Genomic DNA, 55,920 nt, shown 5'->3' with positions numbered 1-55,920 from the left:
GCAGGCCGTCTTGCACCTGACCGTCCCCGATCTACCTGCACGACCACGTTGAATGGGCCTTTCCAGACGTCGCTTATGGTCGGCGGAATACCCTTCGTCACGTAGTGAAAGGGTCGTATCAAACTCGACCTCGCGCACGGCAGTCCGCCACACGGCACATCCGAGCCGAAAGCCTGTGCCGCCGCAGCCACTCGTTTTAGGCTGCTGGACCCTAAATCGCTGTAAACTCACGCTTTTGCTGCCACGCCCCCACACATCCAGATGTCCCAATCCCCCAAAGTAGGGTTCGTATCCCTCGGCTGCCCCAAGGCGCTCGTCGACTCCGAACAAATCATCACGCAGCTGCGCGCCGAAGGTTATGAAATCTCCGGCACCTACGACGGCGCCGACCTCGTCGTCGTGAACACCTGCGGCTTCATCGACGAAGCCGTGCAGGAAAGTCTCGACGCGATCGGCGAAGCGCTGACCGAGAACGGCAAGGTGATCGTCACTGGCTGCCTTGGCGCGAAGTCGAGCGCCAGCGGCTCGAACCTGATCGAGGAAGTCCATCCGAAGGTGCTCGCCGTCACCGGCCCGCACGCGGTGGGCGAAGTGATGCAGGCTGTGCATTCGCACCTGCCGAAGCCGCACGACCCGTTCACCGACCTCGTGCCGGCGGCCGGCATCAAGCTCACGCCGCGCCACTACGCGTACCTGAAGATCTCCGAAGGCTGCAACCACCGTTGCACGTTCTGCATCATCCCGTCGATGCGCGGCGACCTCGTGTCGCGCCCGGTCGCCGAAGTGATGCTGGAAGCCGAGAACCTGTTCAAGTCGGGCGTGAAGGAACTGCTCGTGATCTCGCAGGACACGAGCGCTTACGGCGTCGACGTGAAGTACCGCACGGGCTTCTGGAACGGCAAGCCGATCAAGACGCGCATGACCGACCTGGTCGCCGCGCTCGGCGAACTCGCGGCACAGTACGGCGCATGGGTGCGCCTGCACTACGTGTACCCGTATCCGAGCGTCGATGAAGTGATTCCGCTGATGGCCGAAGGCCCGTTCAAGGGGCACGTGCTGCCGTATCTCGACGTGCCGTTCCAGCACGCGCATCCGGAAGTGCTGAAGCGCATGAAGCGTCCGGCGAACGCCGAGAAGGTGCTCGAGCGCGTGCAGAAGTGGCGCGAGATCTGCCCCGACCTGACGATCCGCAGCACGTTCATCGCGGGCTTCCCCGGCGAGACGGAAGAGCAGTTCGAAACGCTGCTCGACTTCATCCGCGAGGCGGAACTCGATCGCGTCGGCTGCTTCGCGTATTCGCCGGTCGAAGGCGCGACGGCAAACGAACTCGACGGCGCGCTCCCGGATGACGTTCGCGAGGAACGCCGCGCGCGCTTCATGGAAGTCGCCGAGGAAGTGTCGGCGAACCGCATCCAGCGCAAGGTCGGCAAGACGCTGAAGGTGCTGATCGACGAAGTCAGCGAGGAAGGCGGTATCGGCCGCACGGCAGCCGATGCGCCGGAAATCGACGGCGTCGTCTATGTCGAGCCGGCGACGAAGGCATCGAAGCGCTACAAGGTCGGCGATTTCGTATCCGTGAAGATCACGGGCGCCGACGGTCACGATCTGTGGGGCGAGGTGTAAGCGATGACCGCCGCATTTCCGGAGATCCTCGCGCTCGGCGAGGCGATGATCGAATTCAACCAGTCGCAGCCGGGCCGTCCCGAATTCCTGCAGGGCTTCGGCGGCGACACGTCGAACTTCTGCATCGCGGCGGCGCGCCAGGGCGCGTCGACGGGCTTCGTGTCGGCGATCGGCGACGATCCGTTCGGCCGCTTGCTGGCCGACATGTGGCAGGCGGAACACGTCGACACGACGTACGTGCGGATCGACCGCGCGGCGCCGACCGGCGTGTATTTCGTCACGCATGGCGCCGACGGTCACCAGTTCGACTATCTGCGCGCGGGCTCCGCAGCGAGCCGCTATGCCACAGGCGACCTGCCGCTCGATGCGCTCGCGACCGCGAAGGCCGTGCATCTGTCGGGCATCAGCCTCGCGATCAGCACGATCGCGTGCGACGCGGCGTTCGCGGCGATCGACCATGCGCGCAGCCACGGCGCGAAGGTCAGCTTCGACACGAACCTGCGCCTGAAGCTGTGGCCGTTGCCGCGCGCCCGCGCGGTGATGCGCGAAGCGCTGCGCCAGACGGACATCTGCCTGCCGAGCTGGGACGACGTCACGGCACTGACGGGCGCGAACGATCGCGATGCGATCGTCGATGCAATGCTCGAGCACGGGCCGCAGGTCGTCGCACTGAAACTCGGCAAGGAAGGCGCGTATGTCGCGACGCCGGACGAGCGGCGCGTCGTGCCGGGCTTCACGGTCGAGGCTGTCGATGCGACGGGCGCGGGCGACTGCTTCGGCGGCGCGTTCGTCGCGCGGATCGTCGCGGGCGACGATCCGTTCGCGGCCGCGCGTTATGCGAATGCAGCGGCGGCGCTGTCGACGACAGGCTACGGCGCGGTCGCACCGATTCCGCACCGCGACGCGGTGGAGCGCCTGATGCAAGGCTGACGCGCCACGCGTACGCCGGCCACGGCCCCGCACGACGGGCAGGGCATCGCCGCGATTTTCGAGCGAATCTGAAGCAAGGAGCAATACAAGGTGGGTCGATATTCGGAATGGCAACGGGCGCTCGTCGTCGCAGGCGCGCTGGCAGCGGGCCTCGCGATGCCGCGCGTGGTCGCGGCGCAGGCCGTCGCGCCGGGCGTGCAGCAGGATGAACCGGCAGCGGCGCGGCCGCTGAAGCCGAATCCCGAGTTCGCCCGCCTGCCGCGCTACGAAGGCACGCTTGGCGACCGGCCGATCGTCGTGCATCTCGGCCCGAAGACGGACGAGGAAGGCGTGCACGGCGAGTACCAGTTCGCCGATACGGGCGAGGTCGTGCTGCTCGCGGGCGATCGCGACGGCGATACGCTCGAGATCGAGGAATCGAACGACGGCACGAACATCACGGGCGTGTGGATCGGCCGCTTCGACACGACGGGCGAACTGAAGGCCGACCGGATGAATTCGGATGAGTCGGATCCGCAGCCGGTCGTGCTGCGCCTGGCGCCAGGCAAGCGCGCGGCGCTGCAGGTGCGCGACGGCCGCGTGCAGGAAATCGAGACGGTGGGTGGCGTCGTCAACCTGCGCACCGGCGACTGAGCGCGCGCTGGCTCGGCGCGCGCGGCGCGCATTGTACCGGGCCAACCGCGCCGATTTTGGCTAATCTAGCGACATATTCCGCAACCGAACGGCCTCGTGCCCGGCTTCCTGTCATGACTGCATCCACTCCCAAGCGCGCACTTCAAACCCGTATCGTTCAACCCGACGACGTCATTCCGGAAGGCTTCCGGTCGTTCGTGCCGCCGGTCGCGCGTGCGTCGACGGTCGTGTTCCCCGATCTCGCGACGATGCGCGCGCTCGTCTGGCACAACGACAACCAGTGGCGTTACGGGCTGCACGCGACGCCGACGTCGCTCGCGCTCGCGCAGCGGCTCGCCGAGATCGAGGGCGGCACGCACGCGCTGCTGCAGCCGTCGGGCCTCGCGGCGATCATGAACGTCTACTTCGGGATCGTGAAAGCGGGCGACGACGTGCTGATTCCGCACAACGTGTACGGCCCGAACGCGGATTTCGGCAACTGGCTCGCGAAGGATTTCGGCATCACTGCGCGCTTCTACGATCCGCTGATCGGCGCCGGCATCGCCGACCTGATCCAGCCGAACACGCGGCTGATCTGGATCGAGTCGCCGGGCTCGGTGACGATGGAAGTGCCCGACGTGCAGGCGATCGCGGCGGCCGCGAAGGCACGCGGCATCGTCACCGCGATCGACAATACGTTCTCGGCCGGGCTCGCGTTCAAGCCGTTCGAGCACGGCGTCGACATCTCGGTGCAGGCGCTGACCAAGTACCAGTCGGGCGGCAGCGACGTGCTGATGGGCGCGACGATCACCGCGAACGCGGAACTTCACGCGCAGCTGAAGCTCGCGCGGATGCGCTGCGGGATCGGCGTGTCGGTCGATGATTGCTCGCTCGTGCTGCGCAGCCTGCCGAGCATGCAGGTGCGCTTCGATGCGCACAGCAAGAGCGCGCTTGCGCTCGCGCAATGGCTGAAGGCACGGCCGGAGATCGCGGCAGTGCTGCATCCGCAGATCGCCGATTGCCCGGGGCATGCGTCGTTCATGCGCGATTTCACCGGCGCGGGCGGGCTGTTCTCAGTGGTGTTCGACGAACGCTACAGCGCGGAGCAGATCGACCGCTTCGTCGAGTCGCTCGAACTGTTCGCGATCGGCTGGAGCTGGGGCGGCGCGTGCAGTCTCGCGATGCCTTACGACGTCGCGTCGATGCGTCCGGACTGGCCGCATCGCGGCACGCTGGTGCGTTTCTACGTTGGCCTGGAAGACGAAGCCGACCTGCGCGCGGACATCGAACGCGCGATGCAGGACGTACTCGGTTGATCGCAGGCCGCGAAGGCCTCGCGTAAAAACAAAACGCCGGCGCGATGTTGAATCGCGCCGGCGTTTTTCATGAGCGGTGCAGCGGAATCAGAACAGCCGCAGCAGCCCGTCGAGGCCGACATGATCGAACGCGACCGTCGCCGCGTCGCGCACGACCGGCTTCGCGTGGAACGCAACGGACAGCCCGGCTTCGGCCATCATCTTCAGGTCGTTCGACCCGTCTCCCATCGCGATCGCGCGATTCGGCTCGAGGCCGAGCGACGCGCACGTCTCGCGTAGCAGGCGCGCCTTCACGTCCGCGTTGACGATCTCGCCGAGCACCTTGCCGGTGAGCTTGCCGTCGACGATCTCGAGCGTGTTCGCATGCGCGTAGTCGAGGCCGAGGCGCGCCTTCAGCCGCTCGGTGAAGAACGTGAAGCCGCCCGACACGAGCAGCGTCTTCATGCCGGCCGCCTTCACGCCGGCCAGCATCGTCTCGGCGCCCGGCGACAGCTGCAGCCGTTCCTCGTACACGCGTTCGAGCGCCTGCGCGTCGAGCCCGGCCAGCAGCGCGACGCGGCGCGTGAGGCTTTCGTTGAAATCGCGGATCTCGCCGCGCATCGATGCTTCGGTGATCTCCGCGACCTGCGTTTTCAGCCCGCAGAAATCGGCGATTTCGTCGATGCACTCGATCGTGATCAGCGTCGAATCCATGTCCATCACGGCGAGCCCGAAATCGCCGAGCGTGCGGCCGGCTTCGACGAACGCGAAATCGAGCGCATGCGTGCCGCAGTACGCGTCGATGTCGAGGCGCTGTGCCGGATTCGCGTTTTCGATGCGCAGCGCGTGATCGTCGGTCTGCACGATGCGGGTGCCGCGCGACAGCGCGAGCAGCGGTTTGTGATGGGCGTCCGACAGCGGCGCAAGACTCTGGATGACGAGATTGTGGGTCATGACGGGATGGTTGGGAGGCGAATGAATGGCATGCGCGGCCAATGGGCGGCCGCCTGCGAACGAGGGCCCCGTCCGGCTGCGGGCCATTGCGTCGCGAACGCGCCATTGTAGCCGGTTGGCCGCGCATGGCGACCGGGCCGGATCGAAACCGTGCGCGGTGCGGCGGTTGTCATCCGTTCGCGCGATCCCAGTACGGCGGATCGCCGAAATGCTCGGCAAGGAATGAAATGAACGCGAGCGTTTTCAGCGGCACATGCGCGCGGCTCGGATAGACGCCCCAGATCGCGACCGCTTCCGCGAACGGGTAATCGTCGAGCACGGTGACGAGCGCGCCGCTCGCGAGCAGCGGTCCGACGTCCCAGGTCGACTTGATCGCGATCCCGAAGCCGTCGACGAGCGCTTCGCGGATCGCCTCGCCGTTGCTCGCGACGAGCCGGCCGCCGACCCGCACGGTCAGCGGGCCTTGCGGCGTCGTGAACGACCAGTCGCGCTGGTCGCCGAGGATCACGCACTCGTGCTGGGTCAGGTCGGCCGGATGGCGCGGCGTGCCGCGTTCGGCGAGATAGGCGGGCGAGCAGCACAGCACACGGCGGTTTGCAGCGAGCTTGCGCGCGACGAGTGTCGAGTCCTTCAGCGCGCCGAGGCGGATCGCGACGTCGTAGCCGTCGTCGACGAGATCGACGATCTCGTCGGACAGCCGCAGGTCGAGCGACACCGACGGGTAGCGGCGCAGGAATGCGGGAATCACCGGCGCGACGTGCTGGCGGCCGAACGACGACGACATCGACACCTTCAGCCGCCCGTACGGCTCGCTGCGGCCGTGCCCGACCGACGCGCGCGCGGCGTCGGCGGCCGACAGCAGCGCGTCGGCGCGTGCCATGAAGACTTCGCCGTCCTGCGTGAGGCTGATGCGGCGTGTGGTGCGGTGCAGCAACCGTGCGCCGAGCTGGCGTTCGAGTTGCGCGATGCGCGCGCTGGCAACCGCGGCCGACACGCCGAACTCGCGCCCGGCCGCGGTGACATTCGCGAGCAGCGCCGCGCGCACGAACAGCGCGACGTCGAGCAGATCGAGCGGCTTGTCGGGAACCGGAATCGGATCGGACACCATTGTTCTGAAATTCCTGAAAATGTTTCAGGAAATATAGCGGTTTTCTCGAAGGATCGGGTTGCCTACGATGACGTTCATGGGGCTGCGCCGCGGCCCGCCCGGATTCCCTGAAAGGAGTATCGAGATGAAAGCCGTTGGACTGACCCGCTATCTGCCGATCGATGACCCGCAAGCCTTGCTCGACGTGGAACTGCCGCAGCCCGTGCCGGGCCCGCGCGATCTGCTCGTGAAGGTCGAGGCGATTTCCGTGAACCCGGTGGACACCAAGGTGCGCGCGCCGAAGCCGCAGGTCGAGGAGACGCCGCGCGTGCTCGGCTGGGATGCGGCCGGCACGGTGGTCGCGGTCGGCGCCGACGTGACGCTGTTCCGGCCCGGCGACGAAGTGTTCTATGCGGGCAGCATCACGCGGCCCGGCGCGAACAGCGAATTCCACACGGTCGACGAACGGATCGCCGCGCTGAAGCCGCGCACGCTCGATTTCGCGGCGTCGGCCGCGCTGCCGCTGACGGCGCTGACCGCGTGGGAAGCACTGTTCGACCGGCTGCACGTGTCGCCGCAGGGCGCGGACGCCGGCAAGTCGGTGTTGATCATCGGTGGTGCGGGCGGCGTGGGGTCGATCGCGATCCAGCTCGCGAAGACGCTCGGCAAGCTGTACGTGATCGCGACCGCGTCGCGGCCGGCGTCGGCCGACTGGGTGCGTTCGCTCGGTGCGGATGCGGTGGTCGACCATTTCGGCGACCTGCCGGCGCAACTGCGCGAGGCCGGCCATCCGAACGTCGACTATGTGTTGATCTTCAACGACACGGACCGTCATTTTCCTGCCGCGGCGGAAGTAATCCGGCCGCAGGGCGGCATTTGCACGATCGTCGAGAACGAGAAACCGGTGCCGGTCGAATTGCTGAAGGCGAAGAGCGCCGCGTTTCACTGGGAATTCATGTTCACGCGAGCCATGTTCGAGACGCCGGACATGATCGAGCAGCACCGGATCCTCGGCGAAGTCGCACGGCTCGTCGACGGCGGCACGCTGCGTACGACGCTTGGCGAACAGCTCGGCACGATCAATGCGGCGAACGTACGGCGCGCGCACCAGTTGCTCGAGGCCGGACGCTCGATCGGCAAGCTCGTGCTGAGCGGTTTCTGAAGCCGTCACTCGCGTAAGGTTGCGACGCCGCGAACGCAAGCGGGGTAACACCCGATGCGTTTGCGGCGCATTGCATCCCGCTTGGCGGTAGACTGGCAGCGCATCATGCATCGAAAACCGCGCGGCACGCGCGTGCCGCCGCATTACAAGGAGGTCAGCATGAGCCAACGCAGCTTGTCGGTCGCCGCATCGTGGTCGGTCGTGTTCGCGGCGGCGTGCGTCAGCGCGAGCGTATTCGCGGCGCCGCCGGTCAAGGGCAGCCTGAAGGGCGGCGGTACGGGACAGCTCGAATACACCGTCAAGGTCGACTCGAAGACCTACGGCAATACGCAGGAGACCCGCAAGATCCGCTCGGGCGAGACGGACGATTTCAACTGGAAATCGGTGCCGCCGAGCGGCGCGGTCGCGATGCCGGACGGCTGTCCGAACGCGGACAACCTGCCGCGCGACGCGAACGGCGCGATGGTGCGCCAGACCCAGGTGCGGCTCGCGCCGTCGGTCGATGCGAAGGGCGTCGCCAACGTGCAGATGAGCTTCCAGGCGGCCGCGCCGAAGGGCACGCGCAGCGTGACGGCCGGCGGCAAGTCGCTGCAATGCCCGGACGTCGTGTCGGTGAGCCAGGTCAAGTGGGTGTCGATTCCGACCAATGGCGGGTCGAAGTCCGTGACGATGAGCGACGGCACCAAGGTGACGGTGTCGATCAAGCGCTGAGCGGCGCGCGCGGGCCGGCGTTGGGTCCGGTGCGCGCGCAACGGATTCGGCAGGCGGGGCGAGCAGGGCGGCACGTGAGCGATGCGCGCCGCCATCGCGAGGTTTTCCCGCCGCCTTCTTCGCGGGACGGTGCCGCTGCCGTGCGGCAGCGGTGCGTGACGTCATGCAGACGTCACGTTATGCTCGTCCGCATTCTTTCCTTTCCGTCACCCCATCCCGATGAAATCCCCAATGCGCGCGCTGCTGTCTGCGATTGCATTCGTCGCCGTGCACGCGCACGCGGCTGACGATTGCGGTTTCGTGAAGAAGGTCGAGCTGCCGACGCGGCAGCAGGTGGCGGTCGTATCGAGCGGCGCACTCGAACCGTGCTCGACCGGCAGCTACGCGGTGCGCGTGTATTCGACCGCGCATGCCGCGCCCGGCTTCGATACCGACGATTACGTGACGGGCCTGCTGCATGCGCGCGACGGCACGATCGCCGATGCGTACACGGCGGACCTCGGCGCACGTGCGCCGCAGGCGCTCGTCGTGACGACGCGTTCGGCAGGCAGCGGCGGCTATGTCGGTGCACAGGCCTATGTGACGACACCGCGCGCGGTGCGGCTCGTCGCGTCGGTCGACGGGCTCGCACCCGGCGCCGACATCGCTGCCGCGTTACGGCAGGCGATCGGCAAGCGACGCAGCGCGCACTGAGCGTACGCCGCGCACCGCCGCGCACCGCCGCCGCGTGTCAGTGCGCGCGCTCTTCGAGCCGCGATGCGAGAAAGCGGTGATCCGCCGAGAACAGCCGGCGATAGGTCATCAGCACCGCGCCGACGGTGCCGAGCGCGGACGCCGCGGCGATCAGGAACATGATCACGATCTGGTAGCGCACGGCCTGCAACGGTGACTGGCCGGCCAGTACCTGGCCCGTCATCATCCCCGGCAGGCTCACGACGCCGACGACGGCCATCTGGTTCAGCGTCGGCAGCATGCCCGCGCGCACGGCCTGCCGCGCGGCGTCCTGTGCGGCTTCCCAGCGCGTCGCGCCGAGTGCGAGCGCCGTTTCGACGCGGTCGCGGCGTGCCGTGAGTTCTTCCATCATCCGCTCGACGCCGAGCGACACGCCCGTCAGCGTATTACCGAGAATCATCCCGAGGATCGGAATCGCGTATTGCGGCGCGAACCACGGATGGATGCGGATCACGACGAACAGGCCGACTGCCGCGACGAACCAGCTGCTGAACCAGATCGACGCGATGCTGTCGATGCGCTGGCCGCGATAGGTGCGCTTGCCGCGCCCCGCGCCGGCGAAACCGGCGATCAGCGTCATCAGCGCGGTGAGCGGCAACACGACGTACCAGTGCGGATGGCCGAACACCCAGCCGAGCACGTAGCCGATCGCGAGCAGCTGCACGACGGTACGCACGGCCGCGAGCGCAAGCTTGCGGCCGAGACCGAGCGACAAGGCCGCCGAAAGCGCGCCGTTGACGGCGACGAGCGCGGCGGCGATGCCGACGTCGACGAGGCTCAGGTCCTGCAGTGCCGGGCTCATTGCGCAGCCTCCATCGGGTTCGCGACATGCATGACGCCGGCCTGCATCACGAGCCGCATCGTGCCGATTCGCGCGGCCTGGGCCGGGTCGTGCGAGATCCACATGTACGCCCGGGCGTCGGGCGCCGCGTCGAACCACGCACCGACGAGCGTCTCGATCGCACGCGCCGATTCGGGATCGAGTGCGGAGGTCGGCTCGTCGAGCAGCAGTACGTCGGGATCGAGCTGCAGCACGCGCAGTAGCGCGGCGATCTGCGCTTCGCCGCCCGACAGGTCGCTCGCGCGTTTGTCGAGAAAGTCGGAACCGCGGCCCGCTTGCGCGGCGAGCGCTTCGGCGCGCGCGCGATCGAACGACACGTCGCGATAGATCGCGAGCGAATACGGATAGCGCAACTGCGATTCGACGGTGCCGTCCATCTGAGCGGGGCGCTGGCGCACGTACGCGACGCTGCGCCGGTAGCGCGGGATCGCGCTGCGCCGGATCCCGCGGCCGCGCCACAGGATGCGACCGCCGTCGAGCGGGTCGAGCAGCGCGAGCGCGCGCAGCAGCACGCTCTTGCCTGACCCTGACGGTCCGGTGATAGCAATTCGCGATCCCGCTGCGAGGCTGAAATCGGTCGGAGCGAGCAGGGTCTTGCCACTGCTGGCGTCGCGGCGGGTAATGCGCTGCGCATCGATGAGGCCGGTGGGGGCTGTCATGTCACAAATGAAAAAAAGCGTTAATAGCGCCGAGAGGTCGCCATGGCGTGCGTCATAATACCGATTGAAAAGCCGCGGGTGTCGTGTGCCGTTCGTCCACGCAAGCGGCCCGACATGGTGCGGCAACATTTCAGAACAACAACGGAACCGCCATGACGCTAACCCGAGCCATCGGCAAATCGGCTGCATGGATTGTCGGTATCGTCGCGGTGCTCATCGCGGCGGCCGGCGTCTTTCTCTTCACGTTCGACTGGAACCGCGCGAAGCCGTGGGTCAACGAACAGGTGAGTGCCGCACTCGGCCGCCCGTTCGCGATCAACGGCGATCTCAAGGTCGGCTGGCGCCGCCCCGACGGCGAGACCGGCTGGCGCGCATGGGTGCCCTGGCCGAGCTTTTCGGCCACCCAGCTCGAGATCGGCAACCCCGACTGGGCGAAGACGCCCAAGTTCGTCACGCTCGATGCCGCGCACTTCGATCTCGCGATCCTGCCGTTGCTCGCGCATGAAATCGTCATCCCGTCGATCGACGTCGTGAATCCGGCCGTCGACCTCGAGCGTCTCGCCGACGGACGCAACACGTGGACCTTCCAGTTCAAGCAATCGTCGCAGCCGTCGCCGTGGAAGGTGCGGCTCGACAGCTTCGGCTTCGCGAAGGGCACCGTCACGTATCGCGATGCGATCGCGAAGGCCGACCTGACCGTCGCGATCGATACGCTCGGCCAGCCGATTCCGCTCGGCGACGTGCTGAAGGAACAGGAGCAGACGTCGCGCGAGGCATCGGCGCAGCGTGTCGGCAAGCGCGGCGCCGCGCAGTTGAGCGCGAAGGCCAATGCGGAAGCCGCGTCGAGTGCTTCCGCGGCGCAGGCGGCGAGCGCGGCAGCGTCGTCGGGCGCATCGGCTGCAACCTCGGTTGCGTCGGCGGCTCCCGGTTCGCCTGGTTCGTCCGCTTCTTCGGTTGCTTCCGCATCGACGGCTGCCGGCGCAAGCGGCGCTGCCGCGCCTGCGAAGCCGTCCGGTCCGACCTATGCGTTCGGGCTGAAGGTCGACGGCCGCTACAAGAACGTGCCGATCAACGGGACCGGCAAGCTCGGCGGCGTGCTCGCGATCCAGGATACGTCGCGGCCGTTCCCGCTGCAGGCCGACGTGAAGGCCGGCGACACGCGGCTCGCGATCGTCGGTACGCTGACCGATCCGACGCATCTCGCGGCGCTCGACCTGCGGCTGTGGCTGCAGGGCACGTCGATGTCGCACCTTTACCAGCTCACCGGCATCACGCTGCCCGATACGCCGCCTTATGCGACCGAAGGGCGGTTGATCGGCAACTTCAAGCCGCACGCGAGCACGTTCCGCTACGAGAATTTCAACGGCCGCGTCGGCGGCAGCGATCTCGGCGGCACGCTCACGTATGCGCAGCGCGAGCCGCGGCCGAAGCTGTCGGGCGAACTCGTGTCGAACCTGCTGCAGTTCTCCGATCTTGCCCCGGTGATCGGCGCCGATACGGCCGCAAGCAAGGCCAAGCGCGGCGACACGACGCGCCAGCCGCCGGACCGCGTGCTGCCGGTCGAGACGTTCCGTACCGACCGCTGGCGCGCGCTCGACGCGGACGTCAAGTTCACGGGCCGCAAGCTGGTCAAGAGTTCGAACCTGCCGATCACGAACCTGTACACGCACATCGTGATGCAGGACGGCGTGCTGTCGCTCGAACCGCTGCAGTTCGGCGTCGCGGGCGGCACGCTCGCGACGACCGCGCATCTCGACGGCAGCGGCACGCCGCTGAAGGGCCGCTTCACGGTGGCCGCGCGGCACCTGAAGCTCAAGCAACTGTTCCCGACGCAGAAGGTCATGCAGTCGGCGCTCGGCGAAATCAACGGCGACGCGTCGCTGTCGGCCACCGGCAACTCGCCGGCCGCGCTCGCCGCGACCTCGACCGGCGAAGTGAAGGCGCTCGTGACGGACGGCCGCATCAGCCGCCTGCTGATGGAAGCGGCGGGGCTGAACGTCGCCAACGTCGTCTACGAGAAGCTGTTCGGCAACAACGACGTGAAGATCAACTGCGCGGCGATCGACTTCGTCGCGACCAACGGCATGCTCAATCCGAAGGTGTTCGCGCTCGACACCGACGACGCGCTGATCAACGTCGACGGGCCGATCAACCTGCGCGACGAATCGCTCGACCTGAAGATCCATCCGCATACGAAGGGTTTCCGGATCTTCTCGCTGCGCTCGCCGCTGTATGCGAAGGGCACGTTCAAGAACCCGAAGGTCGGCGTCGACGCGGGCGCGCTCGCGCTGCGCGCAGGCGCGATGGTCGGGCTCGGGCTGATCAACCCGTTCGCGGCGCTGATTCCGCTGATCGCGCCGAGCAACAACCGCGACGTGCCGTGCTCGGAGCTGTTCGGGCAGATCAACGCGAAGGCAGCACAAAAGGCGGCCGCGAAGGCCGGCAAGTGACGGGCGTCAGCGGCCCGCGCGCACCCACAGCAGCAGGACGTCGACCTCCCGGCCGTCGAGCCGGACCGGTGCGGCGGGGCCGAGCTGCAGGCGATCGCCGTCGAGCACGGCGACCCGCTGCTGGACGTTGCCGACCCAGTTCGGGAACAGGCTGACGTCCATTTCGTGGGTCAGCGTGCCGTCGTCGGCTACCTGAAAGGGGCCGGAATAGGCGATGTAGCCGCGGGCGGCCGCCGCGCACGCTTCGTCGCTACCGTGGTGCGGGTCGCCGTTCGCGTAGGGCGGCCGGCCGGCGGCCATCAGCTGGGCGGACATATAGCCGTCCGACGTATAGAGAATCCAGCCACGCGCATCGCGGCCGAGCGGATAGACGGCCGGGCTGCCGTCGCGCGGGCGGACTTCGTAGGATACGAGGCGCCATGCGCCGACGAGTTGTTCGCGAAGCGGGCTGGCTGGCATGCGGGATTCCGGTAGGCGGCGATGGGGCGCGTGTCGTCGTGTTGGCGGGCCGCCGGGCGGAGGGCCAGATGGCCTGGAATACGTTGCCGGGCGGTGCGGTCGGCAGTTTCTCCGACACCTGCTAAAATACGCGGTTTTCCGTCGATTTCTCTCTTAACGGGACCTGCCGTGCTTTCTACTGCCAACATCACGATGCAATTCGGGCCAAAGCCCCTGTTCGAGAATATCTCGGTCAAATTCGGCGAGGGCAACCGCTACGGTCTGATCGGCGCAAACGGCTGTGGCAAGTCGACGTTCATGAAGATCCTCGGCAGCGACCTCGAGCCGAGCGCCGGCAACGTCGCGCTGGAGCCGAACGTCCGCCTGGGCAAGCTGCGCCAGGACCAGTTCGCGTACGAAGACGTGCGCGTGCTGGACGTCGTGATGATGGGCCACACCGAAATGTGGGCCGCCATGACCGAGCGCGACGCGATCTATGCGAACCCGGAAGCCACCGACGACGACTACATGCACGCCGCCGAACTCGAAGGCAAGTTCGCCGAATACGGCGGTTACGACGCCGAGGCACGCGCGGGCGCGCTGCTGCTCGGCATCGGCATCGAGGAGAAGTTCCACAGCGGCACGATGAGCGACGTCGCGCCGGGCTGGAAGCTGCGCGTGCTGCTCGCGCAGGCGCTGTTCTCGAAGCCGGACGTGCTGCTGCTCGACGAGCCGACCAACAACCTCGACATCAACTCGATTCGTTGGCTCGAGCAAACGCTCAACGAGTACAACTCGACGATGATCATCATCTCGCACGATCGTCACTTCCTGAACTCGGTGTGCACGCACATGGCCGACATGGACTTCGGCACGCTGAAGGTTTGGCCGGGCAACTACGACGACTACATGCTCGCATCGGCGCAGGCGCGCGAGCGCCAGGCCGCGGCGAATACGCGTGCGAAGGAGCGGGTCGCCGAACTGCAGGACTTCGTGCGCCGCTTCTCGGCGAACAAGTCGAAGGCCCGCCAGGCAACGAGCCGCGCGAAGCAGATCGACAAGATCAAGATCGAGGAATTCAAGCCGTCGTCGCGCCAGAATCCGTTCATCCGTTTCGAGTTCGAGAAGAAGCTGCACAACGTCGCGGTGGTCGCTGAAGACATCACGAAGAAGTACGAGCGCACGATCTTCCAGAACTTCAACCTGTCGGTTCAGCCGGGCGAGCGCATCGCGATCATCGGCGAGAACGGTGCGGGCAAGACGACGCTGCTGCGTTCGCTGCTCGGCGCGCTCGCGCTGGAGCACGGCACGGTGAAGTGGTCCGAGAACGCGAATGTCGGCTACATGCCGCAGGACACGTACGAGGAGTTCCCGAACGACATCACGCTGATGGACTGGATCGACCAGTACCGCAAGGACGGCGACGACGAAACGATGGTGCGCGGCACGCTGGGCCGCCTGCTGTTCTCGTCGGACGACATCAGGAAGTCGGTGAAGGTGCTGTCGGGCGGCGAGAAGGGCCGCATGATCTGGGGCAAGCTGATGCTCGGCCGCCACAACGTGCTGCTGATGGACGAGCCGACCAACCACATGGACATGGAGTCGATCGAGTCGCTGCAGATCGCGCTCGAGCAGTTCGAAGGCACGCTGATCTTCGTGTCGCACGACCGCGAATTCGTGAGCGGGCTGGCGAACCGGATCATCGAAGTGAAGACGGACGGCAACCTGTTCGACTTCGGCGGCAATTACGAGGAGTTCCTGACGAGTCAGGGGCAGGAGTAAAACCGCCAGGTTGTCCCAAGACCACCGTTCATGTGTCTAGTGTTGTCCCGCGGAAATATCTTGTTGGGACAGTCGACTTTCTGGCGACGCGTCCTTAACGAGCGCACGACTGAGCATGTAAGGGAAGTTTTGTGAACCCCGAGGCCCATACTGGCAGATTGCTAGTATGGGCCTTTTCATTTTGTGTGAAGCGCTCGGCGTCGTGCGGTAGGTCATCGACACTTCGGAAATCGGCGCGGCAACCCTTTGGAGGAGTCGGCGCCGCCCGCGGCTATTCTTCAATTGCTGCTACTCTGTCGAGTATTCAACCGTCCATTTTGAATCGGCATAGCTGATAATGCTGCCGCCTGCCGTCACGCAGAATCTTGGCATGCCGGTCGCGTCCGGTAACATGCGTCGACACCCGTGCGGTGCTTCAGTTAGCGTCTTCCAGGATTCGCTCTGGTGATTAAATTGCCGCAATTCTATGGTTGAACTGAATGCGCCCATGTTCCATCGAACTGCCTGACCTTCGTTGAGGTTGTCAAAGCGAATGTCCATGAAGGTATAAGGTGGGGTATTGTATTTTGTCCAATTTTCCCCATTGCTGCTTGATACGTATAATTTGGAAAATGCCCCTTGGGCGCGAAATGCTGTTAATACTCCGGATGCGGATGACGCATGGAACCCCGTAATGTCGGTGGGTGGGGTCACCGTGGCCCATGCCATCGTGCTCAAATTCAAGCGCAGCAGCTGTGACGGAGCGCTAACGTAGTAGAAGTTGTTTGCCGAGTCGGAATGCACCGAAAATGTGCCGATCGCTTTAAACTTGTTCTCGTCGTCAATTTGTTTTATTTTAACCAGGTCGTGCAGATCCTTTGAATTGGATCGATAGATTTCGATGCTGTTTATTTCCTTCCAAACGGGGCCGTTTATTGCCCCTCGAGCTACCATCGCAAGCCATTGGTTGCCTATGTGATCGATATCCATGATCCTGGCATCATTCCCCATCGATGCAAGCGTTCTCCAGGATGTCCCTCCATCTTCGGTGATGCGAATCACACCGTTGTCGAAACCAGCCACAAGCGATTTCCCATCTACCTTGACGGCGGTTACTTCGTGCAGGGAGCCTGTATCCCAAGACCCCCATTCTCCATGAGCGCTTCTGACCCGGACTTGGCCCATGTCTGCGCCATAGTAAAGATTGCCGAGCGTGTCATGTTCAAATTTTTCCGTCGAGGGCGGCACGGCGGTCTTCCATAATTGGAAGAAATCAGTCGCCGTCTTGGCATCGAAAAATTGTTTGTTTATCGTCGGTCTGTTGATGTATCTATCATATTCCAGCAATAAGTCGGCTATCAGGCCGAGTCCCGTTGGCGGGTTTGCGATCGTAATGAGTGCGGGAGTTTCGTGAGCTTCCCATTCGATGGGTTTGCTTGAAGCCAAAAATGGCCGATACTCATTTGTAATGGAGTTCAGGTTGGATGTGAATTCCTCGTGCCTGATCGGAAGTACCACAAACTTATATGCGCCAATTGGTAGCTGGACCAGACCGCCAAGATCGGTTATTCGTCCTCGCTGCACTTCTATTTTTGGATAGCTTTTTAGTGTGTAATTTTGCCACTTTGCCAGCCTGTATTCTCCGGCGGGAACCCAGAGGCCAGCGCCATTTGAATTGATATCGTGGCGAAATTGCAATGAAAAAGTTGAATTGTCTTGCAAGGACTCCAGTTGCACGGAATCGGTCGCAGCTCCTTTGGGCAGGGCGACGTATACGTAGCCGTGCGTTGCTGCAAGCTGACTTGGTGATTGGATGACCGGTGTGTTGACGCATCCGAATAAGAAGACCAAAGACGCGAGAAGTGGATGAAATATTTTCATTGTCTTGTATTTTTGATCGGGAGGATGGTTGAATTGTTATTGTTCATTCTCTCGGCTTGATCGGGTATCTGCGCCGATGGAGCAGCGGCATTGTCGTGTGCGTCCCCGGTTTTTGCGAATTATTCGCGTTTTGATCTTGCGAAAACCATGATTGTAGCCATGTGTCCAATCGTCACTCTCGAGTGAAAAGTATTGTCGGGGAATTGCGCGGCTGACTAAGACAGTATGGCTTTCGGTAACGGGATTCGTGCGACAAATTGCGCATCGGCAACGTCAAATTTTGTCAAATCGACAAACGCTCCTCGGAATTTGGCTGCAATCGAGCGAGAGTGACTGTGAGTCGCCGCTGACCGACGCATCGTTGCGTCGTTTCCCTGAAAGTAGCGCGAACCCGAGAGAAGGACGACAAGAAATGGCACTCAGAGCATCCGCAACCGGGGGCAAGCCGATGCACTCCAACACGTAGCAGTTTCGTCGCTGACGAAGTCCAGTGGCATCTTCTGGTCGTGCGTCCGGGCCAGGCAGTACCACTAGCCGGATCCACGGAGCGAATTGCCTGAAAGACACCAGGCCCGCATCGACAGCAATGTCGATGCGGGCTTTTTCATTTCCGCTTGCAGCGATGCCCGCCCGCATCGCGCATTCCCGTTTCCTCTGCTCAATCGACTTCGGGTAAATTACCCACCGAACGCCAATCATCATTCCCCATTTCGACCCGGAGCCGCTCCTCAATGCCGGACCATCCTCTCCCGCTCGACCTGTCCGGCCTTGCGCAAAGCCTGTATGCGCAGGGCACCGAGGAAAGCATCCTGTCGCGCCTGATGGAGCGGATCGTGCCGACCAACCGCTTCTGCGTCGATATCGGCGCGAGTGACGGGCTGCGCAACAGCAACACCGCGCGGCTGCTGCGCGAGCAGGATTGGGCCGGCGTGCTGGTGGAAGGCAGCGCATACCGGTTCGGCAAGCTTGCCGCGCACTACGCAGGCGCGGAGCGCGTGCGCCTGCACCACGGCCGCATCCAGCCCGACACGGTCGATCAACTGCTCGCCGATGCGAATACGCCGCTCGACTTCGACCTGCTGTCGATCGATATCGACGGCAACGACTACTGGGTCTGGCGCGGCCTGCAGGCGTTCAAGCCGCGCATCGTCGTGATCGAGTACAACCCGTACTACACGCCGCCCGAGCGCTGGGTCATGTGCTTCAATCCGGACCACGAATGGGACGGCTCGACCTATTACGGCGCGAGCCTCGAATCGCTCGTTCGTCTCGCCCGGCAGAAGGGTTACGAACTCGTCTGCTGCGACGACATGGGCAACAACGCGTTCTTCGTGCGACAGGACCTGTATCCGCTGCTCGGCATCGCGAACAACGATCCTTCGGTGCTGTTCCGGCCTGCGATGTACAAGCTGCGCTATGTCGGGCACAACACCTTCCTGACCGGTCATCCGTATCGGCACGGGCCGGCGGAGCATATCTGAATGGGCTCGCTCGCCGTCACCTTCGACGAGATTCGCGATGCCTATGCGCTTGGCCGCCGCGCCGCGCCGCGCCGGGTCAGCGAACGCGTGTGGCATCTGCCGAATGACGGAGGCGGTGGTGTGGCGGTCAAGCTCTACGCGTCCGAACACCATGCACGCGCGATCAAGGAGGCCGCCGTCCTGGCGCACCTTGAAACGCACGTCGACGCACGGTTCCACGTGCAGACGCTGAAGCGCACGACATCCGGCGAACCGCTTTGGACGGGGCAGGGTTCGCACGCGATGCTGACGCGCTGGGAAGCCGGGCAGTTCAGAACGTACGACACGTTTTCGCCGGCTGAATGGGATGCGCTCGGCGCCAGTCTGGCCGCGTTGCACCTGAGCCTCGAACAGCTGCATCTGCCGTCGCTCGACACGATCCGTGCGCGGTTGACTGCGATCGACGCAGATGAAGTACGCCGCAGCCTGCTCGACGTACTGAATCGCGCACGCTCGAACGACAGCGCCGCGAACCTGTACCACTACGTCGACCTCGCGCTGCGCATGCTCGACCGCTACTACCCCGGCAGTATCGAAAGGTTTCCCGCCGACGATCCGCAGCACCCGATCCACAACGACTACAACCAGTTCAACTATCTGTTCACGGGCACGCTGCCGCCGCTGATCCTCGATTGGGAAGCGTCGATCGGCGCACCGCGCGAATACGAACTGGTGCGGTGCCTGAATCATCTGCCGCTGGAAGCGCCGCAGCTGGCGGAAGCGTTCGTGCGCGGATACCAGGGAGTGCGTTCGGTGAATCCCGCCCGCATCGCATGGGCGGTCGATGCCGCGTGCCTGCAGCACGCGCTCAAGCTCTGGATCGTGCAAGGCTGGCTCGACGATCCGTCGCGCTTCGCGTCGCACCTGAATGGCGCGGTGACGATGGCGTCCGCGATGGCGGACGCGCGCGACCGTCTGGTCGATTTCTTTTCCCGTTGCGTCGAAGCAGGAACCTGAAGTGAGACCTGAAGTGAGTGCGAATCCGAACACGATCCCGAATCCGCCGCCGTCCGGCGAGCGGCAGCATGTCTTTCCGCCGCCGCTCGATCGCGACTACCGCGTCGAAAATGGCCGCATCCGGACACGCTCGCTGGAAGCGCATATCGTCGATCACTGCAACCTGACCTGCGCGGAATGCTGCTCGCTGTCGCCGTTGCTGCCCGAGTGGCACGCGAGCCCCGAATCGATCGAGGCCGATTTGCGCATGGCCGCGAAGGTATTGAGCCCGCGCATGTTCAAGCTGGTCGGTGGCGAACCGTTGCTGCATCCGGCTCTCGTCGAACTGATCGAACGCGTGCGCGCGACGGGCATCGCGCCGGTGATCTCCGTCACGACGAACGGGCTGAAGCTCGGCGAGATGCCGGACGCGTTCTGGCAGGCGGTGGATGCGCTGACGATCTCGCGCTATCCGAAGCCGGCGCTTTCGCCCGACCTGATCGCGTATGTCGAGCGCCAGGCCGCGCGTTTCGACGTGCGCCTGAACTGGAAGGTGCAGGACGTATTCACGACGATGAATCGGGCGCAGCCCGGCACGGACCACGATGAAGCGCAGCGCCTTTATCGCGATTGCTGGATCCGCGAGCGCTGCCATATGATTCGCGACGGCATGTTCTACACGTGCACGCGTCCCGCGCATTTCCATACGCTCTACAAGGGCGAGAAGGATTTCCAGGCCGACGGCCTGCCGCTGAGCGACGACGCGGGCCTGCTCGACGCGATGCTCGCGTATCTGCAACGCGAGACGCCGCTCGAAGCGTGCCTGCATTGCCAGGGCGGCAGCGCACCCGTCGCGCCGCATCGCATCCTGAAACGCATTGAAGTGGACACCTTGAAGGCTCGTTATCCATGATCGTCGGCACCCGCGACCCGTTCGGTTTCGATCGTCTGCACTACCATCCGCGCAGCGGCGCGTCGGCGTCCGGCATCCGTGCCGTGCTGCGTGCGTCGGGGCAACCGGCCGGTGCGCCGGACACGGCCGCCATCGCGGGCTACCTGAGCGGCGAGCGCCTCGTTGGCCGCACCGTGCTGCGCGACGTGTTCGCGGTGCCGCCCGGTCACGCGCTGATCCGTTCGCCGCAAGGCCTGACGGTGCAGCCGGCACCTGAACGGCCTCGGCACGCCGATCTGGACACCGTGCTGCACGCATCGCTGCAACGCGCGCTCGACAGCGGCAAGCGCGTCGCGCTGGCGCTGAGCGGCGGGCTCGATTCGGCGCTGCTGCTTGCGTTGCTGCGCGAACTCGGCGCACTGCCGCACGTGACGGCCTACATCCTTGCGACCGACATGCCCGATTACTGCGAACTCGACGCAGCGCTCGAACTCGCCACGCAGATGCAGGCGAACGTGAAGATCGTGCGTGCGAACGAGGCCGATTTCGTCGCGGCGCTGCCGAGAACGACCCACGCGGTCGAGGAGCCGATGTTCAACCTCCATCCGGTCGCGAAGCTGTTGCTGGCCGAGGCGATGGCGGCGGACGGCATCGAGGTCGCGATTACCGGCGACGGTGCGGATCAGGTGTTGCGCCGCGACCGGTCGGCCAACTATCTGCCGTTGTGTCATGCGCTGTTCGACGCAGCGTCGGTCGACCTGCATCCGCCGTTCGTCGATACGGCGGTCGTCGCGCATCTGACGAGCATCGCGCCCGACCCGAACAAGCAATGCCTGCGCGATCTCGGCGCGCGCCTGAACCTGCCGGACCGTCTCGTACACGGCCCCAAGCGCGGGCGGCTCGCACCGGCGATGGACCTCGCGTCGCTGCTCGATCGCGACCGCACGCAGGCGCTGGCCGACACGCTGGGCCTTGCCGTCCCCACGCTGCAGGCCGATACCGAACGCGTGCTGTGGACGACGCTGACACTGATCCTCGATCATCTCGCGCACCTTCACCTCGATGCCGCGCATCGACCGACCTGAACTGCTCATGAAACGCATCCTGTTCTGCGTGGTGCCCGAGAAGGGCCACGTCAATCCATGCATCGGCCCGGCCCAGCATCTGCGCGCGGCCGGCTGCGACGTCGCGTTCTACGCGCCGGCCGACATCAGCGCCCAGCTCGACGGCGCCGGCGATTTCGCGTTCGTCGGGCCGCGCGAAACGCCCGAACGCCACGACCTGTCGCGCGGCGCGAGCTTCGCCGCGAACATTCGCGATGCGGACTGGCTGCGGCACTGGATCCGCACGCTGCTGATCGATCTTGCCCCGTCGCAGGTGGACGGCATCCGCGCGGTGCTGCGCGACTGGCGGCCCGACGTGGTCGTGATCGATCCGTTGCTGTATGCGGCCGCGATTGCCGCCGAGCTGGAAGGGCTGCCGTGGGTATCGATGTCGAATTCGCTGAATCCGGTGCTGCCGGACGATCTCGATTCGGAACTGCTGCGCACGGTGCGATGGCTCGCGCCGGAACGCGCAAGCCTGTTCGCGCGCTACGGGCTCGATGCGCGCTTTCGCGGCTGTGACGTGCTGTCGCCGCACCTGACGCTCGCGTTCACGACCGATGCGCTGGTGGGTACGCCGCCGCCCGGTGTCGAACTGGTCGGCCCCGCGATGCCGTCGGGCCCGCGCGGCGACGAGACGGCGTTTCCGTGGGAACGTATCGACGCAGATCGCCCGCTCGTCTACATGTCGCTCGGCAGCCAGCTTTATTACCACCCGGATCTGTTCGCGAAGGTGATCGACGCGACGCGCGCGACGTCGGCGCAACTGGTGCTGTCGGTGGGCGAACTGGTCGATTCGGATCGGCTGCCGGCCGGCGACGCGCACGTGATCGCGGTGCGCTATGCGCCGCAACTGGCGCTGCTGCGGCGCACGCATGCATTCGTCAGCCACGGCGGCGCGAATTCGGTGATGGAGTCGCTCGCGTGCGGCGTGCCGATGCTGCTGTCGCCGTTCTGCAACGACCAGTTTCATTCGGCGCACTTCGTCGAGCGGGCCGGCGCGGGGTGCGTGCTCGACCTGCAGCAGGCGGGCGTCGCGGAGATCGCCGAGGCGCTCGAGCGCCTGTTGCGTCCCGGTTCGCTGCGCGAGCACGCGGCGCGGATCCGCGACAGCTACGCGCAAGACGGCTCGGCGCAGGCTGCCCGGCTGATCAGCGCACTCGCTTCAGGAAGCCGCCTGGCGACAGCGTCATGAGCACGCGGTCCTCGATGTCGTGGTCGATTTCGAACCGGTCGTCGCGGGAGAGAAACTCGTGTGCGGCCGTGGCCGGGTTGTTGCCGCGGCCATACGGCTTGCCGTCGAACATCGACTCGGGCAGGTACTCCATGATGGTATCCATCACGATCGCGTAGCTGCCGGGCGTCACGAGCGGTGCATAGCATTCGAGTTCGCGCAGCACGTGCGCATGCGTATGCGTGAGGTCGAGGATCGCCATCACGCGCGCGCCGTCGCCGATCTGCGCGCGCACCGATGCGAGCGTGTCGGCCGCGCACGATTCGCCTTCGATCAGCGTCATGCGATGGGCGAGCCGGTGCGCTTGCAGGCGCTGCCTGACTTCGTCGCGCAGGCGCGGCTCGATCGCGACGACGCGGCCATTGCCGCCCGCGAGTTCCAGCATCGACGCGGAGAACACGACACCGCCGCCCGCCGCGATGCCGGTCTGCACGATGCAGTCGGGGCGCTCGCGCCAGATCAGTTCCTGGAGCGCGAGCATGTCGCCCGGCAGGTGAAAGAAGCGCTCGCCGAGCCAGCGGGTCTGGAACAGATGATCGAATTCGGCCGCGCGGGTCAGCCAATCGATATTGATGTCCCGCATGCGGGCCGAAGGACGCTCTGACATGGTCAATGCAACGAGTAGGAGTGACGTGAAAACGCTGGAACCGTGGCTTCACCGGTACTGGAACATCGGGCCGGCGCGCATGCAGGCGCTGGCGTCGGGCCATACTAACAAAACGTACCTCGTCGAGTGCGATGCGGGGCGCACGGTGCTGCGCGTGTCGTGGTCCGGCAAGCCGGCCAGGCAGGTGGAGCGCGAGGCGTCGATACTCGGCGTTCTCGGCCGTTCGTGCAACGCGCAGATATTGCCGGTGTTGCCGCGTCTGCGGCCGACCGTCGATGCGCAATCCGGCGTGCAGCTTCCCGACGGAAGCTGGCTGCATCTGTTCGAGCATATCGACGGCAATCCCGGCCTGCCGCACGACGCGCACGCGGGGGCGATCGATGCGATGCGCACGCTGGCGCATCTGCATGCGGCGCTGGCGGCCGTACCCGCCAGCGAATCGGTGCCGCTGGCGTGGTTGTCGGCGCGTCATGCGCGCGTCGCGGCGCGGGCGATGCCGTCGTTGCCGGGCGATCCGCGCCGCGACTACGACACGGTGATCCGTCGAATCGGCATGCATCTCGACGCGGCGTCGCCGTGGCTGACGGGGCCGGTGCATTGGCTGCACGGCGACTATCACGCGGGCAACTTGCTGTATGTCGGCAACGCGGTGAACGGCGTGCTGGATTTCGACGATGTGGGGCAGGGTGCGCAATGGCTCGAGGCGGCCTTTGCGTTGTTCGCGCTGTCGCGCGATGCGGGCCGCGACGATCGTTTCGTATTCGACCGGCGGCGATGGGACGCCGGCCTGCACGCCTATGCGGCGACGCGGCCCGACGCTGCGCCGGACTGGATGCGCGACAACCACGACGCGCTGATGCTGCTGTTCTGCGCGGATCAGACGCTGATCCATCTCGAAGCAGCGCAGCGCGGCCTGTGGGTGCCGGGGCCCGGCATCGGATTCCTCGGCGGCTGGCGCCAGTTGCTGGACGCAGCGGTGCCCGCAAGCTAGCCGGTTGCCGCGTCAGCGCTGCCGGTTCAGGTACAGGCGCACGGCTTCGACCGTGTTCGGCCGCGCTGCGCCATGCCGCGATCCGTCGTGCATGCAGAACAGCACGTCGCGATGCTGCGCCAAGCTGGCATCGACATGCGCGCACATCGCGTCGCACAGCGCCTGCGGCGACGGCGCCGGCCGCTGCCAGTCATCCAGGATCGCGGTCCAGCCGGTGTGTTCGCGTTGCAGGCGCGCAAGGACGCCGGCGCGATGGTCGTCCGGCTGCAGCCCGTAAGGCAGGCGCAGCGGGATGTCGTCCGGCGCGGGCCTGCCGGCCCGGCGATACGCGTCGCGAATCAGCGCGTCGGTTGCTTCGATTTCTTCGATCAGTGCGCGATCCGCGAGTACGCCCGGCCTCGCGTGCGAATGCGTGTGATTGCCAAGCAGATGACCTTCGCGCGCCATTCTCGCTGCGACGTCGAGCGCCACCGCCAGGTGCTTGCCGAGCAGGAAGAAGGTTGCGGTGCACGAGGCAGCGTGCAGCACGTCGAGCAAGGCCGGCGTCGACGGGCCCGGGCCGTCGTCGAAACTGAGGCGGATGGACATCGCGTGTGGGGCGCGCCGTGTGAGTGAAACCCGAACGATAGCGCAATCCGGCGACGGGCTCTCCAGGCCACGACCATCGGCATGGCACTCGCGCATGCGCCCGTCACCGCGAGCAAGGCATTCGGACGAGCCGGCGGCCTGCATTCACACACGATGCGGTGTTGTTCCGCGCCGGCTCGACGCGCGTTACATCGTCGTGCAGCCGTCGGCTTTCTTGCGCGTCTTGTGATGCTTCGAACGGTTGCCGCGCTCGTCGGCGTATTCCGTCAGCATCGCGCGCAATTCGCCCATATAAACCGCCACATCGCGAGGATCCCGAATCCTTGACGCGACCCCGTCGTGGATCGCCTGCCAGTGCGATGCGTCGGTCACGCGGTAGCCCTTGCTCTTCAGCAGATGATGGACGGTGGATGCGTCGCGTTTGGCTTCCGAGGTATTCGGCTTATTCAGGTGGCGATCGATGGCGTTGACGACCAGGCGGAAGGTGTCGGCCGTGCCGACGGCGGGGCTGCCGGTCCGTTCGGGGGCGACCACCTCGCGGTTGAATGCCGGTATGTTCTCGTTGACGAGATCGATGCCGACGTGCGTCGACGACGTGCGGTTGTCCGATCGCTCCAGCTTGACGTCGAGCAGGGCGCCGACGCCTTCTTCGATATCGTCCTGGTGCGCACGTACCTTGATCGATTCGCCCTCGTAGTGGAAGCGGCCGGACAGGTGCTTGATCGCGGCGTCGAGTTCTGCGGCCGATTGCATTTCGATGTCGACGTCCTTCGGCTCCTTCGGCGCGCCGTGAAGGTGGCTGGCGAGGCTGCCGCCGAGCTTGGGTTTCAGGCCCGCGGAGTAGAGTTGATCCATCGCGAACTTGGCCACGAACGCCTTGTCCGCGAGCTTCGTGCCGTCGGCGTCGGCACGCAGCGCATCGAGTCCGGCGAGGGTGCGCGTATAGCCACGCTGTTCGATGGCCTGTCGCGTGCTCTGCGGGCGGTTCAGCGCTTCGAAGCGCTGATCGGCAAACGTCGCACGGCCACCCAGCTGGGCCTGTGTCGACAGGTTTGAATCGACGTCGGATTCGCTCGAACTCGAACTTGCGTTCGCGACCGATCCGCTGCCTGCTGCCCGTGTCGTCCGCATCGTGAGCTCCGTCAAAAACAAAGGACATGCGTGCAGGATAGGATGCGTCAGCGCGCGGAAACGGGGGCATGCGAACGAAGGCGCCGAAATACGAACGCGGCCGTGCCGGGCATGACACGGTCTTGGTTACGCGAAACCGCTTGCGTTCGAGCGTGGATCCGCTCGAACGTCGTCGGTGTCGCGCACCGCTGGGGGAATCGTCGTCGCATGCGCGTTGCGAACCGGCCGCCTATTCGACGGGGGCGATCGCCAGCGGGCAGGTGCCGGCCGGACGCAGCCGGGTGCCGGTCCATTCGTAGAAGAACCGGGCCGCCTTCGCGTTGCTGTCGTCGCAAGCGTCGTTGAAGCAGCCGGCGACGATCAGAAGCGTGCTGCCTGGACGGAAGTCGACGCGCTCGTCGTCGTTGCCCATCACCCCCGAGATGGCGGTCACGCCGGGCATCGTGTACGTCGCGCCCGTGTATTCGTCGACGATCGCGAAATTCCGGCAATCCGTTCCGCAACCCCAGATCGCCACGCGATAGTGACCGGCAAAATTGGCCGGTTGCGTGAATGCGTCGCGAATGACGGTGCGGTACAGGCGTGCTTCCTTGCCGGCGAGCCGGGGCGCCGCCGCCGGCTTGCGCGGCGCGCTGGCGGCGGGTGCCGGATAGCGGTCGAACGCAGGCGACGCGCATGCGGTCGCCGCTGCCGGGGGCGCCGCACCGGCGGCACCGGAGCCGGCGATCAGTGCGGCCGATGCACCGGCGATCAGCAGAAATCGATGGGCGGGCGCCACGCGAGCATCCTTCATGTTCGAGGTTGAGACGGGGCCGGAGCGGCCGAACGGCCGGCGACGACGATTCTATGACGCTTCGTGCGTGCCGGCGACACGGAATGGCGAGCAAGCGCGCGCATTCGATCGTTTCAGGCCGCCTGCGAAGGCTGTCATGCCCCGGTTGATTGAGTATCCTTGGATTCGATTCGCGGTAATTCGCCGTACTCACGCAGTCACAACCGGGAGGCTTCACATGAATGCACGTCTATACCGCGCGACCGTTGCCGGCGCGCTGATCGGATTGCTCGCACCGTTTTCGGTGGCCCATGCGCAGCTTGGCGATGTCCTGAAGCAGGTTGGCGGCGGCGGCGATTCGGGCGGCAGCGCGGGCGGGGCGCTCGGCAACCTCGGCGGCCTCGGCGGTGCGCTGACGGGCGGCGGCGGCGCGTCGCTGACGCCGGGCAGTACCGGCAACGTCGCGGGCCTGCTGCAGTTCTGCATCCAGAACAACTATCTCGGCGGCGCGTCCGGCGGTGGCGCAGCGTCGGTGAAGGACGCGCTGATGGGCAAGCTCGGCGGCAATGCGTCGTCGGACAGCGGCTATACGAGCGGTGCGAGCGGGATCCTCGACGCGGGCAACGGCGGCAAGCTCGACCTGAGCGGCGGTGGCCTGAAGCAGCAGGTGACCAAGCAGATCTGCGACAAGGTGCTGACACAGGCGAAGTCGCTGCTGTAAGCACCGCGGCACGCATCGCGCGTGCCGGCACACCGGGGGGCGGCGCGCGTGGACTGCCCCCGTCGGCCATTCGGGCCGTTACATCGGTATCAGCCGAAGCGGCATCGTGCCAAGCGATGCCGCGACCCGCGCGCACGCGGGGCCGTGGACGGCTCGATCCTCAATCGGCCAGCCGCTTGTCCGCGAGCGCCTTGCAGCAGTCTTCGTACACCCATTGCACGAGTTTCGCGCGATAGTCGAGATCGTCGGTATCGACGATTTCCTCGACTGCGTCGCGCGCCCACGACGCGTCGACGAACCCCGCATGCCGCTTCGCGATGTCCTGCGCGAGCGCTGCGAGCTTCGCGACCGCGAGCCAGTCGGCCTGACGGTGATGGCGGTCGAGCCAGCGGTGCGCGGCCTGAACCTGGAACGTGGCGTCCGGCCACGATTCGTTGAGGTAAAACGCGCCGAGATTGCCGCAGGTGAGCCAGCAAAGCAGCTCCAGGCGGTCTTGCGAGCCGAGGGTATGGGGTGCGTCGGACATGGCAGCGCTCACGAGATGCGTCGATTCCGGGCGGCGCCGGCCGCAATGGCCCGGTGCCGATAATAAAAACATAGCACGATGCGGGCCCGGCCGCGCACCCGGGCAGATGCTGACGCGGCGGCGGGACGCGAATGCCGTGCCGGCGCGCGCGACCGGCGGCGAAGCGGCGGCCCGACGGCGTCCGGGTCCTTTCGAAAGGCTGTCAATCGTCATACCGGGAAACCGAAACGCTCGCTAGAATGTCGGCTTCCCTGGAGGCGGAAAGCGATGAAAATCTACGACCAGTTCTACATCGACGGCGCATGGCGCAAACCGGCCGGCACCGGCACGATCGACGTGATCGACTCGGGCACCGAGGCCGTGATCGGGCGAATTCCCGAGGGCGTCGCATCCGACGCGCAGGACGCGATCCGTGCGGCGCGCGCAGCCTTCGACGCATGGGCCGCCACGCCGGCCGCGACGCGCGCGGGCTACCTGCGCAAGATCGTCGAGCATCTGCAGGCGCGCAGCGAGGAGCTTGCGCAATCGATCACCGGCGAAGTCGGGATGCCGATCAAGCTGTCGCGCGCGATCCAGGTCGGCGGCCCGATCTACAACTGGAAAGCGTACGCGAAACTCGCCGAATCGTTCGAATTCGAGGCACAGGTCGGCAACTCGCTCGTGGTGCGCGAGCCGGTCGGCGTCGTCGCGGCGATCACGCCGTGGAACTACCCGCTGAACCAGGTCACGCTGAAGGTCGCGCCGGCGCTCGCGGCCGGCTGCACGGTCGTCCTGAAGCCGTCCGAAGTCGCACCGCTCAACGCGTTCATGCTCGCCGAAGCGATACACGAAGCCGGGTTGCCGGCCGGCGTGTTCAACCTCGTGTGCGGGTACGGGCCGGTCGTCGGCGAAGTGCTGGCCACCGATCCGGACGTCGACATGGTGTCGTTCACGGGCTCGACGCGCGCGGGCAAGCGCGTGGCCGAACTGGCGGCCGCGGGCGTCAAGCGCGTCGCGCTGGAGCTGGGCGGCAAGTCGGCGTCGGTGATCCTCGACGACGCCGATTTCGCGACGGCGGTGAAGGGCACGGTCAACGCGTGCTACCTGAACGCGGGGCAGACCTGCTCCGCGCACACGCGCATGCTGGTGCCGGAAGCACGCTACGACGAAGCGCGCGAGATCGCGAAAGCGGCGGCCGAAACGTACGTCGCGGGCGATCCGCGGCAGGACGCAACCCGTCTCGGCGCACTCGCGTCGGCCGTCCAGCAGCAACGCGTGCAGGCGTACATCCAGCGCGGGATCGACGAAGGCGCGGAGCTCGTGACGGGCGGCACCGGTTTGCCGGAAGGACTCGCGAAGGGCTTCTTCGTGAAACCGACGGTGTTCGGCCGCGTCGATCCGAAATCGACGATCGCGCAGGAAGAAATCTTCGGGCCGGTGCTGTCGATCATCACGTATCGCGATGAAGACGAGGCCGTGCGCATCGCGAACGATTCGCCGTACGGGCTCGGCGGCGCGGTGTGGGCCGGCAGCGACGAACGCGCCATGGGCGTCGCGCGCCGCATCCGCACGGGGCAGGTCGACATCAATGGCGGCACGTGGAACGGCGCGGCGCCGTTCGGCGGCTACAAGCAGTCGGGGCATGGCCGCGAGAACGGCGTGTACGGGCTCGAAGAGTATCTCGAGTACAAGTCGATGCAACTGAAGCCGGCGAAGCCTGCCTGAACGCTTCCGACGGCATGAACCGGAAACGGCACGCTCGCGTGCCGTTTTTTTATTGACGGCCGTCAAGGTGCGCGTCGGTGGATCGTCGATCATCGCGGTTCCGATGTTCCGACGAGGTTTCAGATGACCGTACGCACTTCCTTTCCGCCGCTGACGATTCGCGGCCGCACCTTGCTGCCTGTCGTGCAGGGCGGCATGGGCGTCGGCATCTCCGCACACCGGCTGGCCGGCAGCGTCGCGCGCGAAGGCGCGGTCGGCACGATCGCGAGCATCGACCTGCGCCACCATCACGCGGACCTGCTGGCACGCTGCCGCGCGCAACCCGATCGCGCGACGCTCGAAGCCGCGAACCTCGACGCGCTCGCCCGCGAGATCCGTCTCGCGAAGACTTACAGCGAAGGGCGCGGGATGATCGCGGTCAACGTGATGAAGGCCGTGAGCGCGCACGCGGATTACGTGCGTGTCGCGTGCGACGAGGGCGCTGACGCGATCGTGATGGGCGCGGGCCTGCCGCTCGATCTGCCCGACCTCACGCAAGGACGCGACATCGCGCTGATCCCGATCCTGTCGGACAGCCGCGGGATCGCACTGGTGCTGAAGAAGTGGATGAAGAAAGGGCGCCTGCCCGATGCGATCGTGATCGAGCATCCGGCGCATGCGGGCGGCCACCTCGGCGTCACGCAGATCGACGACATGCACGACGGCCGCTTCGATTTCGCTCGCGTGCTGGACGAGACCGCACAGGTGATGGCGTCGCTCGGTCTCGCACGCGAAACGATTCCGCTGATCGTTGCGGGCGGGATCAACAGTCACGACACGGTGCGTGCGGCGTTCGCGGCCGGTGCAAACGGCGTGCAGGTCGGAACGCCGTTCGCGGTGACCGAAGAGGGCGATGCGCATCCGCATTTCAAGCGCGTGCTCGCCGATGCGACGCCCGACGACATCGTCGAATTCGTCAGCGTGACGGGGCTGCCCGCGCGGGCTGTGAAGACGCCGTGGCTCGATCGTTACCTGCGCAACGAGACGCGCATCCGGACCAAGCTCGGCGCACTGAAGCAGCGCTGCCCGACCGCGCTCGAATGCCTGAGCGTATGCGGTTTGCGCGACGGCATCGAGAAGTTCGGCCACTTCTGCATCGACACGCGGCTCGCGGCCGCGCTGCGCGGCGACGTCGCGAACGGGCTGTTCTTCCGTGGCCGCGAAGCGTTGCCGTTCGGCCGTGCGATCCGCAGCGTGCGCGATCTGCTCGACCTGCTGCTGACAGGCTGCGCGGCCGAGCCTGCGGCAAACCGCCCCACGTTTACGCTGGCTTGACCAATATCAAGATGGCGAAAAGACCCTACAGGGAGAATGGAAACCATTCTTTGGGGGTCCGTACCATGCATAAAACGATTCGAACTTGTGTCACCGCTGCCGCCGTCGCGGCAAGCCTCGTTGCGATGCCTTCGCTGTCGCACGCGGCATCGCCGGGCGACGGCATCAACCAGGGTGACGTACTGGTTCGGCTTCGCGCGATCAGCATCCAGCCGAACGAGCGCGCGAGCGACACGCTCGGCGCAATCAACACGGGCGTGAACAACGCGATCGTGCCGGAACTCGACTTCACGTACATGATCCGCGATTACCTTGGCGTCGAGCTGATCCTCGGCACGTCGCGGCACCAGATGACGTCGAGCCTCGGCAATCTCGGCGGCGTGGGCGTGCTGCCGCCGACGCTGCTGCTGCAGTATCACTTCAACCATGCGGGCAAGGTGCGCCCGTACGTCGGCGCCGGGTTGAACTACACGTACTTCTACAACAACGGGCTCAACGTCGGCGGGCAGGGCGTGTCGATCAACAAGAGCAGCTTCGGCCCCGCATTGCAGTTCGGCGTGGACGTGCAGGTGACGAAGAAGGTGTTCATGAACGTCGACGTGAAGAAGATCTGGATGAGCACCGATGCGACGCTGGGCGACAAGGGCATCGGCACGCTGCACATCGATCCGTTGATCGTCGGCGTGGGCGTCGGGATGAAGTTCTGACGCGACGGGAATAGAACAGAGTTGGGGTTGGCGGCATGGCGGTCGGCATGCCGCTTTTTTTTGCGCGGCCGGTTTACAGCTTGTCGTACTGGAAGCGCATCGCGGTGCCTTCGCGTGTGATGCGTTCCCACACCGCATGTTTTTCGTCGTCGCTCAGGAACACCCAGTTCGACACTTCGGCGGCCGTGCGGCCGCAGCCCTTGCAGACTTCGTCGAAGAGGGTCGAGCACACGCCGATGCAGGGGCTGTCGGGCAGGTCGTGGAGATTGGAGGCCATTGGAAGGGTTCGCGCAGTTGAATCGTCAGCCGCCATTTTAATCCATCGCGGCGGCCGGCTCGGGCGGTGGCGCCGGCATGCTGTCCCGGTGCGGGAGCGTGACAGTACGGCGGGCCGTCCGGCGCAGGTGCCGGACGGCCCGCGCACGCAGTTTCGCCGCTGCCCGTTTTTCCCGGTGGACAGCGGCCGATTACCCGATAAAATTCCCCCGGAACACCCCGCCGCACGGGCGGCCCGACGGGCCAGTGGCGGGAATCTGTTCCGTTTGCGCGACACCGGCATGATTTTTTTGTGACGGGGCGCGAATGATGGTAGTTTTCGGGGTTTTCGAGGGGCGGCGCGCCAGAATGCGCCGCCGTGACGAGGCAGACGGCAGCCGGGCAACGCGTCCGGCCGGAGGGAGATCGGGATGAAAGCAAAGGTAGTGGGCCGGTTCGCAGCGCTCGCGCTGTGCGTGGGTGCGTCGGCGGCAGCGGCGAAGGATACGCAGCTCAATGTCTATAACTGGTCGGACTACATTGCGAAGGACACGATCCCGAACTTCGAGAAACAGACGGGCGTCAAGGTCCGCTACGACAACTACGACAGCGACGACACGCTGCAGGCGAAGCTGCTGACGGGCAGCTCGGGCTACGACATCGTCGTGCCGACCAGCAACTACGCGGGCAAGCAGATCGCCGCCGGCATCTTCGCGCCGCTCGACAAGTCGAAGCTGCCGAACCTCAAGTACCTCGATCCGCAACTGATGGCGCTCGTCGCCGGCGCCGATCCGGGCAACAAGTTCTCGGTGCCCTGGGCGTACGGCACGACCGGTCTCGCGTACAACCTGACGAAGGCGCAGCAGGCGCTCGGCAAGGTGCCGCTCGACAACTGGGACATCCTGTTCAAGCCGGAAAACATCTCGAAGCTGAAGACCTGCGGCGTGTCGGTGCTCGACGCGCCCGACCAGATGTTCGCGGCGACGCTACACTACATCGGCAAGGATCCGATGAGCACGAACCCGGCCGACTACAAGGCCGCGATGGAAGTGCTGAAGAAGATCCGCCCGTACATCACGCAATTCAACTCGTCGGGCTACATCAACGACCTGGTCGGCGGCGACATCTGCTTCGCGTTCGGCTGGTCGGGCGACGTCGTGATCGCGAAGCATCGCGCGATCGAAGCGAAGAAGCCGTACAAGGTCGAGTACTACATTCCGAAGGGCGGCGCACCGGTGTGGTTCGACGTGATGGCGATCCCGAAGGACGCGAAGAACAAGGATGCCGCGCTGCAGTGGATCAACTACATCGAGGATCCGAAGGTGCACGCGGCGATCACGAACGCGGTGTACTACCCGAGCGCCAACGCCGAGGCCCGCAAGTACGTACGGCCCGACGTCGCGAACGACCCGGCCGTCTACCCGCCGGCCGACGTCGTGAAGACGCTGTTCCTGCTCAAGCCGCTGCCGCCTGAAATCCAGCGTCTGCAGACGCGTCTGTGGACCGAGCTGAAGTCGGGCCGCTGACGCGAGCCGAAGTGAACCAGCAGTCATGAAGCCCCTGGTGCCCCCGGGGGCTTTGTTCGTCTAACGCAGGAGAGAAGCAGCACATCATGAATAGCCAGTCGGGTGCGCCGGTTGCGGGCGCGCCGTTCTCCGTTTCCTCCTCCGGCGCCGATGCGCGCGCCGAGAACTTTGTCCAGATCGTCGACGTCGTCAAGAAATTCGGCGACACCGAAGCCGTGCGCAGCGTCAACCTGACCGTGCGCCAGGGCGAGCTGTTCGCGCTGCTCGGCAGCTCGGGCTGCGGCAAGTCGACGTTGCTGCGGATGCTCGCGGGCCTCGAGACGGTCACGTCGGGCAAGATCCTGATCGACGGCGAGGACCTCGCGCAGATGCCGCCGTACAAGCGGCCCGTGAACATGATGTTCCAGTCGTACGCGCTGTTCCCGCACATGTCGGTCGAGTCGAACGTCGCGTTCGGGCTGAAGCAGGAAGGCACGCCGAAGGCCGAGCTGAAGGAGCGCGTCGCGTCGGCGCTCGAACTCGTGCAGATGAGCAAGTACGCGAAGCGCAAGCCGCATCAACTGTCCGGCGGCCAGCAGCAGCGCGTCGCGCTCGCGCGTTCGCTGGTCAAGCGCCCGAAGCTGCTGCTGCTCGACGAGCCGATGTCCGCGCTCGACAAGCAGATCCGCCAGCGCACGCAGATCGAGCTCGTCAACATCCTGAACAAGGTCGGCGTCACCTGCATCATGGTCACGCACGACCAGGAAGAAGCGATGACGATGGCCAACCGCCTCGCGGTGATGAGCGAAGGCCAGATCGTGCAGATCGGCTCGCCGAACGAGGTGTACGAATACCCGAACAGCCGCTTCTCGGCCGAATTTATCGGCTCGACGAACCTGTTCGACGGCGTGACCGTCGAGGACGAACCCGACCACGTGTACATCGAATCGCCGGAGCTGCCGAGCCGGCTGTACGTGAGCCACGGGATCTCGGGCCCGCTCGGCATGCCGGTGACGGTGTCGGTGCGTCCCGAGCGGATCGCGCTCACGCGCAAGCCGCCCGAAGGCGCGTTCAACTGGGCGCGCGGCAGGATCAGCAACGTCGCGTACATGGGCGGCTATTCGCTGTATCACGTGAAGCTCGACGCGGGCAAGACGGTGATCGCGAACGTGTCGAGCCTCGCGATTTCCGAGCTCGACACGCCGGCGCTCGGCGACGAGATCTACGTGCGCTGGAGCGCGACGGCCGGCGTGGTGCTGACGTCATGACCGCGTTCAAGTCCCTGCTCGAGTGGCCGGTGCGGCGCTTCAACCTGACGGGCGCGTCGGCGGTCGTCGCCGGGCCGTTCACGTGGCTCGTGCTGTTCTTCCTCGTGCCGTTCGTGCTGGTCGTCAAGATCAGCTTCGCGGAGCTGCAGCTCGGTATCCCGCCGTACACGGAACTCGCGTCGTACACCGACGGCGTCGTGCACGTCGCGCTGAACCTGTCGCACTACGCGTTCCTGTTCACGGACAGCCTGTATTTCGCGACCTACGTGAACTCGGTGTGGGTGGCCGCGATCACGACGCTGCTGTGTCTGCTGGTCGGCTATCCGATGGCGTACTACATCGCGCGCTCGAACCCGGCGACCCGCAACCTGCTGATGATGGGCGTGATGCTGCCGTTCTGGACGTCGTTCCTGATCCGTGTGTACGCGTGGATCGGCATCCTGAAGAACAACGGGCTGCTGAACAACTTCCTGATGTGGATCGGCCTGACGCACACGCCGATCGAGCTGTACCGCACGAACTACGCGGTGTACATCGGGATGGTGTATTCGTACCTGCCGTTCCTCGTGATGCCGCTGTATGCACACCTCGTGAAAATGGACCTGCGCCTGCTCGAAGCCGCGTACGACCTCGGCGCGAAGCCGTGGAAGGCGTTCGTGCAGATCACGCTGCCGCTGTCGAAGAACGGGATCATCGCGGGCTGCCTGCTGGTGTTCATCCCGGCGGTCGGCGAGTACGTGATTCCGGAGCTGCTCGGCGGCGCGAATACGCTGATGATCGGCCGCGTGATGTGGAACGAGTTCTTCAACAACGCAGACTGGCCGATGGCGTCGGCGGTGACCTGCGCGATGGTGTTGCTGCTGCTCGTGCCGATGGCGATGTTCCAGCACTTCCAGGCGAAGGAACAGGGAGGCCGTCGATGAAGCCGAATCGCTATCTGCAGTTCGCGGCGCTGTTTGCCGGCTTCGCGTTCCTGTACATCCCGATCCTCAGCCTGATCGTCTATTCGTTCAACGAGTCGAAGCTCGTCACCGTGTGGTCGGGTTTCTCGTTCCGCTGGTACGCCGCGCTCGTGCAGGACGACGAGCTGCTGACGGCCGCCTGGCTGTCGCTGAAGATCGGCGTGCTGACCGCGTTCGCGTCGGTGTTCATCGGCACGTGGGCCGGTTTCGTGCTCGCCCGGATGGGGCGCTTTCGCGGCTTCGCGCTGTTCAGCGGGATGATCAACGCGCCGCTCGTGATCCCCGAGGTGATCCAGGGGATCTCGCTGCTGCTGCTGTTCATCGAGCTGGCGAAATGGATCGGCTGGCCGGCCGAGCGCGGCGTGTTCACGATCTGGCTCGGCCACGTGATGCTGTGCATCTCGTACGTCGCGATCATCGTGCAGTCGCGCGTGCGCGAGCTGAACCCGTCGCTGGAAGAAGCCGCGCTCGATCTCGGCGCGACGCCGCTGAAGGTGTTCTTCACGATCACGCTGCCGCTGATCTCGCAGGCGCTGATCGCGGGCTGGCTGCTGTCGTTCACGCTGTCGATCGACGACCTCGTGCTGTCGGCGTTCCTGTCGGGCCCCGGCTCGACGACGCTGCCGCTCGTCGTGTTCTCGCGCGTGCGTCTCGGCCTGAACCCGGAGATGAACGCGCTCGCGACGCTGTTCATCGTTGCGGTGACGGCCGGCGTCGTGATCGCGAACTTCGTGATGCTGCGTCAGGAGCGCAAGCGGATGGCGGGGCTCGCGGCCTGACGCTCAGGTTGTTGCAGCCACACTGAAAAACGCCCGGTGCCGACGACGAGTCGGGCCGGGCGTTTTGTCTGGTGAGACTGGCTCGTGGAAGTGTTCAGCGAATGCGGCGAAGAGGCTTTCAATTTTCGGCGGCCGTTACGGGAGAAAAAATTGAAGATTTTTGAATCGCTTGGTGCAAGTCTGACTGCCGCGATTGTGGCCGGCTTTCTCATCGGCATTTTGTCTGCCAAGAATTTCGGCAGTGTTTCGATCGTCTTTTCTGCTGTTGCTTTCGCGGTTACATTTCCAGTGGCAATGCTGCTTTCGTATCCGGTCTATTGGGTGGGCGCGCGACTTCCAAGGAGGGTGGTCTTGCCGATGCTGGCCGTCGTAGGTGGCGTTGCGGGATCGATGGTTCTTGCGGTTCTGACAAAGGCAGCATGGCTGGACGTGGCAAGGAATGGGGAAATGGCGTTGCTGTATGCGGCTGTTGGAGCGATGTGCGCGGTTTCTGCGCTGGGGTATGTCGAGCGATCCAACATTGCAGGCAAGCTACGCGAGTGGCTCAAATGACGGTCATGCTGCGCCTGTCTTGATGGCGATGGGCCGTCGTTCCGTTGGCCGGTGGTGCCCGCCACAATGAAAAACGCCCGGTGCCGACGACGAGTCGGGCCGGGCGTTTTGTCTGGCGGCGCGGATCGGCGGTGGCCGTTGTCTTACGCGCCGAACGCCGCCTTCGCCAGCAGCCCGAGCGCAACACACACGAGCACGGCCGCGAACCCGGCCTGCACGTGCCGCGCGGCGAGGTGGCGCGACGCGCCGCGACCGGCGGCCATGCCAAGCGCGGTCGCGACGGTGAACCACAGCGTCACGTCGAGCGGCGCGCGCGTGCCGGACACGAGCGTCGCGAGCACGCCGCCGGTACCGACCAGCGCGATCACCATCAGCGACGTCGCGACCACACCGTGCATCGACACGTTCGTGAACTTGCGCAGCATCGGCACGATCACGAAGCCGCCGCCGACGCCGAGCAACCCCGTCATCAGGCCCGTCATCGCGCCGGTCGACGCCAGCGCGACACCGACCGGCCAGGACCACACGAGCCGGCCCGTATCGGGGTTCACGCGGCCGACGCACAGCGGCGATGCCTCCGCGTCGACGGGCCCGTGCCGCAGCGCCTGCCGCAGCAGGCGGCCGGCGACGACCAGCATCGTCAGCGCGAACAGCGTGAGCAGCAGGCGCTGCGGCAGGAGGTGTGCGAGCCGCACGCCGAGCGTGGTCAACGGCACGCCGGCCACGGCCATCAGCAGTGCCGCACGATAGCGCACGAGCCCGCGGCGGAAGCCTTCGAGCGCGCCGAGCGCGGCGCTGCCCGCGACCGCGACGAGGGCGACGGGCGTGGCCTGCTGCATCGGCCAGCTCATCCCGACGACGAGCGCGGGCACCGCGAGAATGCCGCCGCCGGCGCCGGTCAGGCCGAGCACGGCGCCGACGAAGCCGCCGAGTACGAGGGAAATCAGCATGACGTCATCGGGCTCCGGTCAACGTGCGACGGCGGGCTTCGCGAGCCACTCGCGGCCCTTGAGCATCGCCTTCCAGTAGAGCGGCGGCAGCACGCGTTCCTTGAGCAGCCACGCGAGCCGCGACGGGCGCTTGCCGTCGATCAGCCACGCGGGGAAGGTCGGCGCGACCTTGCCGCCGTACAGGAATTCGGCGAGCACGATCTTGCCGCGCTCGACGGTGAGCGGGCATGAGCCGTAGCCGTCGTATGCGGCATCGCCCTGTGCGCGGCCGAGCGACGCGAGCAGGTTGTGCGCGACGACGGGCGCCTGCTTGCGGGCGGCCGCGGCCGTTTTCGCATTGGTCGTGTTGGTGACGTCGCCGAGCGCGTAGATGTCCGGAAAGTGCTTGTGCCGCAGTGTTGCCGGATCGACGTCGATCCAGCCGGCCGCGTCGGCGAGCGGGCTCGACCGCACGAAATCGGGTGCCTTCTGCGGCGGCACCACGTGGATCATGTCGAACGCACGCACGACGGTTTCCTTGCCGCCGTCCGGCAGTGCGCGCACGAACGTCGCCTGGCGCGCGGGGCCGTCGATCGCAACGAGGTGGTGGCCGAACGACAGCGCGATGTCGTAGCTTTTCACGTACTCCATCAGCGCAGGCACGTAGTCGGCCACGCCGAACAGCGCGCCGCCCGCATTCAGGAACTCGACGTTCGCGGCTTCGAGACGGCCCGCGCGCCGCCAGTGGTCGCACGACAGGTACATCGCCTTTTGCGGCGCGCCCGCGCACTTGATCGGCATCGGCGGCTGCGTGAAGAGCGCATTGCCGCCGCGGAACGCGCGCACGAGCTCCCACGTGTACGGCGCGAGATCGTAGCGGTAGTTCGACGTGACGCCGTTGCGGCCGAGCGTGTCGGCGAGGCCGTCGATCGCCTGCCAGTCGAGCTTGAGCCCCGGGCACACGACCAGCTTGCGATAGCCGATGCGGCGGCAGCCGTCGAGCACGATCGCGTGCGCGTCGGGTTCGAAGCCCGCGACGGCGGCCTGGATCCGGTGCACGCCGCGCGGCAGCACGTCGGTCATCCGGCGTGCGGTGGTCTCGGGCTGGAACACGCCCGCCCCGACCATCGTCCAGCCCGGCTGGTAGTAATGGACGTCGGCCGGATCGATCACCGCGATGTCGAGCGACGCGTCGCGTGCGAGCAGGCTCGATGCGACCGCGATGCCGGCCGCGCCCGCGCCGACGATCACGATGTCGTGCCGAGCATCCACGGCCGGCGCGCCCTGGTGGCCGCCCTGCGCGACACGCGACGCGATCGCGCTCAGGTCGTAGCCGGCCGCGCCGGCCGTCGCGACGATGTCGTTCAGCGGACGCAGCCCCGCTTGCGACAACGCCCACAGCGTGGCCGAGCGCGTGCCGCTTCGGCAGTAAGCGAGCACGGGCCCGTCGAGCGATGCGACGAGCGCGCCGAACTGCGCGGCCTGGTCGTCGGTCACCTTGCCGGTATCGACCGGCAGGTAATGCACGTCGATGCCTAGCGGCGCGGCGGCCGCGCGGATCTCGGTGACGGTCGGCTGGTCGGCGCCTTCGCCGTCGGGCCGGTTGCAGATGATCGCGCGGATACCGGCCGCGTGAAGCGCGGGCAGGTCGGCCGCCGCGATCTGCGGCGAGACCGACAGCGCGTCGGTCAGCTTGCGGATGGTCATGTCGGGGTTCTCCGGATGGGGCGGGGCGTGCGGCTCAGATCGCGTCGAGCGGGATCTTCAGGTAGCGCACGCCGTTGTTCTCGGGTTCGGGCAGGTGGCCGGCGCGCATGTTGACCTGCACGGACGGCAGCATCAGCACGGGCATGTCGAGCGTCGCGTCGCGCGCGGTGCGCATCGCGACGAAATCGTCCTCGGTCACGCCGTCCTTCACGTGCACGTTCGCGCGGCGCTGCTCGGCGACGGTCGTCACGAACTGCACGTCGCGGCCGCCCGGCTGATAGTCGTGGCACAGGTACAGGCGCGTGTCGGGCGGCAGCGCGAGCACGCGCGCGATCGAGCGGTACAGCGTGCGCGCATCGCCGCCGGGGAAGTCGCAGCGGGCCGTGCCGTAGTCGGGCATGAACAGCGTGTCGCCGACGAACGCCGCGCGCTGCGTCGCGTCGTCGACGCAGTAGGTCATGCACGCGGGTGTGTGGCCCGGCGTATGCAGCGCGCGGATCGTCAGCGCGCCGAGCGCGAGCGTGTCGCCGTCGTCGACGAGCCGGTCGAACTGGCGGCCGTCTTCCACGAAGCCGGAGCCCGCGTTGAACAGCGTGCCGAACACGCGCTGCACGCGGCGCACGTGCGAACCGATTGCAATCCGGCCGCCGACCCGTACCTTCAGGTACGGCGCGGCCGACAGGTGGTCGGCATGCACGTGCGTTTCCAGCAGCCAGTGCACGGTCGCGCCCAGTTCGGCGACGCGGGCGATCAGCCGGTCGGCGCTGGCGGTGCGCGTGCGGCCGGATCTCGGGTCGTAGTCGAGCACGCTGTCGATCAGCGCGCACGCGCGGCTCGCCGTATCGAGCAGGAGATAGCTGACGGTGTGGGTCGCAGGGTCGAAAAAGCCTTCGACCGACAGGGCGGGGGCATTGCTCACGGGGGTGTCCTCGATCGGGTTCTGCATCGGCAATCGGGATCTTTGACTCAAGAAGCGTGCCAGCCTGCGGCGCAGCCCCGGCCGATGTGCCAGGGACTTGATTCGGCTCGGGTTTTCGGGGCGCGGGCGGCGCCGTGACGTTGTTGGCGGTATCGGGTTGCAGGCGATGTCTGCCACAACTGGCAGTGTCGTGGCAGAATTGGCAGTCTGCCTGGCAGTCCGTCCAGGCGCCTCTTTACCGAGCGAGCCGCCGCATGAATCCGCACGACACCATCCCGATCGTTCCCGTGCCGCATCGCGACGCGATGCCCGACGTGCGCGCGCTCGTCGCGTATCTCGAGCAGGACCCGCAGCCGATGATCGTCGTCGATCCCGACTACCGCATCCTCGCGGCAAACGATGCGTACCGGCGCCAGTTCGGTGTAGCAGGCGTCGAGCATGTGGGTCGGCACTGCTTCCAGGTTTCGCATCACTACGACGTGCCGTGCGACCAGGCCGGCGAGCATTGCCCGATGAAGCAGGCGCTCGAATCGCGCGGGCTGAACCGCGTGCTGCACATCCATCACACGCCGCGTGGCCCCGAGCACGTTGACGTCGAGCTGCGGCCGATCTTCGACGCGGACGGCAACGTGATCGCGTATGTCGAGCGGCTGACCACGGTGCGCAGTGCGTCCGCGCAGCCGAGCGCGGAAGGCCTCGTCGGCGGCGCCGATGCGTTCAATGCGGCGCTCGGCGCGTTGCAGCGCGTCGCGCCGTCGACGCTGCCGGTGCTGCTGCTCGGCGAATCGGGCACCGGCAAGGAACTGTTCGCCCGCGCGCTGCACGAGGCGAGCGATCGCGCGATGGGGCCGTTCGTCGTCGTCGATTGCTCGGGGATCGCCGAGTCGCTGTTCGAGAGCGAGCTGTTCGGCTACGAGAAGGGCGCGTTCACGGGCGCGAACCAGCGCAAGCCGGGCCTCGTCGAAACCGCGCAGGGCGGCACGCTGTTTCTCGACGAGATCGGCGACGTGCCGTTGCCGATGCAGGTGAAGCTGCTGCGGCTGATCGAATCGGGCACGTTCCGGCGTGTCGGCGGCGTCGAGGCGCTGCGCGCGGATTTCCGGCTCGTCGCGGCCACGCACAAGCCGCTGCGCGAGATGATCGACGACGGCCGGTTTCGGCAGGATCTCTACTACCGGATCAACGCGTTTCCGATTCCGCTGCCGGCGCTGCGCGAACGGCAGGGCGATGTCGCGCTGCTGGCCGAATCGATCCTGCGGCGCATCGCGAACGCGCGCGGCAAGGCGGGCGACGCGAGTGCGCGGCCGTTCGTGCTGACCGAGCGCGCGCGTGCGTGTCTCGATGCATACGCATGGCCCGGCAACATCCGCGAGCTGCGCAACGTGCTCGAGCGCGCGTGCCTGTTCGCGGACGACGGGACGATCCGCGTCGAGCATCTGCCGGCCGAGCTCGTCGCGGCCGCGGCGGCGCCGCAGGATCGTACGGCGGACGCGCGAGGCGTGTCCGACGCGGAGCTCGTGCGTATCGCGCGTACGTTCGACGGCACGCGCAAGGCGCTCGCCGGGCAGCTCGGGTTGAGCGAGCGGACGCTGTACCGGCGGATGAAGGCGCTCGGGCTCGGCTCGCGCGATCGGTGAACGGGCATGTCGCGCGCGGCTGGCCACGGCACGCGGCTTTGCCGATAATGCGCGTTCGATTTCAACGCCTTTACCGATGAAAAAACGCTTCCTTCCGCGTTGCCTGTTGCTCGCCGCCGCCACGCTTTGCAACCCGGCTCAGGCCGCCGACTACACGTGGACCGATGCGGCCGGCGCGCACGCGGTGACGCTCGCCAGAACCGCGTCCGGCGACGACGTCGAGCTCAAGGTGTCCGCGACGCTCGACGGCCGGCCGGACTGGACCGTGCGCGATTACGTGAAGGAATGCCCGGTCGACGTGATCCTCGACGTCGTGCCGAAGTCGATCGAAATGCGCGACCTGCTCGGCAACGGGCACAAGCAGTTCCTGTTCGCGTACAAGATCGGCTGCCGCGGCGATATCAGCGCCGATCAGATGAAATACTTCCTGATCGACGCCGGCACGAAATACGTGCTGCGCGGCGAGGAAACCGTGACGGTCAAGGGCAAGTTCATGGACGGCGGCGCGGCGCCCGTGCCGAATGCGGACCTGAAGGCACAGCCTGCGTTTCTGCGCTACATGACGAAGCGCTGGCGCGGGATCAGCGTGCGGGATTACGACTAGGCGGCCGCACGGCCGTTGCGCGCGATACGGCCGGGGTGGCGCGGGCATGAGCATGCAGAACAATAAAAAATAACGGCAAGACAACAATTAATTATCGTTTTGCGATAATTATCGACGTACAATCGACGCTCGTTCATTCGTCGTCGAGGTCATGCCATGCATTCCGATCGTATCGCCCGTATCAGCCAGCAGATGGCCACCGTCACGCTGGGTTTCATCGTCGGCATGATGGTGCTGAACGCCGCTTGCTGGCTGTTTCCGTCGCTGAGCGCGGCCTCGGGGCCCGGTTTCGTGTTCGGTCTCACGGATTCGGTGCTGACGAACCTGCGTGTGGACGTTGCCGCGTTCCCGTGGTGGCAAAAGGCAGTCGGCATCGTGTTGTCGAGCGTCCCGCTCGTCGCGCTGGCAAACGGGCTCCGGCATCTGCGCGCGCTGTTCCGCACGTATGCGCGGCGCGACTACTTCTCCGCACGGGCCGCCGGCCATCTCGGCAAGACGGGGCGGGCGATCGGTCTGTGGGTGGTGCTGAGCCTGGTGTGCGAGCCGCTTCTGAGCGTGTGGGCGACGCTGCGCGAACCGGTCGGCCATCGCGTGATCAGCATCGGCTTCACCATGCCGTACGTGGTCGCGCTGTTCACGGCCGCCTGCATCGCGGTCATCGCGCACATTCTGCGGCAGGCGAGCGAGCTCGACGCCGAGCATCGGCAATTCGTCTGAGGCGCGCGATGACGATCGTAGTCAAGCTCGACGTGATGCTCGCGACCCGCAAGGTCCGCTCGAAGGATCTGGCCGCGGCCGTCGGCATCACCGAACAGAATCTGTCGCTGCTCAAGCAGGGGAAGGTGAAGGGCATCCGCTTCGCGACGCTCGAGGCGATTTGCCGCTATCTCGACTGCCAGCCCGGCGACCTGCTCGCGTTCAGCGATGACGGTGGCGGCGCGCCCGACTGACGCATCGCGGCCGCGCGGCGACGGCGTTGCGGAGCGCGGTCGGCCGCGCATCGTCGCGCTGGCCGTTGCGGTGTCCGTGTCGATCCACCTGCTCGGATGGTTCGTGCTGCAACGGGGGGCGACGGCAACCGGCCCGAAAGCCGCGGCGCGGCCCCGGGTCGCGCTGCGCGTCGAGCTGATTCCCGCACGGCCGGCGCCCGAGGCGATCGTGCGCGACGCCGTGTTGCCGACGAGGCCTTCGGCTTCGGCCGCAGCGGCGCGCAGCGCGGCGCGTTCGCCCCAGGGTGAGCCGGGCGTTTTGTCCGTGCAAAGGGGGATGGGCGTCGGCGCAAGCGCGAACCGGAGCGACCACCATCAGGCGGTCACTGCAGGACCCGAAATCGACTGGCGCCGCGATCTGGGTGCGATCGGTGCGCGGCATGCCACGGCGCGCAGCCCTGCGCAGGCGGCGGTCGGTGCGCTGGGTGCGTCGTCGGGTGATCTGGCGCCGCGCAGTCGCACCGTCGACGAGCTTCTGGCCGGCGGCATGTCGGACGCCCGTCGCGCCGATTGCCGGAACGCCCACGCGAGTGCGGGCCTCCTCGCATTGCCGATGCTCGCACTGGATGCGGTGCGGGATACCGGCTGCAAATGGTGAAGCGGGCGGCAAGCGGGAATCCCGCCTGCCGCCCGCACTGTCACTGTCACCCGTTCAGCGCGCGGGCGCCAGCTGCGCCATCGCTTCGCGCACGAAACCGATCAGCGTCTCGTCGGTCCACGAATCCTTCGTCAGTGCCGGCTCGTTCACCAGTGCCTGGCGGAACTTCGCATGCGTGGCCGGATCGTGGCCCGCATAGCTGCAGAACAGCTCGAGCCAGCGCTGCGCGAGCGCGCGGCCCTGCGGCGAATCGGGCTTCGCGCCCGTCTCGATCGCGTCGCGCACGTCGCCCATCAGCTGCGGCCACTCCATCGCACGTTCACCGTAGTGCGCGCGCATGAAGCGGATCTCGTCCGGCGCGAGGTATTTCTCGAAGATCCGCATCTTCGTTTCCGACGACGCGCGCAGCACATAGTCGCGCAGCGCGGTCGAAATGCCGATCTTCGACTGCATCGCCGGTTCGTGCTCGTGCATCAGGTTCAGCTTCGCCAGCAGCCGCGGATCGTTGTTCGTGTCGCGCACGAGCAGCGCCATCCAGCGCGCGGCGAGCGTACGCGCGCGCTCGTCCTCGGCGGGCACGCCGGCTTCGTGCAACGCATGGACCTCGCCGACGAGCGCGATCCATTCCGCGTCGCCTGCCTGGCTTTTCCGGTACATCGGCATGCGCGCGAGTTCTTCCTCGGAGAAATATTTGTCGTACACGGTCATCAACTCCAGTGTGGTGAGCCAATCGGCCAGTTCCGGCTCCGTGCCCGCCGCGAGCTGCGCATGCAGGTTCACGAGCCGCTCGCGCAGCCGCGCGGTCTGCGCAAGCTGACGGTCGAGCAGCGCGATCTGCTTCGCGACGAGCTCGACGAGCGGGGTGCCGGGCTGGTTCAGGTGGTCGCCGATTTCGGTGAGCGACAGGCCGAAGCGACGCAACGCCTGGATCTGGTGGAGCCGGGCGATGTCGTGGCGGTCGTACAGCCGGTAGCCGTTGTCGGCGCGCGCCGAAGGCGTCAGCAGACCGATTGCGTGATAGTGATGAAGCGTGCGGACGGTCAGCCCGCTGCGTTTCGCCAGTTCTCCCACTTTCAGTCGCATTCGTTCCTCCGTTCGGTACGCACACTGGAGTCTCGAACGTTACGCTACGTGAGGGTCAAGCGGAAGATCGGCAATCGGCGACCGGCCGCGCGGGGGGGGGCTGCACGCGCGGCCGGTCGAGGGGGCGGGTCATGGCGCCGAAGGCGCGGCGTCGGGCGTGGCGGCCTGTGCCTGCTGGCCGGTTGTGCTGTTGCCGGCGGAGTTGCCGGTTTGGCCGGCCTGGTCGTCCTTGCCGGCCGGCGGCGTGCCCATCGCCTGGTAAAGCCGCGCGGTATCCGCGAACCGCGCACCGGTCGCGCGGATCTCGTCGAGCCGCGCATTGCGGTACTGCAGCTCGCTCGCCCGTGCCGCCGACGGCGGCAGCGCGCCGAGCCGCACGCGGGCGGCCGCGTCGTCGTACGCGCCGCGCGCGGAAAGCGCGGCGCGCGACGACGCGTCGAGCGCTTCCGCATCGTGCTCGAGCGCCGCAAGCGAATCGGCGACGTTCTGGAATGCGCCGAGCACGGCCTGCTTGTACTGGTCAACCGCGGCCTCGTAGGTTGCCTTCGCCGCGCGGCGCTGCGCGAGCAGTGCGCCACCGTGGAAGATCGGCTGGCTCAGCGAGGCGCCGACGTTCCAGATCGCGCCGGCGCCCGACAGCATCGTCGGCCAGCTGAAGCCGCCTTGGCCCATCGCCGCCGACAGCGACAGCTGCGGGAACATCTGCGCGGTCGCGAGGCCCACTTCGGCCGCGGCTGCCTTCAGCCCTGCATCGGCCGCCTGGATGTCGGGCCGGCTCTTCAGCAGGTCGGACGGCACGACGACGGGCACCTGTTCGGGCAGGTGCAGATCGGCGAGCGTGAGATCGGCCGGCGGCCGGTCGGGCGTGCGGCCGACCAGCACCGCGAGCGCATGGCGAGCCGAGTCGCGCTGCTGGCGCAGTGCGGGCAGGCTCGCCGCGAACGTGTCGGCGCTTTGCCGCGCGTTCAGCGCGTCGCTGCGGGACGCCGAGCCGAGCGCGTAGCGGCGTTCGGCATCGTGCGCCTGGTCGTTCGCGAGCGCGACGAGCCGCTCGGTCGTGTCGATCTGCGCGCCGAGCACCGACACGGTGATCGACGCGGTGACGATGTTCGCGGCCAGCGCGCGCCGCGCGGATTCGAGCTGGAACGCACTGACGTCGACGCGTTTCGCGAGCGCCCGGTTCGCGAAGCGCGACACGCCGAACAGGTCGATCGTGTAGCTCGCCTGCAGTTGCCCGACGAACGTGTCGTACAGCAGCGTCGGCGCGCCGAGCGCGGGAATCGGCACGCCGAGCGCACGCTGGCGCGTGGCCTGGCCGCCCGCGTCGATCGACGGCAGCATCGAGCTGCCGATCTGTCCGCGCAGCTGTTCGCGCGCGGCATCCAGCGAATGCGACGCCGCACCGAGCGTCGGGCTGTTGCGCAGCCCTTCGTCGACGAGCGCATTCAGCGCATCGGAGCGGTACTGTTTCCACCAGTCGGGCACCGGCTGCGCACCGACTTCGAACTGTTGCGCGACACCTTGCGCGGACACGGTCTGCTGGACTTGCGGCACGGTGCCGTAGTGCGCGGGCGACGGCATCGCGGGCGGCTCGCCGCTCGGCGCGAACCACGCGCAGCCCGCGAGCGGGCCGGCGAGGCTTGCCGCCGCAAGCGCCCGCACGGCTTTCGTTTTCAGGTTCATCGATCGATTCATGGTCAGGCTCCCGACGGCGCGGCCGGCGTGCTGCCGCCTGGCGGCGGGCCGTCCTGCGGGTCGCGTTCGTCGCGCTTCACGCGGAACCACGTCGCGTACAGCGCAGGCAGGTAAAACAGCGTCAGCACGGTCGCACTCGTGATGCCGCCCATCAGCGCGGTCGCCATCGGCCCGAAGAAGTTCGAGCGCAGCAGCGGAATCAGCGCGAGCACGGCAGCCGCGGCCGTCAGCGTGATCGGGCGGAAGCGCCGCACGGTCGCGCCGATGATCGCGTCGATGCGGCCGTGGCCGACCGCAATGTCCTGCTCGATCTGGTCGACGAGGATCACCGAGTTGCGCATGATGATCCCGAACATCGCGATGACGCCGAGCATCGCGACGAAGCCGAACGGCTGGCCGAACAGCAGCAGCGTCGCGACCACGCCGATCAGCCCGAGCGGCGCGGTCAGCACGACCATCAGCACACGCGAGAAGCTCTGCAGCTGGATCATCAGCAGCGTGAACACGGCGATCGCCATCAGCGGCATCTGCGCGTTGATCGACTTCTGCGCCTTCGCGCTTTCCTCGACCGAGCCGCCGATGTTGATCTGATACCCGACTGGCAACTGCGCACGCAGCGCATTCAGCTTCGCGTCGACCGCATGCGTGACATCGATGCCCTGTGCGCCGGCGCGCACGTCCGACTGCACGGTGATGGTCGGCTGGCGGTCGCGTTCCCACACGACGCCGTATTCGAGCGTCGGCTTGAAGCGGCCGAGCGAGCCGAGCGGCACGGGGCCGTTCGGCGTCGGCAGCGCGAGGCCCGCGAGCTTCGCCGGATCGACGCGATCGGCGCGCGGCGCGCGCAGGTCGACCGCGATCAGCTTGTCGCGCTCGCGGTACTGCGTGACGGTCGTGCCGGACAGCGTCATCGCGAGGAAGCTCGACACGTCCTGCGACGTGACGTTCAGCTCTCGCGCCTTTTTCTGGTCGATCTCGAAGCGCACCGAACGCTCGGCCGGCTCGTCCCAGTCGAACTGCACGTTGACCGTGCGCGCGTCGCCGCGCATCGTCGCCGCGACTTTCTCGGCGATCGAGCGGACCGTCGCGATGCTGTCGCCGCTCACGCGGAACTGCACCGGATAGCCGACCGGCGGGCCGTTTTCGAGCCGCGACAGGCGCCAGCGCACGGCCGGAAACTTGTCGCGCAGCGTGGTTTCGAGCCAGCTCGCGAGTTTCTCGCGATCCTCGACCGATTTCGCGGTGATCACGAACTGCGCGAAGTTCGGCAGTTGCAGCTGCTGGTCGAGCGGCAGGTAGAAGCGCGGCGCGCCGCTGCCGACGAAGTTCACCGAATGGTCGATCTCGGGGCGCTTGTCGATCACCTTCTCGAGGCGTTCGGTTTCGCGCAGCGTCGCCGCGAACGACGCGCCTTCGGGCAACCGCAGGTCGACCAGCAGCTCGGGCCGGTCGGAACTCGGGAAAAACTGCTGCGGCACCAGCGAGAAGCCCATCAGCGACACGACGAACAGCGCGCCGGTGATCAGCAGCACGACGACGCGCCGCTCGATGCACCAGTCGATCCAGCCGCGCAGCCGCCGGTAGAACCGTGTGTCGTAGATGTCGTGTTCGTGGTCGTCGGGCAGGTGCGCCTCATGCGCGTGCCGCTTGCGCTCCGGCAGCATGTGATAGCCGAGCAGAGGGATCAACACGACGGCCGCGAACCACGACGCGATCAGCGCGATCGCCGACACCTCGAAGATCGAGCGCGTGTATTCGCCGGTGCTCGATTTCGCGAGCGCGATCGGCAGGAAGCCCGACACGGTGACGAGCGTACCGGTCAGCATCGGGAACGCGGTACTCGTGTATGCGAACGCGGCGGCGCGCGCGCGGCTGTAACCCTGTTCGAGCTTCACGGCCATCATCTCGACCGCGATGATCGCGTCGTCGACGAGCAGCCCGAGCGCGAGCACCAGCGTGCCGAGCGAGACCTTGTGCAGCCCGATGTCGAACAGGTACATGAAGAGGGCGGTGACCGCGAGCACGACCGGAATCGAGATCACGACGACCATCCCGGTGCGCAGGCCGAGCGACACGAGGCTCACGACCAGCACGATCGCGACGGCTTCGGCGACGGCTTCGAGGAAGTCGTCGACCGAATGCGCGACCGCGTGCGGCATGCTCGACACCAGCGTCAGCTTGAGGCCGGCCGGCAGTTGCGCCTGCAGATCATTCGATTCGGCGTCGAGCGCCTTGCCGAGCCGGATCACGTCGCCGCCCGGTTGCATCGTGACGCCGATGCCGAGCACGGCTTTGCCGTTCGCGCGCATCTGCGTGACGGCCGGATCGTCGTAGCCGCGCTTCACGGTCGCGAGATCGCCGAGGCGGAACGTGCGGCCGTTGATGCGGATCGTCGTGTCGGCGATCGCGTCGACGTTGTCGAACTGGCCGCTCGGCCGCACGAACACGCGGTCGTCGGCGGTTGTCAGCACGCCGGTCGACGAGATGTCGTTCTGCGCGTTGATCGCCTGCCCGAGCTGCTGCGGCGAAATGCCGAGGCGCGTGAGCTGAGCATTGTTCACCTCGATGAAGATCCGCTGGTCGGGGTCGCCGAAGTAGTCGACCTTGCCGACGCCCGGCACGCGCAGCAGCACGGTGCGCAACTGGTCCGCATAGTCGTGCAGTTGCGCGGGCGTGAAGCCGTCGCCTTCGAGCGTCCAGATGTTGGTGTAGACGTCGCCGAATTCGTCGTTGAAGAACGGGCCCTGCACGCCGGGCGGCAGCGTATAGCCGATGTCGCCGACTTTCTTGCGGATCTGGTACCAGGTTTCGGGCACGTCCTTCACCGGCGCCGAATCTTTCATCGTGAAGAAGATCAGCGATTCGCCGGGGCGCGAATAACTGCGCAGGAAGTCGATGGCGGGCGTTTCCTGCAGCTTGCGGCCGATCCGGTCGGTCACCTGTTCCTGCACCTGCCGCGCGGTCGCGCCGGGCCAGAACGTGCGGATCACCATCACGCGGAACGTGAACGGCGGATCTTCGGATTGGGCGAGCCGCGTGTACGCGAGGATGCCCGCGAGCGTCGCGAGCGCGATCAGGTAGACGACGAGCGCCTGGTGGCGCAACGCCCACGCCGACAGGTTGAAGCGGCCTTCTTCGTGGGGCGTACTCACGATGCGAAGTCCTCCGGATGCAGCGGCGCGATCGGTCGCACCTTCTCGCCCGCGCTGACCGTATGCACGCCCTGCAGCACGACGCGCTCGCCCGGCTGCAGCCCGTGCGACACGGTGACCGTGCGCTCGTTGAAGCGCGCGACGTCGACGCGGCGCAATTCGAGCGTGTCGTCCTTCGTGCGCACGACCCACACGGCCGGTTGCGCGCCGTCGTGGAACAGCGCGGTCGCGGGCAGCGTGATCGGCGCTGCGTCGCCGGCGGCCGGCGCGCCGTCGAGCGCGACGTTCGCGGTCATCCCGAGCCGGATCGCCGGATCGGGCGTGGCGAGCGTGAGCTTCACGCGATAGGTGCGGCTTTGCGGATCGGCGGCCGGCGCGATTTCGCGCACCTTCGCGGCGAACTGGCGGCCCGGCAGCGACGGCAGCGTGATGGTTGCCGCATGGCCGGGCGCAAGCGATGCAAGGGCGGCCTCGGGCACGTCGCTGACGACGTCGACGTCGCCCGACCACGCGAGCTGGTAGACCGGCTGGCCGGCCGACACGTTCTGGCCGGTGTCGGCCTGTTCGGCCGTGATGTAGCCCGCGTGATCGGCGACGAGCGTCGCGTAGCGGAGCTGGTTCTTCGCGAGTGCGAGCTGCTGTTGCGCCTGGTCGCGCTGCGCGAGCGCCGACGTGTAGCTGTTCTGGGTCTGTTCGAGCTGCGCGGCCGCGATTAGGTTTTCGCGGGCTTGCGCGCGATCGCGGTCGAGCTGCTGCTTCGCGAACGCGAGGCTGTGCGTCGCGGCGTCGAGCTGTGCCTGCGCGCTCACGGCGTTTTTCTCGACATCGGACGGGTCGAGCAGCGCGACGACCTGGCCAACCTTGACCGTATCGCCGAGGCGCACCTTGCGCTCGATGATCTTGCCAGCGATGCGGAACGACAGCGGGGTGGCGTAGCGCGGCTGGATGTCGCCGGGCAGCGTGCGCGCGGCCGCGGCGGTATCGGTCTGTGCGGGCAGCGCGACGACGGGGCGCGGGGCGGGTGGCGCGGATTCTTTCGGATGACAGGCGGCAAGGACGAGCGCGGCGCCGATCAGCAGCGCGGCGCGGGAACCGGAGCGATTCACGAAACCCCCAGGTGAGGTGGAGCGGAACGAAGCCGGCAAGCGCGTCGGGCGCTTGCCCCAAGCAGCACCGGCACGGGCGCGCGGACAACACATTCAGAAACTGTGGCGAATTCTAATACACACCTGTATCTGAATGCAAAGATGAATCCGAAAGGGAAAGGGTGCTAGACTGCGCGCCATGAAACCACAGCGCTTAACTCGCGAGCAGAGCAGGGACCAGACGCGCGAACGTCTGCTGAAAGCCGCGCATCGAATTTTTCTGAAGAAAGGCTATGTGGCCGCGAGCGTCGAGGACATCGCGGCAGCGGCCGGCTATACGCGCGGGGCGTTCTACTCGAACTTCCGCAGCAAGTCCGACCTGCTGCTGGAATTGCTGGAGCGCGATCACTCGGAGGTGCAGGCCGACTTCGAGGCGATTTTCGAAGGCGGCGGGTCGCGCGAGCAGATGGAATCGATGTCGCTCGCGTATTACCGCACGCTGTTTCGCGACGACGAATACTCGCTGTTGTGGGGGGAGGCGAAGCTGCAGGCGGCGCGCGACGCGAAGTTCCGCGTGCGTTTCAACCAGTTCCTGCACGGCAAGCGCGTGCAGATGGCCGAGTTCATCCAGCGCTTCGCCGAGCGCGCCGGCACGCCGCTGCTGCTGCCGGCCGACACGCTCGCGTTCGGGCTGATGTGCCTGTGCGATGGCGTGCAGTCGTACTACACGGCCGATCCGCAGCACGTCTCGGCCGACGTGGCCGAATCGGTGCTCGCGGGGTTCTTCGCACGGGTCGTGCTGGGGCGTGCGCCGGACTGACCGGCGCAGCGGGGGTTGCGGCGCGCGTCAGCGCTCGCCGGTCATCCGCCGGTACGCGTCGAGCAGCGACGTCTTGTAGACGACACCCGCAAGCGTCGGCTCGGTTTCGCTTTCGATGACCGGCAGCCGTTCGCCCTGGAACGCCATGAAGCGTTCGAGCGCGGTGGCGAGCGGCATGTCGGGCGTGAGGAGCGGAAACGGCGTATGCGCGTAGTGCGCGGCCGTCTTGTCGGTCGTGTCGCGCTTGTCGAGCAGGTCCGACGTGATGTCCTTCAGCGCGACCGCACCGCGGAAGCGCCCGGCTTCGTCGGTCACGTACAGGTACTTCACCGGATATTCGAGAAACACGCGCGTCATGTCGGCAACGCTCGCCGTGAGCGGGACGACCGTCTGCGCGGGCTGGATCAGCGCGCGCATCTGCGTGGTGCGCAGCCGCAGCCGCTCCTGCGCGTCCTGGTAGTGGTGCTGCGTGATCTCGTACATCGACGTCGTGCCCGTTGCACGCGCGACGAAGTACGCGAACACGCACGACACCAGCAGCGGCAGCACGACCTGGTAGCTCAGCGTCATCTCGAAGATCATCAGGATCGCCATCAGCGGCGCCTGCGTGGCGCCCGCCATGAACGCGCCCATCCCGACGATCGCATACGCGAAATACGCGGACGTATGGCCGGGCCACACGGCTTCCATCGCGAGCCCGAACAGCGAGCCGAACACCGCGCCGACGAACAGCGTCGGCGTGAACACGCCGCCGATCGCACCCGAGCCGACCGTGGCGGAGGTTGCGATCACCTTGAACACGAGCACTGCGACCAGCGCCTGCCAGGTCCACGGCGAATGCAGGATCTGGTTCACGACGCTGTAGCCGTTGCCCCATACGTCCGGGGTCCACACCGAGATCACGCCGACGACGAGGCCGCCGAGCGCGAGCCGCACGGGCAACGGCACCGGCAGCCGCTTGAACTGGTTCTTCGACGCATCGAGCAGGTGCAGGAACTGCGGCGCGAGCACGCCGCACAGCGCGCCGAGCACGACGAACAGCAGGACTTCGGGGCCCGTGACGGCCGGAAACACCGGCATCTCGTACGGCGGCCGGTAGCCGGCGAATTCGCGCATCACGATGTTCGCGACGACCGACGCGACGACCATCGGCCCGAAGCTTTCCATCGCGATCGTGCCGAGCACGATTTCCGACACGAAGAACGCGCCGGCGATCGGCGCGTTGTAAGCGGACGTGATGCCGGCAGCGGCGCCGCAGGCGACCAGCAGGCGCAGGCGCGGCGGGTCGAAGTGCACGAAGCGGCCGACGAGCGACGCGGCGAGCGCCGCGAGCTGCACCATCGGGCCTTCGCGGCCGATCGAGCCGCCGCTGCCGATCGTCAGCAGCGACGACACGCTGCGCCACAGGCTCTGCCGCACGGGCACGACGCCGTTGCCGAGCGCGACCGATTCCATGTAGTCGGTCTTGGCGGCCTGCTTGTCGCCGCGGGTCGCCAGCAGCAGCACGCAGCCGGCGAGGAAGCCGCCTGCCGCCGGCATCCAGAACCGCACGTACCACGGCAGGCTCTTGGCCATCTGCACGAAGCTGCCGCTGTGCCCCGAGATCAGGTGCTGCATCAGGTCGATGCCTTCGCGGAACGCCATCGTGGCAAAGGCGCCGCCGACGCCGACGATGGCCGACCAGATCAGCATCGTATGGGCGTCCGACAGGCGGAACAGCTTTTGGGCGCGTGTGCGCAGCTTCAGCAGGAACGAGAGCACGGCTGAAAGAGGGCGATGGAAAACGACGCGAAGCATAGCACTGCGCCGCGCCCGCGGGACCATCCCGTCGGGCGCGGCGCGCGAAGTGTCACGGGCGGGCAACTCAGCCAAGCCAGTGCTGCACGGCCCAGGTGATCCCGTAGCCGCCGGCGATCAGCCACACGTACAGGATCAGGCCGGTCATCAGCGCACGCGGGCCGGCGGCGCGGATCTGCGCGACGCGCGTCTCGATGCCGAGCGCGGTCATGGCCATCGTCAGCGCGAAGGTGTCGAGCACGTTTAGCGTATGCGTGACGTCCGCCGGCAGCACGTTCAGCGAATTGACGATCACGAAGCCGAGGAAACCGAGCGCGAACCAGGGTACCGCCACCTTGCGCTTGCCTTGCGCGCCGCCGGCCGTTGCCCGCGCCGAGCGGGCGAGCCACCAGCCGAGCACCAGCAGCACCGGGACCAGCAGCATCACGCGGGTCATCTTCACGATCGTCGCGACGTGTGCGACCTGCGGGCTGATGTCGCTCGCCGCGCCGACCACCTGCGCGACCTCGTGGATCGTGCCGCCGAAGAACAGGCCGAGACCGGCCGGATCGAGGTTCAGCAGCCCGGCGTGATACGCGATCGGGTACAGGAACATCGACAGCGTGCCGAACAGCACGACGCTGCCCACGGCCATCGCGCTCTGGTGCGGCTTCGACTGCAGCGTCGATTCGAACGCGAGCACGGCGGCCGCGCCGCAGATCGCGCTGCCGGCGGCGGTCAGCAATGCGGCGTCGCGGTCGAGCTTCATCAGCTTCATGCCGGCCCAGGTGCCGATCACGAGCGTGCTGACGACGACCAGCACCGACACCGTGAGGCCCGGCAGCCCGACCTGCGCGATTTCCTGCAGGCTCACGCGCAACCCGAAGAACGCGACCGCGATGCGCAGCAGCTTGCGCGCGGAGAAGTTGACGCCGGCCGCCCAGCTGGCCGGCATGCCGTCGCGCAGCGCGTTGCCGTACAGCGCGCCGGCGACGATGCCGACGATCAGCGGCGACAGGCCGAGCCCCGCGATCGCGGGAAGCTGGGACAAGCTCGTGACGGCGGCGGCGAACAGCGCGACGAACAGCACGCCGTTCAACTGGCCGCGCACCGACGGCGCGGCATGGCTGAGATGGGGAGTCGGAGCAGTGGACATGGAAGCACCGTGATGGAGCGTGTTGCGATGGTGTAATCCTAATTTCGTTATATCGATATGAAAAATTGTGATTTGTGACGTAAACTATCCGGAAAGCCGATAATTTATCCCCATGACCCCGGATCAACTGATAACGTTCGCCGCCGTCGCCGAACATCTGAACATCAGCCACGCCGCCGTGGCGCTGCATCTGTCGCAGCCGGCCGTGTCGGGCCAGTTGCGGCTGCTGCAGGACGAATTCGGCGAGCCGCTGTACCAGCGCGACGGCCGCGGCATCCGCCTGACGCCGGTCGGCGAGCAGCTCGCGCAGTACGCGAAGGCGCAGCGCGACACGTTCGCGCAGGCGCGTGCGTTTCGCGACGCGGTGCGGGGCCTCGAGGCCGGCACGCTGCGCATCGGCGCGAGCACGACGCCTGCGAGCTACCTGCTGCCGTACCTGATCGCGGCATTCCAGCCGCTTGCGCCGCGCGTGACGATCCAGACGATGAGCGGCAATACGGCCGACGTGGTGGCCGCGCTGCCGTCGCTCGACATCGCGCTGATCGAGGGGCCGCCCGGCGAGGCGCT

53 protein-coding genes (1 of these 53 running past the window's edge) are annotated in these 55,920 nt (G+C 66.6%); 32 read left to right on the top strand and 21 right to left on the bottom strand.

What is annotated here, in order from left to right; all coding sequences use genetic code 11:
* Positions 1-261 precede the first annotated feature (261 nt).
* The 4 genes from rimO to BLA15945_RS04230 all read left to right on the top strand — a co-directional run bounded on the left by rimO (position 262) and on the right by BLA15945_RS04230 (position 4,481).
* Positions 262-1,623, top strand: coding sequence for a 30S ribosomal protein S12 methylthiotransferase RimO (rimO, locus tag BLA15945_RS04245; RefSeq protein WP_059234056.1), 1,362 nt, complete (start codon positions 262-264; stop codon positions 1,621-1,623).
* 3 nt (positions 1,624-1,626) lie between these two features.
* Positions 1,627-2,553: a sugar kinase gene (locus BLA15945_RS04240; RefSeq protein ID WP_059234057.1), complete on the top strand. Its 927-nt coding sequence runs from the start codon at positions 1,627-1,629 to the stop codon at positions 2,551-2,553.
* A gap of 90 nt (positions 2,554-2,643) precedes the next feature.
* Positions 2,644-3,186 (top strand): hypothetical protein, encoded by a 543-nt coding sequence (locus BLA15945_RS04235; protein WP_174991559.1) that lies wholly within the window; start codon positions 2,644-2,646, stop codon positions 3,184-3,186.
* A 113-nt stretch (positions 3,187-3,299) separates the two neighbouring features.
* Positions 3,300-4,481 (top strand): cystathionine beta-lyase, encoded by a 1,182-nt coding sequence (locus BLA15945_RS04230; RefSeq protein ID WP_174991558.1) that lies wholly within the window; start codon positions 3,300-3,302, stop codon positions 4,479-4,481.
* An 87-nt stretch (positions 4,482-4,568) separates the two neighbouring features.
* Here the strand turns inward: BLA15945_RS04230 and serB are convergent, their stop codons facing one another.
* Complete coding sequence (gene serB / locus BLA15945_RS04225; protein WP_059234060.1) at positions 4,569-5,414, bottom strand: phosphoserine phosphatase SerB; 846 nt, start codon at positions 5,412-5,414, stop codon at positions 4,569-4,571.
* 169 nt (positions 5,415-5,583) lie between these two features.
* On the bottom strand, positions 5,584-6,522 hold the full coding sequence (locus tag BLA15945_RS04220; RefSeq protein ID WP_174991557.1) for a LysR family transcriptional regulator: 939 nt from the start codon (positions 6,520-6,522) through the stop codon (positions 5,584-5,586).
* 124 nt (positions 6,523-6,646) lie between these two features.
* On the opposite strand from BLA15945_RS04220, the gene BLA15945_RS04215 reads away from it, so the two are divergent.
* The 3 genes from BLA15945_RS04215 (at position 6,647) to BLA15945_RS04205 (ending at position 9,067) form a co-directional block, all read left to right on the top strand.
* Positions 6,647-7,663 carry a zinc-binding alcohol dehydrogenase family protein gene (locus BLA15945_RS04215; protein ID WP_174991556.1) on the top strand — a complete coding sequence of 339 codons (1,017 nt, stop codon included), beginning with the start codon at positions 6,647-6,649 and terminating at the stop codon, positions 7,661-7,663.
* 159 nt (positions 7,664-7,822) lie between these two features.
* Positions 7,823-8,374 (top strand): DUF6013 family protein, encoded by a 552-nt coding sequence (locus BLA15945_RS04210; protein ID WP_059236731.1) that lies wholly within the window; start codon positions 7,823-7,825, stop codon positions 8,372-8,374.
* Positions 8,375-8,593: 219 nt separating this feature from the next.
* A complete protein-coding gene (locus BLA15945_RS04205; protein WP_174991555.1) occupies positions 8,594-9,067 on the top strand; it encodes a PliI family lysozyme inhibitor of I-type lysozyme in 474 nt (157 codons plus the stop codon).
* Between the two features lie 37 nt (positions 9,068-9,104).
* Here BLA15945_RS04205 and BLA15945_RS04200 read toward each other — a convergent pair whose 3' ends face one another.
* Positions 9,105-9,908 (bottom strand): ABC transporter permease, encoded by an 804-nt coding sequence (locus tag BLA15945_RS04200; protein ID WP_174991554.1) that lies wholly within the window; start codon positions 9,906-9,908, stop codon positions 9,105-9,107.
* Positions 9,905-10,606 (bottom strand): ABC transporter ATP-binding protein, encoded by a 702-nt coding sequence (locus BLA15945_RS04195; protein ID WP_059234065.1) that lies wholly within the window; start codon positions 10,604-10,606, stop codon positions 9,905-9,907. Before BLA15945_RS04195 ends, BLA15945_RS04200 begins: the two co-directional genes overlap by 4 nt.
* A gap of 152 nt (positions 10,607-10,758) precedes the next feature.
* Here BLA15945_RS04195 and BLA15945_RS04190 point away from each other — a divergent pair, with 152 nt between their 5' ends.
* Entirely contained in the window at positions 10,759-13,056 is a 2,298-nt protein-coding gene (locus BLA15945_RS04190; protein WP_059234066.1) for an AsmA family protein, read from the top strand.
* A gap of 6 nt (positions 13,057-13,062) precedes the next feature.
* Here BLA15945_RS04190 and BLA15945_RS04185 read toward each other — a convergent pair whose 3' ends face one another.
* The gene (locus BLA15945_RS04185) at positions 13,063-13,515 is read right to left on the bottom strand and encodes a lipocalin-like domain-containing protein (protein ID WP_174991553.1); all 453 of its coding nucleotides are present in this window, start codon (positions 13,513-13,515) and stop codon (positions 13,063-13,065) included.
* A gap of 168 nt (positions 13,516-13,683) precedes the next feature.
* Between BLA15945_RS04185 and BLA15945_RS04180 the strand changes: the two genes are divergently transcribed.
* Positions 13,684-15,276 carry an ABC-F family ATPase gene (locus BLA15945_RS04180; RefSeq protein WP_059234068.1) on the top strand — a complete coding sequence of 531 codons (1,593 nt, stop codon included), beginning with the start codon at positions 13,684-13,686 and terminating at the stop codon, positions 15,274-15,276.
* A gap of 288 nt (positions 15,277-15,564) precedes the next feature.
* Here the strand turns inward: BLA15945_RS04180 and BLA15945_RS04175 are convergent, their stop codons facing one another.
* Positions 15,565-17,136, bottom strand: a complete 1,572-nt coding sequence (locus BLA15945_RS04175; protein ID WP_174991552.1) for a beta propeller repeat protein — start codon at positions 17,134-17,136, stop codon at positions 15,565-15,567.
* Positions 17,137-17,867: 731 nt separating this feature from the next.
* On the opposite strand from BLA15945_RS04175, the gene BLA15945_RS04170 reads away from it, so the two are divergent.
* Genes BLA15945_RS04170 through BLA15945_RS04150 form a run of 5 tightly spaced genes read left to right on the top strand, consistent with a single transcriptional unit; the run spans position 17,868 to position 22,782 of the window.
* Positions 17,868-18,617 (top strand): class I SAM-dependent methyltransferase, encoded by a 750-nt coding sequence (locus BLA15945_RS04170; RefSeq protein WP_174991551.1) that lies wholly within the window; start codon positions 17,868-17,870, stop codon positions 18,615-18,617.
* Positions 18,618-19,613, top strand: coding sequence for a phosphotransferase enzyme family protein (locus BLA15945_RS04165; protein ID WP_174991550.1), 996 nt, complete (start codon positions 18,618-18,620; stop codon positions 19,611-19,613).
* Between the two features lie 13 nt (positions 19,614-19,626).
* Positions 19,627-20,505, top strand: coding sequence for a 4Fe-4S cluster-binding domain-containing protein (locus tag BLA15945_RS04160; RefSeq protein WP_174991590.1), 879 nt, complete (start codon positions 19,627-19,629; stop codon positions 20,503-20,505).
* Positions 20,502-21,569 (top strand): asparagine synthase-related protein, encoded by a 1,068-nt coding sequence (locus tag BLA15945_RS04155; protein ID WP_174991549.1) that lies wholly within the window; start codon positions 20,502-20,504, stop codon positions 21,567-21,569. Before BLA15945_RS04160 ends, BLA15945_RS04155 begins: the two co-directional genes overlap by 4 nt.
* A 7-nt stretch (positions 21,570-21,576) precedes the next feature.
* Positions 21,577-22,782 (top strand): glycosyltransferase, encoded by a 1,206-nt coding sequence (locus BLA15945_RS04150; protein ID WP_174991548.1) that lies wholly within the window; start codon positions 21,577-21,579, stop codon positions 22,780-22,782.
* On the opposite strand, the gene BLA15945_RS04145 is transcribed toward BLA15945_RS04150, so the two are convergent.
* Positions 22,739-23,428, bottom strand: a complete 690-nt coding sequence (locus BLA15945_RS04145) for a cephalosporin hydroxylase family protein (RefSeq protein WP_174991547.1) — start codon at positions 23,426-23,428, stop codon at positions 22,739-22,741. The genes BLA15945_RS04150 and BLA15945_RS04145 overlap by 44 nt on opposite strands.
* 25 nt (positions 23,429-23,453) lie before the next feature.
* Between BLA15945_RS04145 and BLA15945_RS04140 the strand changes: the two genes are divergently transcribed.
* Positions 23,454-24,419, top strand: a complete 966-nt coding sequence (locus tag BLA15945_RS04140) for a phosphotransferase (RefSeq protein WP_233464117.1) — start codon at positions 23,454-23,456, stop codon at positions 24,417-24,419.
* A 12-nt stretch (positions 24,420-24,431) separates the two neighbouring features.
* Here the strand turns inward: BLA15945_RS04140 and BLA15945_RS04135 are convergent, their stop codons facing one another.
* Together BLA15945_RS04135 and BLA15945_RS04130 are read right to left on the bottom strand one after the other, a co-directional pair.
* The gene (locus BLA15945_RS04135) at positions 24,432-25,007 is read right to left on the bottom strand and encodes a polysaccharide deacetylase family protein (protein ID WP_174991589.1); all 576 of its coding nucleotides are present in this window, start codon (positions 25,005-25,007) and stop codon (positions 24,432-24,434) included.
* A 186-nt stretch (positions 25,008-25,193) separates the two neighbouring features.
* Positions 25,194-25,877, bottom strand: coding sequence for a hypothetical protein (locus BLA15945_RS04130; protein WP_174991545.1), 684 nt, complete (start codon positions 25,875-25,877; stop codon positions 25,194-25,196).
* On the opposite strand from BLA15945_RS04130, the gene BLA15945_RS04125 reads away from it, so the two are divergent.
* A complete protein-coding gene (locus BLA15945_RS04125; protein ID WP_174991544.1) occupies positions 25,854-26,063 on the top strand; it encodes a hypothetical protein in 210 nt (69 codons plus the stop codon). The two genes, BLA15945_RS04130 and BLA15945_RS04125, sit on opposite strands and share 24 nt — an antisense overlap.
* Positions 26,064-26,367: 304 nt before the next feature.
* On the opposite strand, the gene BLA15945_RS04120 is transcribed toward BLA15945_RS04125, so the two are convergent.
* Entirely contained in the window at positions 26,368-26,916 is a 549-nt protein-coding gene (locus tag BLA15945_RS04120; RefSeq protein WP_174991543.1) for a hypothetical protein, read from the bottom strand.
* Positions 26,917-27,148: 232 nt separating this feature from the next.
* On the opposite strand from BLA15945_RS04120, the gene BLA15945_RS04115 reads away from it, so the two are divergent.
* Positions 27,149-27,631, top strand: a complete 483-nt coding sequence (locus BLA15945_RS04115) for a DUF2501 domain-containing protein (RefSeq protein WP_174991542.1) — start codon at positions 27,149-27,151, stop codon at positions 27,629-27,631.
* Positions 27,632-27,791: 160 nt separating this feature from the next.
* Here BLA15945_RS04115 and BLA15945_RS04110 read toward each other — a convergent pair whose 3' ends face one another.
* Positions 27,792-28,157 carry a hypothetical protein gene (locus BLA15945_RS04110; protein WP_059234078.1) on the bottom strand — a complete coding sequence of 122 codons (366 nt, stop codon included), beginning with the start codon at positions 28,155-28,157 and terminating at the stop codon, positions 27,792-27,794.
* A 267-nt stretch (positions 28,158-28,424) separates the two neighbouring features.
* On the opposite strand from BLA15945_RS04110, the gene BLA15945_RS04105 reads away from it, so the two are divergent.
* The 3 genes from BLA15945_RS04105 to BLA15945_RS04095 all read left to right on the top strand — a co-directional run bounded on the left by BLA15945_RS04105 (position 28,425) and on the right by BLA15945_RS04095 (position 31,882).
* The gene (locus BLA15945_RS04105; RefSeq protein WP_059234079.1) at positions 28,425-29,861 is read left to right on the top strand and encodes an aldehyde dehydrogenase family protein; all 1,437 of its coding nucleotides are present in this window, start codon (positions 28,425-28,427) and stop codon (positions 29,859-29,861) included.
* Between the two features lie 123 nt (positions 29,862-29,984).
* Complete coding sequence (locus tag BLA15945_RS04100; RefSeq protein ID WP_174991541.1) at positions 29,985-31,175, top strand: NAD(P)H-dependent flavin oxidoreductase; 1,191 nt, start codon at positions 29,985-29,987, stop codon at positions 31,173-31,175.
* A gap of 65 nt (positions 31,176-31,240) precedes the next feature.
* Complete coding sequence (locus BLA15945_RS04095) at positions 31,241-31,882, top strand: OmpW/AlkL family protein (RefSeq protein WP_059234081.1); 642 nt, start codon at positions 31,241-31,243, stop codon at positions 31,880-31,882.
* Between the two features lie 73 nt (positions 31,883-31,955).
* Here the strand turns inward: BLA15945_RS04095 and BLA15945_RS04090 are convergent, their stop codons facing one another.
* Positions 31,956-32,159 carry a DUF1289 domain-containing protein gene (locus tag BLA15945_RS04090; RefSeq protein ID WP_059234082.1) on the bottom strand — a complete coding sequence of 68 codons (204 nt, stop codon included), beginning with the start codon at positions 32,157-32,159 and terminating at the stop codon, positions 31,956-31,958.
* Positions 32,160-32,568: 409 nt separating this feature from the next.
* On the opposite strand from BLA15945_RS04090, the gene BLA15945_RS04085 reads away from it, so the two are divergent.
* From BLA15945_RS04085 to BLA15945_RS04065, 5 genes are all read left to right on the top strand, one after another.
* Positions 32,569-33,663 carry a polyamine ABC transporter substrate-binding protein gene (locus tag BLA15945_RS04085; protein WP_174991540.1) on the top strand — a complete coding sequence of 365 codons (1,095 nt, stop codon included), beginning with the start codon at positions 32,569-32,571 and terminating at the stop codon, positions 33,661-33,663.
* An 86-nt stretch (positions 33,664-33,749) separates the two neighbouring features.
* On the top strand, positions 33,750-34,910 hold the full coding sequence (locus BLA15945_RS04080; protein WP_034186810.1) for an ABC transporter ATP-binding protein: 1,161 nt from the start codon (positions 33,750-33,752) through the stop codon (positions 34,908-34,910).
* The gene (locus BLA15945_RS04075) at positions 34,907-35,833 is read left to right on the top strand and encodes an ABC transporter permease subunit (protein WP_059234084.1); all 927 of its coding nucleotides are present in this window, start codon (positions 34,907-34,909) and stop codon (positions 35,831-35,833) included. Before BLA15945_RS04080 ends, BLA15945_RS04075 begins: the two co-directional genes overlap by 4 nt.
* Positions 35,830-36,651, top strand: coding sequence for an ABC transporter permease subunit (locus BLA15945_RS04070; RefSeq protein ID WP_059234085.1), 822 nt, complete (start codon positions 35,830-35,832; stop codon positions 36,649-36,651). Before BLA15945_RS04075 ends, BLA15945_RS04070 begins: the two co-directional genes overlap by 4 nt.
* Positions 36,652-36,735: 84 nt before the next feature.
* A complete protein-coding gene (locus BLA15945_RS04065) occupies positions 36,736-37,203 on the top strand; it encodes a hypothetical protein (protein WP_174991539.1) in 468 nt (155 codons plus the stop codon).
* 143 nt (positions 37,204-37,346) lie between these two features.
* Here BLA15945_RS04065 and BLA15945_RS04060 read toward each other — a convergent pair whose 3' ends face one another.
* The 3 genes from BLA15945_RS04060 to BLA15945_RS04050 are packed head-to-tail and all read right to left on the bottom strand — an operon-like array spanning position 37,347 to position 40,785.
* Positions 37,347-38,153: a sulfite exporter TauE/SafE family protein gene (locus BLA15945_RS04060; RefSeq protein WP_059234086.1), complete on the bottom strand. Its 807-nt coding sequence runs from the start codon at positions 38,151-38,153 to the stop codon at positions 37,347-37,349.
* Between the two features lie 18 nt (positions 38,154-38,171).
* Positions 38,172-39,839 carry a bifunctional protein tyrosine phosphatase family protein/NAD(P)/FAD-dependent oxidoreductase gene (locus BLA15945_RS04055; RefSeq protein ID WP_174991538.1) on the bottom strand — a complete coding sequence of 556 codons (1,668 nt, stop codon included), beginning with the start codon at positions 39,837-39,839 and terminating at the stop codon, positions 38,172-38,174.
* 34 nt (positions 39,840-39,873) lie between these two features.
* Positions 39,874-40,785: an MBL fold metallo-hydrolase gene (locus tag BLA15945_RS04050; protein ID WP_407045085.1), complete on the bottom strand. Its 912-nt coding sequence runs from the start codon at positions 40,783-40,785 to the stop codon at positions 39,874-39,876.
* 227 nt (positions 40,786-41,012) lie between these two features.
* Here BLA15945_RS04050 and BLA15945_RS04045 point away from each other — a divergent pair, with 227 nt between their 5' ends.
* The 5 genes from BLA15945_RS04045 to BLA15945_RS04025 all read left to right on the top strand — a co-directional run bounded on the left by BLA15945_RS04045 (position 41,013) and on the right by BLA15945_RS04025 (position 44,586).
* On the top strand, positions 41,013-42,395 hold the full coding sequence (locus tag BLA15945_RS04045) for a sigma-54 interaction domain-containing protein (protein ID WP_174991536.1): 1,383 nt from the start codon (positions 41,013-41,015) through the stop codon (positions 42,393-42,395).
* A 76-nt stretch (positions 42,396-42,471) separates the two neighbouring features.
* Entirely contained in the window at positions 42,472-42,999 is a 528-nt protein-coding gene (locus tag BLA15945_RS04040; RefSeq protein ID WP_059234089.1) for a M949_RS01915 family surface polysaccharide biosynthesis protein, read from the top strand.
* Between the two features lie 156 nt (positions 43,000-43,155).
* Entirely contained in the window at positions 43,156-43,716 is a 561-nt protein-coding gene (locus BLA15945_RS04035; RefSeq protein ID WP_059234090.1) for a DUF2975 domain-containing protein, read from the top strand.
* 8 nt (positions 43,717-43,724) lie between these two features.
* A complete protein-coding gene (locus BLA15945_RS04030) occupies positions 43,725-43,949 on the top strand; it encodes a helix-turn-helix domain-containing protein (RefSeq protein ID WP_059234091.1) in 225 nt (74 codons plus the stop codon).
* Positions 43,924-44,586: a hypothetical protein gene (locus BLA15945_RS04025; protein WP_174991535.1), complete on the top strand. Its 663-nt coding sequence runs from the start codon at positions 43,924-43,926 to the stop codon at positions 44,584-44,586. Before BLA15945_RS04030 ends, BLA15945_RS04025 begins: the two co-directional genes overlap by 26 nt.
* 54 nt (positions 44,587-44,640) lie before the next feature.
* On the opposite strand, the gene BLA15945_RS04020 is transcribed toward BLA15945_RS04025, so the two are convergent.
* The 4 genes from BLA15945_RS04020 to BLA15945_RS04005 all read right to left on the bottom strand — a co-directional run bounded on the left by BLA15945_RS04020 (position 44,641) and on the right by BLA15945_RS04005 (position 51,622).
* The gene (locus BLA15945_RS04020; protein ID WP_059234093.1) at positions 44,641-45,669 is read right to left on the bottom strand and encodes a MerR family transcriptional regulator; all 1,029 of its coding nucleotides are present in this window, start codon (positions 45,667-45,669) and stop codon (positions 44,641-44,643) included.
* 129 nt (positions 45,670-45,798) lie between these two features.
* Complete coding sequence (locus BLA15945_RS04015; RefSeq protein WP_174991534.1) at positions 45,799-47,364, bottom strand: efflux transporter outer membrane subunit; 1,566 nt, start codon at positions 47,362-47,364, stop codon at positions 45,799-45,801.
* Between the two features lie 2 nt (positions 47,365-47,366).
* Positions 47,367-50,516, bottom strand: coding sequence for an efflux RND transporter permease subunit (locus BLA15945_RS04010; RefSeq protein ID WP_059234095.1), 3,150 nt, complete (start codon positions 50,514-50,516; stop codon positions 47,367-47,369).
* A complete protein-coding gene (locus BLA15945_RS04005) occupies positions 50,513-51,622 on the bottom strand; it encodes an efflux RND transporter periplasmic adaptor subunit (protein ID WP_174991533.1) in 1,110 nt (369 codons plus the stop codon). Before BLA15945_RS04005 ends, BLA15945_RS04010 begins: the two co-directional genes overlap by 4 nt.
* A gap of 178 nt (positions 51,623-51,800) precedes the next feature.
* On the opposite strand from BLA15945_RS04005, the gene BLA15945_RS04000 reads away from it, so the two are divergent.
* A complete protein-coding gene (locus tag BLA15945_RS04000; RefSeq protein WP_059234097.1) occupies positions 51,801-52,421 on the top strand; it encodes a TetR/AcrR family transcriptional regulator in 621 nt (206 codons plus the stop codon).
* A gap of 27 nt (positions 52,422-52,448) precedes the next feature.
* Here BLA15945_RS04000 and BLA15945_RS03995 read toward each other — a convergent pair whose 3' ends face one another.
* Positions 52,449-54,182 (bottom strand): ClcB-like voltage-gated chloride channel protein, encoded by a 1,734-nt coding sequence (locus tag BLA15945_RS03995; RefSeq protein WP_196486601.1) that lies wholly within the window; start codon positions 54,180-54,182, stop codon positions 52,449-52,451.
* A 103-nt stretch (positions 54,183-54,285) separates the two neighbouring features.
* Positions 54,286-55,353 (bottom strand): YeiH family protein, encoded by a 1,068-nt coding sequence (locus BLA15945_RS03990; protein WP_059234099.1) that lies wholly within the window; start codon positions 55,351-55,353, stop codon positions 54,286-54,288.
* Between the two features lie 112 nt (positions 55,354-55,465).
* On the opposite strand from BLA15945_RS03990, the gene BLA15945_RS03985 reads away from it, so the two are divergent.
* On the top strand, positions 55,466-55,920 hold the 5' portion of the coding sequence (locus BLA15945_RS03985) for a LysR family transcriptional regulator (RefSeq protein WP_174991532.1). Its footprint extends 439 nt past the window's final position; the window shows 455 of its 894 coding nt (coding positions 1-455); its start codon is at positions 55,466-55,468; its stop codon lies off the right edge, out of view.

It is taken from the genome of Burkholderia arboris (assembly GCF_902499125.1).
GTDB lineage: Bacteria > Pseudomonadota > Gammaproteobacteria > Burkholderiales > Burkholderiaceae > Burkholderia > Burkholderia arboris.
This window is presented reverse-complemented; position numbering and strand designations above follow the sequence as displayed.

Bases quoted from the DNA above. Each gene is read 5' to 3' on its own strand.
- rimO (WP_059234056.1), top strand. From the start codon at position 262: ATGTCCCAATCCCCCAAAGTAGGGTTCGTATCCCTCGGCTGCCCCAAG.
- BLA15945_RS04240 (WP_059234057.1), top strand. From the start codon at position 1,627: ATGACCGCCGCATTTCCGGAGATCCTCGCGCTCGGCGAGGCGATGATC.
- BLA15945_RS04230 (WP_174991558.1), top strand. From the start codon at position 3,300: ATGACTGCATCCACTCCCAAGCGCGCACTTCAAACCCGTATCGTTCAA.
- serB (WP_059234060.1), bottom strand. From the start codon at position 5,414: ATGACCCACAATCTCGTCATCCAGAGTCTTGCGCCGCTGTCGGACGCC.
- BLA15945_RS04220 (WP_174991557.1), bottom strand. From the start codon at position 6,522: ATGGTGTCCGATCCGATTCCGGTTCCCGACAAGCCGCTCGATCTGCTC.
- BLA15945_RS04215 (WP_174991556.1), top strand. From the start codon at position 6,647: ATGAAAGCCGTTGGACTGACCCGCTATCTGCCGATCGATGACCCGCAA.
- BLA15945_RS04210 (WP_059236731.1), top strand. From the start codon at position 7,823: ATGAGCCAACGCAGCTTGTCGGTCGCCGCATCGTGGTCGGTCGTGTTC.
- BLA15945_RS04205 (WP_174991555.1), top strand. From the start codon at position 8,594: ATGAAATCCCCAATGCGCGCGCTGCTGTCTGCGATTGCATTCGTCGCC.
- BLA15945_RS04200 (WP_174991554.1), bottom strand. From the start codon at position 9,908: ATGAGCCCGGCACTGCAGGACCTGAGCCTCGTCGACGTCGGCATCGCC.
- BLA15945_RS04195 (WP_059234065.1), bottom strand. From the start codon at position 10,606: ATGACAGCCCCCACCGGCCTCATCGATGCGCAGCGCATTACCCGCCGC.
- BLA15945_RS04190 (WP_059234066.1), top strand. From the start codon at position 10,759: ATGACGCTAACCCGAGCCATCGGCAAATCGGCTGCATGGATTGTCGGT.
- BLA15945_RS04185 (WP_174991553.1), bottom strand. From the start codon at position 13,515: ATGCCAGCCAGCCCGCTTCGCGAACAACTCGTCGGCGCATGGCGCCTC.
- BLA15945_RS04175 (WP_174991552.1), bottom strand. From the start codon at position 17,136: ATGAAAATATTTCATCCACTTCTCGCGTCTTTGGTCTTCTTATTCGGA.
- BLA15945_RS04170 (WP_174991551.1), top strand. From the start codon at position 17,868: ATGCCGGACCATCCTCTCCCGCTCGACCTGTCCGGCCTTGCGCAAAGC.
- BLA15945_RS04165 (WP_174991550.1), top strand. From the start codon at position 18,618: ATGGGCTCGCTCGCCGTCACCTTCGACGAGATTCGCGATGCCTATGCG.
- BLA15945_RS04155 (WP_174991549.1), top strand. From the start codon at position 20,502: ATGATCGTCGGCACCCGCGACCCGTTCGGTTTCGATCGTCTGCACTAC.
- BLA15945_RS04150 (WP_174991548.1), top strand. From the start codon at position 21,577: ATGAAACGCATCCTGTTCTGCGTGGTGCCCGAGAAGGGCCACGTCAAT.
- BLA15945_RS04145 (WP_174991547.1), bottom strand. From the start codon at position 23,428: ATGTCAGAGCGTCCTTCGGCCCGCATGCGGGACATCAATATCGATTGG.
- BLA15945_RS04135 (WP_174991589.1), bottom strand. From the start codon at position 25,007: ATGTCCATCCGCCTCAGTTTCGACGACGGCCCGGGCCCGTCGACGCCG.
- BLA15945_RS04115 (WP_174991542.1), top strand. From the start codon at position 27,149: ATGAATGCACGTCTATACCGCGCGACCGTTGCCGGCGCGCTGATCGGA.
- BLA15945_RS04110 (WP_059234078.1), bottom strand. From the start codon at position 28,157: ATGTCCGACGCACCCCATACCCTCGGCTCGCAAGACCGCCTGGAGCTG.
- BLA15945_RS04105 (WP_059234079.1), top strand. From the start codon at position 28,425: ATGAAAATCTACGACCAGTTCTACATCGACGGCGCATGGCGCAAACCG.
- BLA15945_RS04100 (WP_174991541.1), top strand. From the start codon at position 29,985: ATGACCGTACGCACTTCCTTTCCGCCGCTGACGATTCGCGGCCGCACC.
- BLA15945_RS04095 (WP_059234081.1), top strand. From the start codon at position 31,241: ATGCATAAAACGATTCGAACTTGTGTCACCGCTGCCGCCGTCGCGGCA.
- BLA15945_RS04090 (WP_059234082.1), bottom strand. From the start codon at position 32,159: ATGGCCTCCAATCTCCACGACCTGCCCGACAGCCCCTGCATCGGCGTG.
- BLA15945_RS04085 (WP_174991540.1), top strand. From the start codon at position 32,569: ATGAAAGCAAAGGTAGTGGGCCGGTTCGCAGCGCTCGCGCTGTGCGTG.
- BLA15945_RS04080 (WP_034186810.1), top strand. From the start codon at position 33,750: ATGAATAGCCAGTCGGGTGCGCCGGTTGCGGGCGCGCCGTTCTCCGTT.
- BLA15945_RS04075 (WP_059234084.1), top strand. From the start codon at position 34,907: ATGACCGCGTTCAAGTCCCTGCTCGAGTGGCCGGTGCGGCGCTTCAAC.
- BLA15945_RS04070 (WP_059234085.1), top strand. From the start codon at position 35,830: ATGAAGCCGAATCGCTATCTGCAGTTCGCGGCGCTGTTTGCCGGCTTC.
- BLA15945_RS04060 (WP_059234086.1), bottom strand. From the start codon at position 38,153: ATGCTGATTTCCCTCGTACTCGGCGGCTTCGTCGGCGCCGTGCTCGGC.
- BLA15945_RS04055 (WP_174991538.1), bottom strand. From the start codon at position 39,839: ATGACCATCCGCAAGCTGACCGACGCGCTGTCGGTCTCGCCGCAGATC.
- BLA15945_RS04050 (WP_407045085.1), bottom strand. From the start codon at position 40,785: ATGCAGAACCCGATCGAGGACACCCCCGTGAGCAATGCCCCCGCCCTG.
- BLA15945_RS04045 (WP_174991536.1), top strand. From the start codon at position 41,013: ATGAATCCGCACGACACCATCCCGATCGTTCCCGTGCCGCATCGCGAC.
- BLA15945_RS04040 (WP_059234089.1), top strand. From the start codon at position 42,472: ATGAAAAAACGCTTCCTTCCGCGTTGCCTGTTGCTCGCCGCCGCCACG.
- BLA15945_RS04035 (WP_059234090.1), top strand. From the start codon at position 43,156: ATGCATTCCGATCGTATCGCCCGTATCAGCCAGCAGATGGCCACCGTC.
- BLA15945_RS04030 (WP_059234091.1), top strand. From the start codon at position 43,725: ATGACGATCGTAGTCAAGCTCGACGTGATGCTCGCGACCCGCAAGGTC.
- BLA15945_RS04025 (WP_174991535.1), top strand. From the start codon at position 43,924: ATGACGGTGGCGGCGCGCCCGACTGACGCATCGCGGCCGCGCGGCGAC.
- BLA15945_RS04020 (WP_059234093.1), bottom strand. From the start codon at position 45,669: ATGCGACTGAAAGTGGGAGAACTGGCGAAACGCAGCGGGCTGACCGTC.
- BLA15945_RS04015 (WP_174991534.1), bottom strand. From the start codon at position 47,364: ATGAATCGATCGATGAACCTGAAAACGAAAGCCGTGCGGGCGCTTGCG.
- BLA15945_RS04000 (WP_059234097.1), top strand. From the start codon at position 51,801: ATGAAACCACAGCGCTTAACTCGCGAGCAGAGCAGGGACCAGACGCGC.
- BLA15945_RS03990 (WP_059234099.1), bottom strand. From the start codon at position 55,353: ATGTCCACTGCTCCGACTCCCCATCTCAGCCATGCCGCGCCGTCGGTG.